The organism is Vibrio sp. A1-1, from assembly GCF_021728175.1.
GTDB classification, from domain to species: Bacteria; Pseudomonadota; Gammaproteobacteria; order Enterobacterales; family Vibrionaceae; genus Vibrio; species Vibrio diabolicus.
On the sequence record NZ_JAKKCL010000010.1, the window covers coordinates 57,672 to 115,342 of the forward strand.

The 57,671-nt window shown below is 46.0% G+C and carries 53 protein-coding genes (1 of these 53 only partly in view); 36 read left to right on the forward strand and 17 right to left on the reverse strand.

Annotated elements, in window-relative coordinates:
• Nucleotides 1-59: 59 nt before the first annotated feature.
• Nucleotides 60-458: a hypothetical protein gene (locus tag L3V30_RS14920; RefSeq protein ID WP_005379193.1), complete on the reverse strand. Its 399-nt coding sequence runs from the start codon at nt 456-458 to the stop codon at nt 60-62.
• A 155-nt stretch (nt 459-613) separates the two neighbouring features.
• Nucleotides 614-1,051: a DUF2383 domain-containing protein gene (locus tag L3V30_RS14925; RefSeq protein WP_005394423.1), complete on the reverse strand. Its 438-nt coding sequence runs from the start codon at nt 1,049-1,051 to the stop codon at nt 614-616.
• 363 nt (nt 1,052-1,414) lie between these two features.
• Between L3V30_RS14925 and L3V30_RS14930 the strand changes: the two genes are divergently transcribed.
• Genes L3V30_RS14930 through L3V30_RS14945 form a run of 4 tightly spaced genes read left to right on the forward strand, consistent with a single transcriptional unit; the run spans nt 1,415 to nt 3,676 of the window.
• Nucleotides 1,415-1,663 (forward strand): hypothetical protein, encoded by a 249-nt coding sequence (locus L3V30_RS14930; RefSeq protein WP_005394426.1) that lies wholly within the window; start codon nt 1,415-1,417, stop codon nt 1,661-1,663.
• Between the two features lie 46 nt (nt 1,664-1,709).
• On the forward strand, nt 1,710-2,222 hold the full coding sequence (locus L3V30_RS14935) for a hypothetical protein (protein ID WP_167427035.1): 513 nt from the start codon (nt 1,710-1,712) through the stop codon (nt 2,220-2,222).
• Nucleotides 2,212-2,562 carry a hypothetical protein gene (locus L3V30_RS14940; protein ID WP_031780395.1) on the forward strand — a complete coding sequence of 117 codons (351 nt, stop codon included), beginning with the start codon at nt 2,212-2,214 and terminating at the stop codon, nt 2,560-2,562. The genes L3V30_RS14935 and L3V30_RS14940 overlap by 11 nt, the downstream gene beginning before the upstream one ends.
• A gap of 43 nt (nt 2,563-2,605) precedes the next feature.
• The gene (locus tag L3V30_RS14945) at nt 2,606-3,676 is read left to right on the forward strand and encodes an AI-2E family transporter (protein WP_005394430.1); all 1,071 of its coding nucleotides are present in this window, start codon (nt 2,606-2,608) and stop codon (nt 3,674-3,676) included.
• 18 nt (nt 3,677-3,694) lie between these two features.
• On the opposite strand, the gene L3V30_RS14950 is transcribed toward L3V30_RS14945, so the two are convergent.
• Both L3V30_RS14950 and L3V30_RS14955 read right to left on the reverse strand, forming a co-directional pair.
• Nucleotides 3,695-6,142 (reverse strand): bifunctional diguanylate cyclase/phosphodiesterase, encoded by a 2,448-nt coding sequence (locus L3V30_RS14950; RefSeq protein ID WP_237309210.1) that lies wholly within the window; start codon nt 6,140-6,142, stop codon nt 3,695-3,697.
• A gap of 191 nt (nt 6,143-6,333) precedes the next feature.
• Complete coding sequence (locus tag L3V30_RS14955; RefSeq protein WP_237309211.1) at nt 6,334-7,242, reverse strand: DMT family transporter; 909 nt, start codon at nt 7,240-7,242, stop codon at nt 6,334-6,336.
• Between the two features lie 168 nt (nt 7,243-7,410).
• Between L3V30_RS14955 and rmuC the strand changes: the two genes are divergently transcribed.
• From rmuC to tatC, 7 genes are all read left to right on the forward strand, one after another.
• Nucleotides 7,411-8,943 carry a DNA recombination protein RmuC gene (gene rmuC / locus L3V30_RS14960; RefSeq protein WP_237309212.1) on the forward strand — a complete coding sequence of 511 codons (1,533 nt, stop codon included), beginning with the start codon at nt 7,411-7,413 and terminating at the stop codon, nt 8,941-8,943.
• A gap of 78 nt (nt 8,944-9,021) precedes the next feature.
• A complete protein-coding gene (ubiE, locus tag L3V30_RS14965; protein WP_005379210.1) occupies nt 9,022-9,801 on the forward strand; it encodes a bifunctional demethylmenaquinone methyltransferase/2-methoxy-6-polyprenyl-1,4-benzoquinol methylase UbiE in 780 nt (259 codons plus the stop codon).
• 11 nt (nt 9,802-9,812) lie between these two features.
• Complete coding sequence (locus tag L3V30_RS14970; RefSeq protein ID WP_237309213.1) at nt 9,813-10,448, forward strand: SCP2 domain-containing protein; 636 nt, start codon at nt 9,813-9,815, stop codon at nt 10,446-10,448.
• Nucleotides 10,445-12,079: a ubiquinone biosynthesis regulatory protein kinase UbiB gene (gene ubiB / locus L3V30_RS14975; protein WP_104974618.1), complete on the forward strand. Its 1,635-nt coding sequence runs from the start codon at nt 10,445-10,447 to the stop codon at nt 12,077-12,079. The genes L3V30_RS14970 and ubiB overlap by 4 nt, the downstream gene beginning before the upstream one ends.
• Before the next feature lie 52 nt (nt 12,080-12,131).
• Nucleotides 12,132-12,377, forward strand: coding sequence for a Sec-independent protein translocase subunit TatA (gene tatA / locus L3V30_RS14980; protein ID WP_005382958.1), 246 nt, complete (start codon nt 12,132-12,134; stop codon nt 12,375-12,377).
• Between the two features lie 3 nt (nt 12,378-12,380).
• Nucleotides 12,381-12,779 carry a Sec-independent protein translocase protein TatB gene (gene tatB / locus L3V30_RS14985; protein ID WP_005382959.1) on the forward strand — a complete coding sequence of 133 codons (399 nt, stop codon included), beginning with the start codon at nt 12,381-12,383 and terminating at the stop codon, nt 12,777-12,779.
• 68 nt (nt 12,780-12,847) lie between these two features.
• Nucleotides 12,848-13,600, forward strand: coding sequence for a twin-arginine translocase subunit TatC (tatC, locus tag L3V30_RS14990; protein WP_005394442.1), 753 nt, complete (start codon nt 12,848-12,850; stop codon nt 13,598-13,600).
• A 460-nt stretch (nt 13,601-14,060) separates the two neighbouring features.
• Here tatC and L3V30_RS14995 read toward each other — a convergent pair whose 3' ends face one another.
• On the reverse strand, nt 14,061-14,822 hold the full coding sequence (locus L3V30_RS14995; protein WP_237309214.1) for a TatD family hydrolase: 762 nt from the start codon (nt 14,820-14,822) through the stop codon (nt 14,061-14,063).
• Between the two features lie 184 nt (nt 14,823-15,006).
• Here L3V30_RS14995 and hemB point away from each other — a divergent pair, with 184 nt between their 5' ends.
• The 3 genes from hemB (at nt 15,007) to polA (ending at nt 20,037) form a co-directional block, all read left to right on the forward strand.
• The gene (hemB, locus tag L3V30_RS15000; RefSeq protein WP_031777176.1) at nt 15,007-16,068 is read left to right on the forward strand and encodes a porphobilinogen synthase; all 1,062 of its coding nucleotides are present in this window, start codon (nt 15,007-15,009) and stop codon (nt 16,066-16,068) included.
• A gap of 127 nt (nt 16,069-16,195) precedes the next feature.
• Nucleotides 16,196-16,630 (forward strand): GNAT family N-acetyltransferase, encoded by a 435-nt coding sequence (locus L3V30_RS15005; RefSeq protein ID WP_012841227.1) that lies wholly within the window; start codon nt 16,196-16,198, stop codon nt 16,628-16,630.
• A gap of 620 nt (nt 16,631-17,250) precedes the next feature.
• Nucleotides 17,251-20,037 (forward strand): DNA polymerase I, encoded by a 2,787-nt coding sequence (gene polA, locus L3V30_RS15010; RefSeq protein ID WP_046874157.1) that lies wholly within the window; start codon nt 17,251-17,253, stop codon nt 20,035-20,037.
• 748 nt (nt 20,038-20,785) lie between these two features.
• Here the strand turns inward: polA and yihA are convergent.
• Nucleotides 20,786-21,445: a ribosome biogenesis GTP-binding protein YihA/YsxC gene (yihA, locus tag L3V30_RS15015; RefSeq protein WP_005394452.1), complete on the reverse strand. Its 660-nt coding sequence runs from the start codon at nt 21,443-21,445 to the stop codon at nt 20,786-20,788.
• Between the two features lie 159 nt (nt 21,446-21,604).
• On the opposite strand from yihA, the gene L3V30_RS15020 reads away from it, so the two are divergent.
• The 5 genes from L3V30_RS15020 to hemN all read left to right on the forward strand — a co-directional run bounded on the left by L3V30_RS15020 (nt 21,605) and on the right by hemN (nt 26,314).
• Nucleotides 21,605-22,222 (forward strand): c-type cytochrome, encoded by a 618-nt coding sequence (locus tag L3V30_RS15020; protein WP_005379248.1) that lies wholly within the window; start codon nt 21,605-21,607, stop codon nt 22,220-22,222.
• 839 nt (nt 22,223-23,061) lie between these two features.
• Nucleotides 23,062-23,700 (forward strand): class I SAM-dependent methyltransferase, encoded by a 639-nt coding sequence (locus L3V30_RS15025; RefSeq protein ID WP_193448012.1) that lies wholly within the window; start codon nt 23,062-23,064, stop codon nt 23,698-23,700.
• Nucleotides 23,700-24,242 carry a Der GTPase-activating protein YihI gene (yihI, locus tag L3V30_RS15030; protein WP_005394455.1) on the forward strand — a complete coding sequence of 181 codons (543 nt, stop codon included), beginning with the start codon at nt 23,700-23,702 and terminating at the stop codon, nt 24,240-24,242. Before L3V30_RS15025 ends, yihI begins: the two co-directional genes overlap by 1 nt.
• 7 nt (nt 24,243-24,249) lie before the next feature.
• The gene (locus tag L3V30_RS15035; protein WP_005379254.1) at nt 24,250-24,738 is read left to right on the forward strand and encodes a DUF2489 domain-containing protein; all 489 of its coding nucleotides are present in this window, start codon (nt 24,250-24,252) and stop codon (nt 24,736-24,738) included.
• A gap of 184 nt (nt 24,739-24,922) precedes the next feature.
• Nucleotides 24,923-26,314 (forward strand): oxygen-independent coproporphyrinogen III oxidase, encoded by a 1,392-nt coding sequence (gene hemN, locus L3V30_RS15040; RefSeq protein WP_048624602.1) that lies wholly within the window; start codon nt 24,923-24,925, stop codon nt 26,312-26,314.
• Nucleotides 26,315-26,383: 69 nt separating this feature from the next.
• Here the strand turns inward: hemN and add are convergent, their stop codons facing one another.
• The 6 genes from add to glnA form a co-directional block, all read right to left on the reverse strand.
• A complete protein-coding gene (gene add / locus L3V30_RS15045; protein WP_104971131.1) occupies nt 26,384-27,388 on the reverse strand; it encodes an adenosine deaminase in 1,005 nt (334 codons plus the stop codon).
• Nucleotides 27,389-27,535: 147 nt separating this feature from the next.
• Complete coding sequence (locus tag L3V30_RS15050) at nt 27,536-30,082, reverse strand: EAL domain-containing protein (RefSeq protein WP_005395037.1); 2,547 nt, start codon at nt 30,080-30,082, stop codon at nt 27,536-27,538.
• Nucleotides 30,083-30,184: 102 nt separating this feature from the next.
• Nucleotides 30,185-31,588, reverse strand: coding sequence for a nitrogen regulation protein NR(I) (gene glnG / locus L3V30_RS15055; protein WP_005395036.1), 1,404 nt, complete (start codon nt 31,586-31,588; stop codon nt 30,185-30,187).
• Nucleotides 31,589-31,645: 57 nt separating this feature from the next.
• On the reverse strand, nt 31,646-32,692 hold the full coding sequence (gene glnL / locus L3V30_RS15060; protein WP_346014790.1) for a nitrogen regulation protein NR(II): 1,047 nt from the start codon (nt 32,690-32,692) through the stop codon (nt 31,646-31,648).
• A gap of 132 nt (nt 32,693-32,824) precedes the next feature.
• Nucleotides 32,825-33,406: a DUF4124 domain-containing protein gene (locus L3V30_RS15065; protein WP_046874153.1), complete on the reverse strand. Its 582-nt coding sequence runs from the start codon at nt 33,404-33,406 to the stop codon at nt 32,825-32,827.
• Nucleotides 33,407-33,602: 196 nt separating this feature from the next.
• Nucleotides 33,603-35,012 carry a glutamate--ammonia ligase gene (glnA, locus tag L3V30_RS15070; RefSeq protein WP_237309215.1) on the reverse strand — a complete coding sequence of 470 codons (1,410 nt, stop codon included), beginning with the start codon at nt 35,010-35,012 and terminating at the stop codon, nt 33,603-33,605.
• Nucleotides 35,013-35,542: 530 nt separating this feature from the next.
• Here glnA and typA point away from each other — a divergent pair.
• Both typA and L3V30_RS15080 read left to right on the forward strand, forming a co-directional pair.
• Nucleotides 35,543-37,372: a translational GTPase TypA gene (gene typA, locus L3V30_RS15075; RefSeq protein WP_046874152.1), complete on the forward strand. Its 1,830-nt coding sequence runs from the start codon at nt 35,543-35,545 to the stop codon at nt 37,370-37,372.
• Between the two features lie 80 nt (nt 37,373-37,452).
• On the forward strand, nt 37,453-37,995 hold the full coding sequence (locus L3V30_RS15080) for an AAA family ATPase (protein WP_237309216.1): 543 nt from the start codon (nt 37,453-37,455) through the stop codon (nt 37,993-37,995).
• A 31-nt stretch (nt 37,996-38,026) separates the two neighbouring features.
• Here the strand turns inward: L3V30_RS15080 and L3V30_RS15085 are convergent, their stop codons facing one another.
• Nucleotides 38,027-38,668: a DUF2959 domain-containing protein gene (locus L3V30_RS15085; protein ID WP_006741783.1), complete on the reverse strand. Its 642-nt coding sequence runs from the start codon at nt 38,666-38,668 to the stop codon at nt 38,027-38,029.
• A 34-nt stretch (nt 38,669-38,702) separates the two neighbouring features.
• On the opposite strand from L3V30_RS15085, the gene L3V30_RS15090 reads away from it, so the two are divergent.
• The 3 genes from L3V30_RS15090 (at nt 38,703) to L3V30_RS15100 (ending at nt 41,077) form a co-directional block, all read left to right on the forward strand.
• Nucleotides 38,703-39,647, forward strand: a complete 945-nt coding sequence (locus L3V30_RS15090) for a virulence factor BrkB family protein (RefSeq protein ID WP_237309217.1) — start codon at nt 38,703-38,705, stop codon at nt 39,645-39,647.
• Nucleotides 39,619-40,053: a D-aminoacyl-tRNA deacylase gene (gene dtd, locus L3V30_RS15095; protein ID WP_012841223.1), complete on the forward strand. Its 435-nt coding sequence runs from the start codon at nt 39,619-39,621 to the stop codon at nt 40,051-40,053. The genes L3V30_RS15090 and dtd overlap by 29 nt, the downstream gene beginning before the upstream one ends.
• Nucleotides 40,054-40,159: 106 nt before the next feature.
• Complete coding sequence (locus tag L3V30_RS15100) at nt 40,160-41,077, forward strand: bifunctional GNAT family N-acetyltransferase/hotdog fold thioesterase (protein ID WP_005395003.1); 918 nt, start codon at nt 40,160-40,162, stop codon at nt 41,075-41,077.
• Between the two features lie 12 nt (nt 41,078-41,089).
• On the opposite strand, the gene L3V30_RS15105 is transcribed toward L3V30_RS15100, so the two are convergent.
• The 4 genes from L3V30_RS15105 to hslR form a co-directional block, all read right to left on the reverse strand.
• A complete protein-coding gene (locus tag L3V30_RS15105; protein ID WP_237309218.1) occupies nt 41,090-43,183 on the reverse strand; it encodes an AsmA family protein in 2,094 nt (697 codons plus the stop codon).
• A gap of 192 nt (nt 43,184-43,375) precedes the next feature.
• Nucleotides 43,376-45,004 carry a phosphoenolpyruvate carboxykinase (ATP) gene (gene pckA / locus L3V30_RS15110; protein WP_047009389.1) on the reverse strand — a complete coding sequence of 543 codons (1,629 nt, stop codon included), beginning with the start codon at nt 45,002-45,004 and terminating at the stop codon, nt 43,376-43,378.
• Between the two features lie 337 nt (nt 45,005-45,341).
• Nucleotides 45,342-46,217 (reverse strand): Hsp33 family molecular chaperone HslO, encoded by an 876-nt coding sequence (gene hslO / locus L3V30_RS15115; protein WP_046874147.1) that lies wholly within the window; start codon nt 46,215-46,217, stop codon nt 45,342-45,344.
• A gap of 31 nt (nt 46,218-46,248) precedes the next feature.
• Nucleotides 46,249-46,635, reverse strand: a complete 387-nt coding sequence (hslR, locus tag L3V30_RS15120) for a ribosome-associated heat shock protein Hsp15 (protein ID WP_031780440.1) — start codon at nt 46,633-46,635, stop codon at nt 46,249-46,251.
• Nucleotides 46,636-46,888: 253 nt separating this feature from the next.
• Here hslR and gspC point away from each other — a divergent pair, with 253 nt between their 5' ends.
• The 12 genes in view from gspC to L3V30_RS15180 are tightly spaced (at most 59 nt apart) and all read left to right on the forward strand, a layout consistent with a single transcriptional unit that may run on beyond the window.
• A complete protein-coding gene (gspC, locus tag L3V30_RS15125; protein WP_237309219.1) occupies nt 46,889-47,812 on the forward strand; it encodes a type II secretion system protein GspC in 924 nt (307 codons plus the stop codon).
• Nucleotides 47,813-47,848: 36 nt separating this feature from the next.
• Nucleotides 47,849-49,867, forward strand: coding sequence for a type II secretion system secretin GspD (gene gspD / locus L3V30_RS15130; protein WP_005394995.1), 2,019 nt, complete (start codon nt 47,849-47,851; stop codon nt 49,865-49,867).
• Nucleotides 49,867-51,369, forward strand: a complete 1,503-nt coding sequence (gspE, locus tag L3V30_RS15135; protein WP_005394994.1) for a type II secretion system ATPase GspE — start codon at nt 49,867-49,869, stop codon at nt 51,367-51,369. Before gspD ends, gspE begins: the two co-directional genes overlap by 1 nt.
• A complete protein-coding gene (gspF, locus tag L3V30_RS15140; RefSeq protein WP_005394987.1) occupies nt 51,369-52,586 on the forward strand; it encodes a type II secretion system inner membrane protein GspF in 1,218 nt (405 codons plus the stop codon). The genes gspE and gspF overlap by 1 nt, the downstream gene beginning before the upstream one ends.
• Before the next feature lie 59 nt (nt 52,587-52,645).
• On the forward strand, nt 52,646-53,089 hold the full coding sequence (gspG, locus tag L3V30_RS15145; RefSeq protein ID WP_005394985.1) for a type II secretion system major pseudopilin GspG: 444 nt from the start codon (nt 52,646-52,648) through the stop codon (nt 53,087-53,089).
• A 30-nt stretch (nt 53,090-53,119) separates the two neighbouring features.
• Nucleotides 53,120-53,722 (forward strand): GspH/FimT family pseudopilin, encoded by a 603-nt coding sequence (locus L3V30_RS15150; protein ID WP_237309250.1) that lies wholly within the window; start codon nt 53,120-53,122, stop codon nt 53,720-53,722.
• A complete protein-coding gene (gene gspI, locus L3V30_RS15155) occupies nt 53,709-54,098 on the forward strand; it encodes a type II secretion system minor pseudopilin GspI (protein ID WP_170902468.1) in 390 nt (129 codons plus the stop codon). Before L3V30_RS15150 ends, gspI begins: the two co-directional genes overlap by 14 nt.
• Complete coding sequence (gspJ, locus tag L3V30_RS15160) at nt 54,085-54,762, forward strand: type II secretion system minor pseudopilin GspJ (protein WP_237309220.1); 678 nt, start codon at nt 54,085-54,087, stop codon at nt 54,760-54,762. The genes gspI and gspJ overlap by 14 nt, the downstream gene beginning before the upstream one ends.
• Nucleotides 54,755-55,765, forward strand: a complete 1,011-nt coding sequence (gspK, locus tag L3V30_RS15165) for a type II secretion system minor pseudopilin GspK (RefSeq protein WP_237309221.1) — start codon at nt 54,755-54,757, stop codon at nt 55,763-55,765. The genes gspJ and gspK overlap by 8 nt, the downstream gene beginning before the upstream one ends.
• Nucleotides 55,734-56,936 (forward strand): type II secretion system protein GspL, encoded by a 1,203-nt coding sequence (gene gspL / locus L3V30_RS15170; RefSeq protein ID WP_005394975.1) that lies wholly within the window; start codon nt 55,734-55,736, stop codon nt 56,934-56,936. The genes gspK and gspL overlap by 32 nt, the downstream gene beginning before the upstream one ends.
• A gap of 7 nt (nt 56,937-56,943) precedes the next feature.
• Nucleotides 56,944-57,435, forward strand: a complete 492-nt coding sequence (locus tag L3V30_RS15175) for a type II secretion system protein M (RefSeq protein ID WP_048624614.1) — start codon at nt 56,944-56,946, stop codon at nt 57,433-57,435.
• Nucleotide 57,436: 1 nt separating this feature from the next.
• Nucleotides 57,437-57,671, forward strand: the 5' end (the start) of a protein-coding gene (locus tag L3V30_RS15180; RefSeq protein WP_104971139.1) for a type II secretion system protein N. Its footprint extends 527 nt past the window's final position; only the first 235 of its 762 coding nucleotides appear in the window; it begins with the start codon at nt 57,437-57,439; its stop codon lies off the right edge, out of view.

Consider the following 57,671-nt stretch of genomic DNA (forward strand, 5'->3'; position numbering starts at 1 on the left):
TCTGAGAGAGCGTCTATTTGTCGTTCTCGAAGTGAAAGGAAGAAGGGGGGTGAGTATGACTACTCACCCTGGGGTAAGTGCTTTTCAATTTCATCGTTTTCGACTTGTAAAGCAGCTAACCAGTAAGAAACAAGCGCCGTTAAGTTGGTGTCGTCAATGGCTCTGAGTAGCGCTTTTAAATCATCTAACAATAACTTGTTCATGAAATGCATTTCTTTGTAATTACCTAGTTCAGCAACGCCGTATTCGGTGGCATTTTCCGCAATGAATTGTTCACCATCTTGGTCGAAGAACAACTTCGCCATCTTTTTGATCATCACTTTTTCTATTTTAACGAATCGATACGCCGCTCTTGCGAGTGTCATATGCGATTGCGGATTAACGAGAGGCAAACACGTTTGGCGATGGTGTGTCATTTTTACGAGTAGCTCCCTTACTCGATTATTATCCAATGTCATACTGACCTCTTTATTTATGACTACCGTGTTGATTACTCGGTTTAGTGTTTTCTAGTTTTGGTTGTATTGAGGTGCCAGTGGTCTTATCAGAAATGGCCAAAACGAGTTGGCCATTTTCTCTGCCAGCGCTTGATTGCAAAGGCGACCACTATGGATCAGCTGATAAGGCTGATGCTGCTGAGCTTTTCTTTACAGCTTTTGATATCACTGCGAACTTTCAGTAGAACCGAATTATCCGCTTGCTCTGGGTGGCTAGTAATTAGGTTTTCGATCTCTTTGAGCACCTTGCTTTCAACACCTTCGAGCTGTTCCAAATACATGGACTCTTTGTCAGAAGACACCTCCTTCATCACATCGCTGTATACCTCACGCGCTTTAATGGTGTAGGAAACCGGAGTGTCGTCGGCAGAGTCTTCCTGGTTATTTGCCAATGTGTAGGGAGTAAGCTCAAGCACCGCTCGCTCACGTACTCTAAGCAGTTCTACCAACACATTATTCAAAGAAGTGTTGTCAATGTTCTCAATGGCCTTGTTGTAAATGTCATTTCCGCTCTCGATAAGCTCAATGATTGAGGCGATATTTTCATTTTTCATATCTCACTCCTGATTTGGTTGGTGATGGGAGTGTTTGTACGTATGGGGAACAAACACCAATGTTTCATCTTTAGTTGCAGGTTGTATGCCAATGAATGTTATTTTTCTATTAATCAATTGGTTATGAGTTTATTGCGCAAGAATTGGAGGGTTGCAGACGAGGCGCTAAGAAAAAATTACAAGAATGTTGGGGAAGTCTGGAAAGAATTACACGTACAGATAAGGATTTGTCGTGAAATAAAACAAAAACCAATTAAAAACATGTGCTTATAATTTTGGCACGAATATGGCTTTGTAGTGAGTAAGTGAGTTCAAAAGTTGTTTCACTTGATTTACTACTCAACTCATCAACGGAGGCTAGTTATGGCTACAACAAAAGAAAGCACAGTAAAACCTCAAGAGCAGTTAGAAGAAGCATATCACTTAGCGGAGCAAGCCACGACGGAAGCCGTCGGCGCAATGAAAGACCAAGCTAAAGAGAAATTTGATGTGGGCGCGGAACACGTTCAGCAGGCGACCAAGTCGGCAGAGAACGTTATCAAGGAGCGTCCATTGCTGAGCATTGGTTGTGCCTTCCTTGCGGGTTGGGCGGTTTCGAAGCTGATCAAATAATCGCGGTCCAACGGATTAAGCCACATAACAGAAGGCGAGGGTTCCAATGAATAACTCCGGACAAGTCACCAACCAGCAACCGGGCTCGGCCGCAGCAGACAGCGGTCGAGCCCCAAGTGGGGCAGAAGAGCAGGATATCCAACAAACCATCAATGGTTTGAGCAGTATTCTTTCACAACTGGACCAATTGACTCAATCGCTGAAAGCGTGGTCGGGTTCAACGTTGGATTTGTTCCTCTTGGAGGTGAAAATTAATGCGTCCGCAGCGCGACAGATTTTGCTGTGCGCCATTGTTTTTACCTTATTGTCGGTATTGTTCGTGTTCAGTTTGTGCCTTGCCTCTGGTGTGGTGGCTTATCAGCTGACCGCTAACGTGTATGTTGCCGTGGGCGTATTTATTGCGTCCTTAGGTTTGGCATTACTGTCTTTAGCTTGGTGGCAGAAGCGTTTAGTTGGTTTCCTTGGATTCAAAAATACGACAGAACAGTTGCAGGAGGGGTGGGATGCGCTCGCTACAAAAGCTCAATCGAGCCATGCGAATCAAGCGGATGGAAGGTAAGGCATCTTTAGAGCAATGCTGCTTGTCGATGGAAATGTTCACGTTTACCACTAAGAAGTTTGTGAAAGAAAATCCTTGGACGACGCTAGGTATTAGTGCTGTCGTTGCTGTTACCGCTGCCAAAGCGGGTCGATTGTCTCGACTGACTTCCTCTATCTCTTCCATGGGGCTATTGGCGAGTAGTGTCTCCGAACTGACGGATTCGCTTGCCAAGCCAGTTATGGCAGCGTCTTCTAACCAGTCGGGCGTAGAACAAGGTCAAAATGCAGAACCACAAGCAAGCAATACTGCTTCGACAGAAGAGACCGCGACAGAAACAGAAGTCGAGCAACCCCAATAACGGCTTTCGCCGATAATCATTCCTACCGACCTTGAGCCTTTTTATGACAGCGAAATTGAACATCCCTGCCAACACCGCGATTGGTGCAACCCTTCTTGTCTTATTGCTCGTTCCTGGGCTGTATTTTGCTAAGCCAATCTTGTTACCTATTGTGCTTAGTACCTTTATTTCTCTGTTATGCAGTCCTTTCATTAACTATCTTGAAGACAAAGGTTTACCGCGCGCGATTACCGTCGTGGTGACTCTGTCATTCTTGGTTGGTGCTTCAATTATTGGCCTTGCTGCCATGTCGGAGCCTGCCAAGCAGTGGTGGTCTGAACTACCCAGTATCGTGAAAAATGTGTCGCAAGAAGTGAGTGAAGTGACTCAAGCCTCGGCGGATCACCTTAATACGCCGCTGAATATTGCCAGCGATATGGGTATGGATGAAGTCGGGAACAATACCGTATTTTCTTTGGTGAAGACACTCGCGACCACGACGCCGACCATTTTGACACAAGCGATGATCGTGCTGTTTATGGTGTATTTTATGCTCAATCATGGACGCAGCTTATTTCGAAAGTCAGTGTCGTACTTGCATGGGTTTGCCAAGCAGCGCCAAGCGATTGAACTGGTCAAAGCACTACAGAAAGACCTATCTCGATACATTGGCACTATCACGTTAGTGAATGCGGGACTTGGGTTGAGTGTTGGGGCGGTGTTTTTTGTTTTAGGCCTTGAGGATCCGTTCTTGTGGGGTGCGTTTGCTGGCGTGATGAATTTTGCGCCGTATCTCGGCCCAGTCATCTCCATGGTGAGTTTCGGTTTTGTGGCTTATCTGCAGTTGGAGTCGGTCAGTTTTATGCTCACTGTGGTGTCTATCTATTTGTTGATCAACTTGATTGAAAGTCAGTTTGTCACGCCAACGTTATTAGGGAAAAGATTCAATTTAAATCCGTTAGTGATCTTCGTTTGGCTCGTGTTCTGGGGTTGGCTTTGGGGCGGTATGGGGCTCTTAATCGGTGTACCGCTATTGGTTTGCATTAATATTTTGGTTGAGCGTCTGGAGCTGTGTCAATCAACTCAAAGTCAACCAAGCCAAACCATCCCCGAGGATGTGGCTCCACGAGAATGACTTGGGCGACAAGCTGGCTCAACGAAAAAGTTTTTCCGCACTTACTGGTCGGCTAAAAAGATACCCTTGACCGTAAACACAGCCTTTTTCGAACAAGTAATCGGCTTGCTCCTGAGTTTCTATTCCTTCCGCTACGACTTTCAATGACAGTGTTTTGCCCATGGCGATAATCGCATTCACAATCGCATTGCTATCGCTATTGCTGGGTACATCACTGACAAACGAACGATCAATTTTCAGCTTATTGATGGGTAAACCTTTCAAATAAGACAAAGACGAATAGCCTGTGCCGAAATCATCCAGAGAAATCTCGATACCTAACCCTCTTAGTTGATTTAACGACGCAATGGCTTGTTGAGGGTCGATCAGTAAAAAGCTCTCGGTGATCTCCAAATCCAGCCGTTGAGCAGGGAAACCAGTTTGATTGAGGATATCGCTCAATCTCTGAATGAAATTCGATTGCTGAAGCTGTAATGCCGACACATTAACCGCAATTCTGCCAAACTCAACGCCTTGTTTCAGCCAAGCATTTCCTTGCTGACAAGCGTGTAGCAAGACCCACTCGCCAATGCTTTGGATAAGCCCCGTTTTTTCTGCAATTGGAATAAAGTCGGCTGGTGGTACAAGGCCAAATTCGGGGTGCTGCCAGCGTAATAAGGTTTCAACGCCAACAATCGCATGTTGCTCCAAGTTATATTGTGGCTGGAACTCTAATCGAAGTTGCTGTTTTTCTATCGCTTGATGCAAAGCAGATTGAATGCGCACATGGGATACCGATTTATCGGTTAAATCTGGTGAGTAAAATGCGTAGCCGTTGCGCCCATTTTTCTTCGCTAAGTACATCGCCGTATCTGCGTTTTTGAGTAAGGTTTCGCTGTCTTGGCCGTCTCTTGGGTATAAGGCTATGCCAATACTGGTCGAGACGCGCAGTGAGTCGTGATTTGCCAAGTCGAACGGTTGTTGGAAAACGCTGAGAATATCGCCGACGGTTTCCAGCAAAGCCACATCACTGTGGACGTCCGGCAAAATGATCACGAACTCATCGCCGCCAATACGAGCCACATGCGCATTTAAGTGAAGAATATCTTGCAGACGGATAGCCAACTTAGACAGCAACTGATCACCACAAAAGTGACCCATGCTATCGTTGATGTGCTTGAAATGGTCGATATCCAGAAATAGGGTGGCAAACGTCTGTTGGTTCTTGTGCCCGGTTTCAATGTGTTGCTCAAGCAAGCTAAGTAAATGTGTGCGATTAGGCAGATTCGTTAACGGATCATAAAAGGCCATGCGCTGCAGTTTTTCTTCGTGTGCTTTACGCACGGAAATATCTTCAAATACACAGATGTAGTTAATGAGATGATTTTTATCGTCCATTACGGCACTAATGGTCGCTAACTGCGGGTAAATGCTGCCATCTTTCTTTCGGTTGATGAACTCGCCTTTCCATTGACCTTTGGTTTCGAGCTGATGCCACAACTGTTTATAGAAGCCTTGGTCATGATGACCAGATCGCAGAATTCTGGGGTTCTTTCCAATCACCTCTTCAGAGCGATAGCCGGTGATTTGAGTAAAGGCTGTGTTTACATCAATGATGTTGGCATTGCGATCAGTAATGACCATGCCTTCTTGTGAGTTATTAAAAATTTTGGACGCCAATGAGAGTTGCGTTTCGACCATTTTCCGGCGTGTGATGTTGCGCGTCATGCCCAGAATGCCAATTAAGTTTCCGTCATTATCACGGACAGGAGACTTAATGGTTTCTAGCCAAGTTGGGTTATTGTTTTCATCAATTTGGCGGCATTCTTCGACGATGTTCAGCGTGCCTGTCGCCACGACCAAGTTATCGGCCTCAATGAACTTCTCTGCTCGCTCGTGGCTAAATAGTGCGAAATCATCTTTGCCGATGATCTCACTGTTGGTCTTTTGCCACGCATTTTCTACGCTTCGATTGGTCATCGAATAAAGACCATCCATGCCTTTTATCCAAATATGGTCTTCAAGACAGTCGATAAACTCTTGCAGCGTCGGTAATGGTGTGGTCGCTGCAGTTTGATGGCGTGTTCGTTCTTGCTGGTAGTGTGAGCTGACATCAAAGCTCATTCGCCCCACTAATGCACTCAGCCAAGCAGACACTACCGTGATTTGATCGTCAGGGTGAGTTAGCGCTAATACGGCAAACAGATCGCCATTTGGTAGCCAAATTGGACCTATGCTCAAGGTTTGCTGTCCAAAGGATGTGTGGCTTATCGTCAAGTCTGTCGGTTTAAATTGAGCGGCAACTTGCACTACCACTTCGACGATAGCGCAATGATTTTGAACCGAGGTGGACACCTCAGTTGATAGCCACTGCTGGGTATCGCTCAGAGTATAAAGTTGTCCCTGAGCTTGAGTAGCATCACAGCATTGTTGCAGAGCCTGTTGCCAGTCTGCCATCAAAGGCGAAGGAATAGCGAAGCGAAACATAATTAATAACGTGTCCTGAAGCGCCCAAAGATAGTGGTATTAGAATCTAGCTTAAGCTATTGGGCCGTGTTGGTATCGTATCCAACGCTTAGGTAATTCCCAGCAGCGTAAGGCGCTTTCTATCATTAAACTGTTAGCTATATCTCTTTTTTATCCAACTCATTGCATCGTTTATTGAGGTTTTTTGTTCATCATTGAGAAGTGCTCATGGCTTTGTTTTTTTTACCCCACGATACTTGTTGGACCACTAATCCACTGATGATTAGTATTAAACCAATCAAGGTTGATGGATGAATTTCTTCACCAATGATGGTTGCCAATAGCATCAGTGAGATGAATGGCGAAGCAAAGATCAGATTACTGATGCGGGCAGTGTTTTGCGTCGATTTGAGGGCGCTCAGCCATAGGACGAAAGTAATCCCCATTTCAAATAGCCCGACATACGTCACCGCTGCCCAACCTTTAATTGAGATTGCCTGCCAGCTCGCTCCTTCATAAAGACTTAAACCAATGGCAAATGGAATAGCGACCAAAAAACCAAGTAATACACCAACCACAGGGTCGGCCTTATTTTTGGTGTTTAAAATCCAGTAACCAGCCCACAACAGTGTCGATAGCAGCGCCAGCCCCACGCCCAACGGGCTCTCGAATTGCATGCCGAGAACATTGCCTTGTGTGGCAATCACAATCACGCCTACATAGCTAAAACCGCAAGCGAGCCAATCTTTAGCTCGGATCTTCTGCCCTAAGAAAACAGCAGCCATTAGCGTCAAGGTAATGGCCCAGCTGTAGTTAATTGCTTGGGCTTGAGATGCAGGCAGCAAGTCATACGCTTTAAAGAGAATGACGTAATACGCCAAGGGGTTAATCAACCCAAGCAGTAGGTAATACCAAGGGTTTGAGAGGAAGGTGGCACTTAACTGGCCCAACTTGCCTTGCACACCACAGATTATCGTCAGCGCAAGCGCAGAGACGATACTGGCAATGCACAGCATTTGGATTGGCGTAAATTCTGCCAACGTGAGTTTAAATGCGGTTGCAACGGTAGACCAAAGTAATACTGCTGAGAGCCCAAATCCTAGGGCGCGACGCTCGTTCATGATGCCTCTGCGTGATGATGTGCCGCTCGGTTTGGTTCATTTGAGCGGAAGAAAGAATATTATAGGAAGGCCTAGTGTATGCGAGGATTTTTCATCCAACAAACTGGACATTTATCCAGTGTCTAAATACCATTGTTATAGATACAAAACACAGGCTAACTCGCTATTATGCAATGGATTCTTGAGTACCAATCTCTCATTCTCTCTTCTCTTTGTGCTGCCACGCTTAGTGGTGTCGCCGTCGGTTGGTGGGTGAAACAGCGTTTTATCACCCAAACTCAGCTTCTCGAACAACAACTTGTTTCAGAAAAGCAGCTTCACCAACAGCAGCTTGAACAGGTTAAACAAAGCCTTGCCGATGCCCAGCAAGAGTTGGATGAATTAGATGATGAGCGCGATAAAGCCGCGTTTGAAGTACGCCAAACACACGGAAAGCTGATGGCCGCAATGGAAAAACTGCGTTACTTCGAGGCTGTAAAGCAAGAGCGCCAGCAATACTTTGATGAGCTTGGTCAGATGCGTGAGCACAAATCACGTCTAGAAACGCAACTGCGTGAGCAGCAAGCACGTCATGAGCAAATCAACCAAGCCAATGCCGAAAAACTGCAAATTCTAGAGCAAGCGGAGGCGCGTCTGAAACAGCAATTTGAGCACTTGGCCAACCAATTGTTTGAAGAAAAAACCGCGAAGGTCGATTTGCAAAACCGTCAGAGTTTGGAAGGTTTGTTGTCACCGCTCAGAGAGCAGCTAGAAGGATTCAAAAAGCACGTTAATGACAGCTTTAGCCAAGAAGCTAAAGAGCGCCATACCTTAGTGCATGAGCTCAAAAACCTGCAACGTTTGAATGAGCAAATGACGCGCGAAGCGGTTAACTTGACCCAAGCGTTGAAAGGGGACAACAAGCAGCAAGGTAACTGGGGAGAAGTGGTGCTCGCTAGGGTGCTTGCCGAGTCTGGCTTACGTGAAGGGCACGAATATCAGACTCAGGTGAATTTGCAAAATGAAGCAGGCAAGCGCTACCAACCTGATGTGATTGTTCATCTCCCACAAAACAAACAAGTGGTTGTGGATTCCAAAATGGCGCTGGTCGCCTATGAGCGCTATTTCAACGCCGAAACTGATGCTGAGCGAGATCAGGCTTTGAGTGCGCACTTAGCCGCACTGCGTGCGCACATTAAGGGTTTAAGCATGAAGGACTACCACAAACTTAAAGGTATTCAGAGTTTGGACTATGTGCTGATGTTTATTCCGGTTGAGCCTGCGTTCCAAGTCGCGATTCAAGCCGATCCAAGTTTGATCAAAGAAGCGATGGAGCAAAACATCATTTTAGTGAGCCCAACAACGTTGCTGGTGGCACTGCGCACCATTGATAATCTATGGCGCAATGAACGCCAGAACGAAAACGCCAAAATGATTGCGCAGCGCGCGACAAAACTCTACGACAAATTACGATTGTTTGTAGACGACATGGAAGGGCTCGGCGGTGCGCTGGATAAGGCGAATCAAAGCTATCAAGGCGCAATGAACAAGCTTGCTACAGGGCGCGGGAATGTGATTCGTCAAGCCGAAAGCTTTAAGCACCTTGGGGTTGAAATCAAACGACCAATTTCTTCTGACCTCGCACAGTTAGCGCAGAGTGATTCATTTTCAGAAAATGACCCGTTAGTAGAAAGACATCCGGCTGAGGATAAAGTAAACTAATCGCCCGCAGTGCAGTGGGCGATTTTATTTGTCAGCAAACGCCCCGCAGAGAGAAAGCGCTGCCTAAGAGGAATTAGAATGACGGACACAAGTTTGCAATCCAATACAGCGTTAGAGAATGAAACCACCCACTTTGGTTTCTCTACAGTGGCAAAAGACGAAAAAGTGACTAAGGTTGCCGAAGTATTCCACTCCGTGGCAACAAAATACGACATCATGAATGACCTGATGTCTGGTGGTATTCACCGCCTTTGGAAGCGCTTCACTATCGATTGTAGTGGTGCTCGCCCTGGCCAACGTATTCTTGACCTAGGTGGTGGTACGGGTGATTTAACGGCGAAATTCTCGCGCATTGTTGGCGATGAAGGCCATGTCATCCTCGCTGATATCAATAATTCAATGCTTAACGTTGGCCGCGATAAACTGCGCGATAACGGAATTGTGGGTAACGTGCATTACGTTCAAGCCAACGCAGAAGAACTGCCGTTCCCAGATGATTATTTTGATGTCATCACCATCAGTTTTTGTTTGCGTAATGTGACTGACAAAGACAAAGCGCTTCGTTCAATGTTCCGCGTACTGAAGCCAGGCGGCCGTCTATTGGTGTTGGAATTTTCAAAACCAGTGCTAGAGCCGTTATCGAAAGTATACGACGCATATTCATTCCACTTATTGCCGAGAATCGGTGAGCTAGTTGCGAATGACTCAGAGAGTTACCGCTACCTAGCGGAGTCAATCCGTATGCATCCAGACCAAGAAACGCTGGAAGGCATGATGCAAGACGCAGGTTTTGAAAACACCAAATACTACAACTTAACTGGTGGTATTGTGGCTTTGCATCGCGGTTATAAATTCTAAGGGTTAACGGCATGCCATTTGAACCACTTATCACCGCTGTGATTGAAACGTCACTGAATACTCTGATCAAAGACGACCCTGCATTGGGCCGTCGTTTAGCGCGTCTAAAAGGTCAAGTTATTCAAGTTCACCTGAAAGAGATCAATAAAACACTGACGTTCGTTTTTAGTCAGCAAATTGATGTGCTCGGTCATTATGAAGGACAGCCAAACTGCTACTTATCGCTCAACTTGAGCGTGTTGCCAGAGCTGCGTGACCAGGCCAACATCACTCGCCTTATTAAACAAGATAAACTCGAGCTTGAAGGCGATATTCAATTGGCGCAGAAATTCTCTCAGTTGATGGTGGATTGCAAGCCAGATGTTGAAGAGTGGTTGTCTCGCGTGACTGGCGATGTCGCCGCACATACCTTTGTGCAAGGTTCAAAAAACATAGGCAACTTCCTCGTATCTCAAGCAGAGAAACACCAGCGTCATCTTGCGCAAGTAGTGACTGAAGAGTGGAAGTTGGCACCTGCTCCTCTAGAAGTGGCGTATTTTTGCGACCAGGTTGATGAGGTTCGCAGCCAGGCTTCTCGCGTTGAAGCACGCTTGACTGCTTTGCTGAATAAGCTGGATGCAAATAAGCCGGCATTGGAGAAACCATGACGCCAGCAGAACTAAAGCGCTTATACCACATCGCCAAAGTACAACTGGAATACGGCTTAGATGAGCTGCTTCCCGATCACCAACTGACCAAAGCTCCGTTATTACTGCGCAAAAGCCTGTTCTGGATTAAGAACAAGCATCCAGAAAAACCACTCGGTGAGCGCCTGCGTTTAGCGTTGCAAGAGCTGGGGCCAGTTTGGATTAAGTTCGGTCAGATGATGTCAACGCGCCGTGACTTATTTCCTCCGCATATTGCTGATCCCCTAGCTTTGCTTCAAGACCAAGTCGCGCCATTTGATGGTGAGCTAGCAAAAAAGCAGATGGAGCAAGCATTAGGTGGTCCGTTAGAAAACTGGTTTACCGAGTTTGATATCAAACCACTGGCGTCAGCATCGATTGCTCAGGTGCATACTGCGCGTTTAAAAGACTCTAACCAAGAAGTGGTATTAAAGGTTATCCGCCCAGATATTCGCCCGGTCATTGATTCAGATCTAAAACTGATGCACCGAATGGCGCGTATAGTCGCCGGAGCGATGCCTGAAGCTCGTCGTTTGAAACCAGTTGAAGTTGTACGTGAGTACGAGAAAACATTGCTTGATGAACTCGACTTACGACGTGAAGCGGCGAATGCCATTCAGTTGCGCCGCAACTTTGAAGGCAGCGAAGAATTGTATGTTCCTGAAGTTTTTCCTGACTTCAGTAATGAAACTGTCATGGTTTCTGAGCGAATATATGGCATTCAAGTCTCTGATATTGAAGGCTTGAAAGCAAATGGCACCAATATGAAATTGCTCGCGGAGCGCGGCGTGAGTGTGTTCTTCACTCAGGTGTTCCGAGACAGCTTCTTCCATGCCGATATGCATCCGGGGAACGTGTTCGTCAAACCAGAACACCCAGAGAACCCAATGTGGATCGGGCTAGATTGCGGAATCGTTGGTACACTTAATAGTGAAGACAAGCGTTATCTGGCGGAAAACTTTCTGGCGTTTTTCAATCGAGACTACCGCCGAGTGGCGGAGTTACATGTGGACTCAGGATGGGTGCCTGCCGATACCAATGTCGATGAGTTTGAGTTCGCGATTCGTATTGTGTGTGAGCCTATTTTTGCTAAGCCGCTGTGCGAAATCTCCTTTGGTCATGTGCTGTTGAATTTGTTCAACACGGCACGTCGATTCAACATGGAGGTTCAGCCACAGCTTGTATTGCTGCAAAAAACGCTGCTGTACGTGGAAGGGCTTGGTAGGCAGCTGTACCCTCAGCTTGATTTGTGGGAGACCGCAAAACCATTCCTTGAAGAATGGATGATGAATCAAGTTGGGCCGCAAGCTTTGGTGAATGCGATTAAAGATCGCGCGCCATTTTGGGCGGAGAAGCTACCGGAACTGCCAGAGCTGCTTTACGATAGCCTGAAACAAGGTAAAGCGATGAACCAACGCATGGATCAGCTTTACCAAGGGTATCGTCAGAGCAAGCGCCAGCAGGCGACAGGAAAGTTTTTATTTGGCGTTGGCGCCACTTTAGTCGTATGCTCGGCAATATTGGTGAACAATGCTTTTGAGCAGCTTTCGTTGGCCAGCGGTATCGCAGGTGTCACATTTTGGCTGCTTAGTTGGCGAGCTTATCGTCAATAGACGTTAAACTCTTGAAATATTTTTGTTTATTTAAAGACCCGAGGTAAAGAGAATGGGTGGTATCAGTGTTTGGCAACTTCTAATCATTGCTGTAATTGTTGTATTGCTATTCGGAACTAAGAAACTACGCGGTATCGGTGGCGATCTGGGTGGTGCCGTTAAGGGCTTCAAAAAAGCGATGAGCGAAGATGAACCTGCGAAAAATGACAAAGACGCAGACTTCGAACCAAAAAGTCTAGAAGAGCAGCAGAAAAAAGAAGCTGCTCCTGAAACGAAAAAAGATAAAGAGCAGGCATAAAACGTGTTTGATATCGGTTTTTGGGAACTGGTATTAATATCTGTTGTTGGTCTGGTCGTTCTTGGGCCGGAGCGTTTGCCTCATGCTATTCGCAGCGTGTCTCGCTTTATCGGTGCCGCTAAGAGTATGGCAAATAGCGTCAAAGACGAATTGTCACACGAGCTGAAAGTCCAAGAGCTGCAAGAAAACTTGCGCAAAGCAGAGCAAATGGGGATGGATGATTTGTCTCCTGAGTTGAAATCTTCAGTCGAAGAATTGAAGAAGGCAGCGCAATCTGTAAATCGTCCTTACGCAAAGAACACCGATTCAGAGGCTGAGCCTGTAAAAACAGAGCCAGCAGCAGAAAAGGTAGAGAAAGCGGAAGAGAGCAAGGTTACAGCGGCAGATAAGAAAGCCGAATAGTCTCATTAGGAGGAGCTACTAGTGATTGGTAGCTCCTTTTTGATCTGGTTTTTAATAAGAGGTTTGCCATGTCTACCGTCGAGCAGACACAACCTTTAATTAGTCATTTGTTGGAGCTTCGCAACCGACTACTGCGCTCAATTTTGGCAGTGTTGGTGGTGTTTGTCGGACTAATTTATTTCTCTAACCACATTTACGAGTTTGTTTCCGCACCTTTAGTAGAGCGTCTACCTGAAGGCGCGACCATGATTGCTACGGATGTGGCTTCACCCTTTTTCACGCCACTGAAGTTGACGTTAATCGCTTCGGTATTTATTGCGGTGCCGTTTATTTTGTATCAAGTTTGGGCCTTTGTTGCTCCTGGCTTATACAAACATGAGCGTCGTTTGATTATGCCGTTGCTGTTTTCCAGCTCACTGCTGTTTTATTGCGGTGTGGCATTTGCGTATTTTGTGGTGTTTCCACTAGTGTTTGGCTTCTTTACTGCTATCTCATTGGGTGGTGTAGAGTTTGCGACCGACATTTCTAGCTATCTCGATTTTGTACTGGCGCTATTTATGGCGTTTGGTATCGCATTCGAGGTGCCTGTTGCGATTATTTTGTTGTGTTGGACTGGGGCCACCACACCAGAAGATCTAAGACAGAAACGGCCTTATATCATTGTGGCGGCGTTTGTCGTAGGTATGGTGTTAACGCCACCAGACATGATCTCGCAAACCTTACTCGCTATTCCGATGTGTTTACTGTTTGAAGTCGGTTTGTTCTTTGCGCGTTTTTATACGCGTCGAGGCGAAGAGGCAGAAGCGGAAACCGAAGAATAAGTTTACTGTAGATGTAAAAAGCGGCTCAATTGAGCCGCTTTTTTTGCGGTTGGTTTGTTTCTTGGGCTAACTACTTAACTTTCATGACGTAACCACACTTTGTGCATACGTATACTTCCTTGATGCCCAGCAGCTTTTGAAAAAAACTGCGCGGTACGCGTTGTAAGTAAGCACCATGTGTACACACTTCAACTTCCATATTCATGCTGTTTTACATTTGTGCTAATTAATGGGCATAAAGCAGTATAGAAAAAGAATATGTCTAATTGTCGACAGTTTTGCAAAACAGACGAAGTAAAGTGGCGATATGAGAGGTAAGTAGAGTTGCTAGTTAATTATTATGTTTATCAATAACTTTGTGTGGGTTGTTCTATTATTTCAATAGGTTGAATCATTCATTCAATAGTTTAGGTAATAAAAAAGCGACGTTGATTTCGTCGCTTTTTTCAATTTTCGTGAATTAAATATTAAACAGCTTTTTGGCATTTTCAGTCGTTATTGCATCGATAGTTGCGACATCGACATCACGCAAGTCGGCAACACGTTGTGCAACGAGAGAAGTGTAGGCTGGTTCATTACGCTTACCACGGTGCGGTACAGGCGCTAAGTATGGACAATCGGTTTCTAAAATGACCCACTGCATATCCAAATGTGGAATGACTTTATCCATCCCGCCATTCTTAAAGGTCGATACGCCACCCAAGCCTAAGTGGAAGCCTAGCTCATTGATTGCTTGCGCTTCTTCTAAGCTGCCTCCAAAACAGTGGAATACACCACTCAGACGACCATCTTGCTCTTGTCTTAGCAAAGTGAGTGTTTCTTCAATCGAATCACGAGTGTGGATAACGACTGGTAAATCCATCTCTTTTGCCCAGTTAAGTTGAGCTACGAATGCCATCTCTTGCTCGGCGCGATAGGTTTTGTCCCAATACAGGTCGATACCAATTTCACCCACCGCAATAAACTTGTGTTTCTCAAACCAGCCGCGGATGATTTCCAACGTTTGCTCAACGTTGTTATCCACATAGCAAGGGTGGAGTCCCATCATTGAGTGGCACACGTCAGGATATGCCGCTTCGGTTTGTAGCATGGGCTTAATAGAGTCCAGATCGATGTTTGGCAACAGGATCTTATTAATGCCTTGCGCTAAGGCGCGTTGTACTACTTCATCGCGGTCGTTATCAAATTCGCTGGCATAGATGTGCGCGTGGGTATCGATCATCGTTACTCTCTGTGCTTCATGATTGGTTTCGTATTCGAAGTATACTTGAGTGTGAGTGCTGGGTCATTTTCAGTTTTTTTCATTACCTTTTTCCAGATTGTCACTCGCAACATGCATCAAGAGTGATATGATTTTGTTCACCAGATGATTTGATCATCATAACCGTCCAGACAAGGAGAAAATGGTGTCTGTATCAATTCAAGGTCCATTCCCTGCACGCCGTATGCGTCGTTTACGTAAGCACGATTTTAGTCGTCGTTTGATGGCTGAGAACCAACTTTCTGTTAATGATCTGATTTACCCAATGTTCATCCTAATGGGTAAAGATCGTCGTGAGAGCGTGGAGTCCATGCCGGGTGTAGAGCGTTTGTCGATTGATTTAATGCTAGAAGAAGCGCAATACCTTGCAAATCTAGGCGTTCCAGCAATCGCGCTTTTCCCTGTCGTAAACCAAGACGCTAAAAGCTTATGTGCTACTGAAGCCTACAACCCAGAAGGTTTGGTTCAGCGAGCAGTACGTGCGCTTAAAGAACATATTCCTCAAATCGGTGTGATCACAGATGTGGCACTTGACCCATTCACGACGCACGGCCAAGACGGCATCATCGATGAAGATGGTTACGTAATGAATGATGAAACCACGGAAGTACTGGTTAAGCAGGCTTTGTCTCACGCTGAAGCGGGTGCTGACGTCGTCGCGCCTTCAGACATGATGGATGGCCGAATTGGTAAGATCCGCGAAGCATTAGAAAACGCGGGCTACATCCATACTCAAATCATGGCTTACTCGGCTAAATACGCATCGAACTACTACGGACCATTCCGTGATGCGGTTGGCTCCTCTTCAAATCTAAAAGGCGGCAACAAGAAAAACTACCAAATGGACCCAGCAAACATTGATGAAGCGATTCACGAAGTGGCGCTAGACATCAATGAAGGTGCGGACATGGTGATGGTTAAACCTGGTATGCCATACTTAGATGTAGTTCGCCGAGTAAAAACTGAACTTCAAGTACCGACATTTGCTTATCAAGTATCTGGCGAGTACGCGATGCATAAAGCGGCGATCATGAATGGCTGGCTCAAAGAGCGCGAAATTGTGATGGAATCACTACTGTGCTTCAAACGTGCAGGTGCTGACGGCATCTTAACGTACTTTGCGAAAGATGTGGCTGAGTGGTTGGCAGAAGAGAATGCACAAACTGCTCAACACCTAAATCGTACTCCGGAAGCGACTGAAGAGTAATTATCGCTCAGTGAGAAACACCAGACCAACAAGAGTTGTTCGTCTGTATATACCCAAGTAACCTCAGGCGGATTACAACAGTAACAATCCAAGGTGCTTGGGTATTTTTATTTTGGAGAAGAGAACAATGACAATGCTGATTCGTGAAGGCACATTGGAAGAAGCACTTCAAGTTGTGGCACGTGTTACCGAATTTTCGAAAGGAGAAACGGTAGACTCCATGACTCAACGTTTAGAAGAGAAAAACAGTTTAATCCTCGTTGCAGAAAAAAATGGCACGATTGTCGGCTTCAAAATAGGTTACGAATTAGAGGATGGTGTTTTCTATAGCTGGTTAGGTGGTGTCGTTCCTGAGGCTCGAAATGAAGGCGTGGCACAATTGCTTTTGGAAGCACAAGAAGATTGGGCGGCTGAGCAAGGCTATAACACGTTAAAAGTGAAATCTCGAAATCAGTTTCCTGCTATGCTTCGATTGTTATTGAGGAATGGCTATATCATTGAAAAATTTGAAGAAAAAATTAATCTTCGTGAATCTCGAGTTCATTTCATTAAAGCGATGTGAAAATAAATGAGATTTTTTCTCATTTAACTGTTGACTACGAAATGAGAATCATTATTATTAAACCTGTCTTAGGGAATGAGGAAGAGTTCACAAGGACGTTGAATGACTTATTAACAGAAGTTGATTAACTGAAAGTTGAGAAGTGATGAAACATTTTTCCGAGAACTTGCACGAATTCTTTTTGACACGACATTGCTCACATTGCTTCCAGTGTAATTTATAGCTTCTTGGTTAAGCTGCTCTATTTACAGAATTTGCTTTACCACTTCTGCTAGGCGACCCCATTCGGGTCGCTTTTTTCTTTTCTACGATTTCTATTTGACGTCACTATTCGTATTTTTTCCACACACGATGATCATTTAAGGATCGTTGATCTTCTCGCCGCTTTATAAAATAAACCTTTAAAAACAATAACTTAACGTAAGTGTTTTTTGTGTTTTCTATCATTGGATAACCAGTGGATAATTTCTATAAACAGAGTTATCCACAGGGTGAGGTTATCTTCGTGAATAAAATCGAAAAATTTACGCGACCTAGATCGAGCGAACAAGATAGATTCGGATCAGCAGTCATGGCATCCTAGGCAGATCTCTCAAGTACTGAATTGGATACAGACAATTATGGCAAGTATTCCTGAAAATCCGTTGATCCTTATCGACGGCTCTTCTTACCTATATCGCGCTTTTCACGCCTACCCGGGCACCATGAGTAATGGTGAAATTCCAACTAATGCCGTTTACGGTGTCGTGAACATGTTACGCAGCATGATGCGTCAGTTTGCGTCTGAGCGCATCGCGGTGGTTTTCGATGCGAAGGGAAAAACCTTCCGTGATGATATGTATGCAGAATACAAAGCTAATCGTCCGCCAATGCCGGATGATCTGCGTTGCCAAATTGAACCATTGCACAATGTTATTCGCGCGATGGGTTTACCACTGATCTGTGTTCCTGGTGTCGAAGCGGATGACGTCATTGGTACGTTGGCGCATCAAGCATCACAAAAGGGCATGCCTGTATTGATCAGTACTGGTGATAAAGACATGGCGCAGTTGGTGGATGATAATATTACCCTGATCAACACCATGACGAACGTCGTGATGGATCGTGAAGGTGTGGTTGAAAAGTTTGGCATTCCACCTGAGTTAATCATCGACTACCTAGCGCTGATGGGCGATAAAGTAGATAATATCCCTGGTGTGCCAGGCGTGGGTGATAAAACAGCGACCGCACTACTGCAAGGTATTGGCGGTCTGACTAAGCTGTATGAAAATCTCGATGACATTGCTGCGCTCGGTTTCCGTGGTTCTAAAACCATGGCGAAGAAGCTCATCGATAACAAAGAAAATGCCATGCTGTCGTACGAGCTCGCGACCATTAAATTGGATGTTGAACTTGAAGAAACGCCAGAATCACTGCTGAAAGCGGAACCAAATAAAGACGAACTAGTGAAGCTGTATGGCCAACTGACGTTTAAATCTTGGTTGAACGAACTACTTGAAGGCGGTTCTGGGTCGGTAGAAGCTGTTGAGCTTGCTGGCTCTGCTCAAGCCTCTGCTTCTCATGCCGAGATGGAAACTTCCGCAGTGACAATCGACCGCAGCCAATATGAAACGATTCTGGATGAAGAAACCTTCAATGCGTGGCTAGACAAACTTCAAACGGCCGAGTTGTTTGCGTTTGATACGGAAACCGACAACCTAGATTACATGCTAGCGAACCTGGTTGGTTTGTCATTCGCTGTCGATGAAGGCATTGCCGCTTATGTGCCTGTTGCACATGACTACCTAGATGCACCTGAACAGCTTGATCGTGATTGGGTTCTAGGACAGCTTAAGCCAATTCTTGAAGATGCAGCGAAAGCAAAAGTTGGTCAAAACTTAAAGTATGATGCGTCTGTATTGGCTCGTTATGACATTGAACTAAAAGGTATCAAGCACGACACGATGTTGGAATCGTACATTTACAACAGTGTCGGCGGTAAACACGATATGGACAGCTTAGCGCTGCGCTTCCTACAGCATAGTTGCATTTCTTTTGAGCAAATTGCAGGTAAAGGCAAAAATCAGCTTACGTTTAACCAAATCGAGTTGGAACAAGCATCGCCATACGCGGCAGAAGATGCGGATGTGACCCTTCGTCTGCACAATCGCTTGTTTGCGAATATCGAGCAGGATGAAAGCCTAAAGACAGTTTACGAAGAGATTGAAATGCCGTTGGTGCCAGTTCTTTCGCGCATTGAACGCACCGGGGTCTTTATTGACGAAATGAAGCTGAGTGCGCAGTCGGTCGAGATTACCGCTCGCCTTGATGAGCTTGAAAAGAAAGCGTATGAAATTGCAGAGCAAGAGTTCAACATGAACTCGCCAAAGCAATTACAAGCCATCCTATTTGAAAAAATGGGTTTACCGGTGGTGAAGAAAACGCCATCAGGTACACCATCGACGAATGAAGAAGTGCTGCAAGAGCTTGCCTTAGATTACCCACTGCCAAAATTGATTTTGGAATACCGTGGTTTGGCGAAGCTAAAGTCAACGTACACGGACAAACTGCCGAAGATGATCAACCCAACAACAGGGCGTGTGCATACTTCTTACCATCAAGCGGTAACCGCAACAGGTCGTCTATCTTCTACCGATCCGAACTTACAGAACATTCCAATTCGTAACGAAGCTGGCCGTCGTATTCGCCAAGCGTTTGTCGCACCAGCTGGCCATAAAATCTTAGCGGTCGACTACTCGCAAATCGAACTGCGCATCATGGCGCACCTTTCTGGCGACCAAGCGTTATTGGATGCCTTCCGTGATGGTAAAGACATTCACGCGGCAACTGCGGCAGAAATTATGGGTCTGGATATTGAACAAGTATCGAGCGAGCAGCGTCGCCGTGCTAAAGCCGTTAACTTCGGGCTTATCTATGGCATGAGTGCATTTGGTTTGGCGAAGCAGCTCGGTATCCCTCGCGGCGAAGCACAAGCCTACATGGATAAATACTTTGAGCGTTACCCTGGCGTTATGCAGTACATGGAAGACACGCGCAGCACGGCTGCAGATAAGGGCTATGTTGAAACGATTTTTGGTCGACGTTTGCATTTACCAGAAATCAAATCGCGCAACGGGATGCGTCGTAAAGCTGCTGAACGTGCGGCAATCAACGCACCGATGCAAGGTACGGCTGCGGACATCATTAAGAAAGCGATGCTGTTGGTTGATCAGTGGATTCAGGAAGAAGGCAATGGCCGTGTGAAGTTGTTAATGCAAGTACACGATGAATTGGTCTTTGAAGTTGAAGAGTCATCATTGTCCGAAATTGAAAGTAAAGTACAGAAATTGATGGAATCTGCAGCAGAGCTAAAAGTACCGTTGGTTGCAGAAGCAGGGCACGGTGACAACTGGGATCAAGCTCATTAGTCACTTTTAGACCAAAATAACCAATTAATTATGAGCCAGCGCACAAACGCTGGCTTTTTTTTGCGATTAAAAAAGCTAGCGCAAAGTTAACTTTGATGTTGCTTAATAAAAATTTAATGAAAAAAAACTACAAAAATTCTTTGCAATTCTGACCAATTGTTGTACATTAATACTCGTAGGGTACAGAGGTAAGATGTTCTATCTTTCAGACCTTTTGTTTCACGTTATTGGATTAGGCTGATTCAGCCGCCCCAGTCAGCTTTTGACTGGGGCGTTTTTTATTGGGCGAAAGAAAATTTTTCTTTTTGTTCAATGTGTTGGGTTGGTAACGACTTGTCTTTATATTTCTTCCATCTTTAACCTATTGTCTACACTCCAATTTTCTTCAAATACTCGCAAACTATTCAGTCTGTAAATTTATGCCAATCACACTATGATTTTTTCTTGAAGGAAACTAAGTTGACGTGGAAGTGGGTAGGTTTCTGTCTAACTTGTTGAATTGTATTTTCTTTATTGGTTATGGTTGTGAGTTAATTAAGCGAAAGCTAAAATTAGGCGGCTTTTTAAGCTATTGAAATCATCCGATAGTTCAGCAATGCTTCGTCACATAACAATAATTACCAATTTTTCTCTCCCGTTATCCCTGCCAGGAAGGTGGGGATTTTTATTGCCTGTTATTTAGCTCAGATAAACAAAAGCCCCACCAAATGGTAGGGCCGTGTCGAAAAGATTTAACAAATATTGTTAATTATTCTTCGTCGCTTGCTGGGGTATCCAGTTCGCCTTCTTCTATCAGGTGTGCGAGCGCCGGTGCAAACCAGGTATCTAGTTTTGCACGCAGCTGATCAACGCCTAATCCTTTAAGGGAAGAGAACACATCAACGGAAACGTCGCCACCGAAAGTTTCCACTTGTTTGCGAACTTTCAGCAGGGTTTGTTTGCGTGCGCCACTTTTTAGTTTATCTGCTTTGGTTAGCAAAACTTGCACAGGAATGTGGCTATCGATGGCCCAGAAAATCATTTGCTGGTCGAGATCTTTCATTGGATGACGAATGTCCATCAGAACCACTAAGCCTTTTAGGCACTCGCGTTTCTGTAGGTATTCACCCAAAGATTTCTGCCATTTGTTTTTCATCTCTACCGGTACTTGAGCAAAACCGTATCCAGGTAGATCGACAATGTGACAACCTTCTTCTACTTTGAAAAGGTTGATTAATTGCGTACGACCAGGTGTCTTTGATGTCTTGGCTAAGCTTTTTTGATTAGTTAGACGGTTAAGTGCACTCGATTTACCAGCGTTTGAGCGTCCTGCAAACGCAATTTCGACACCTTCGTCTTCCGGTAGGTGACGAATATCGGGTGCGCTGGTGATGAAATGCGTATTTTGGTAATGAATTTTTACGCTCACTGTTAACTCCATCTCGACTTTGTGTAGTCGATTGATTACTTTTTTGTGAAAATGTGTAAAATAACCGTGCTCGGCATAAGGTCGCCTATTGTACCATGAGTGTACGCGGTATGTTCACATTCCGTGGTACTGGAAGCTTGATAATTATAATGGAATGTCATGAAGAAATTAGCGCTAATTTTGAGTCTTTTAGCCAGTTGCTCAGTATGGGCCCAAGGTAATATTGAGGCTGGTAAAGCAAAATCACAAACCTGTGTCGCCTGTCACGGAGCAGATGGCAACAGTGCAATAACAACGTACCCGAAACTCGCAGGCCAACACGCTAAGTATCTTGAGAAGCAGTTAAAAGAACTTAAGCTAGGCATGACAAGTGGTGGTAAACAAGGTCGTTACGATCCTGTAATGAGTGGTATGGCAATGCCACTGAGCGATGAAGATATCGCAGACCTATCTGCTTACTACGCTTCGCTACCAGTTTCAGAAAACTCAACACCTGAAGATGTGGTAGCAAAAGGCAAAACGCTTTATACCGCTGGTGATGCCGAGCGTGGCCTAACCGCATGTATTGCATGTCATGGTCCTCGTGGCAATGGTACTGAGCTTTCAGGTTTCCCGAAAATTTCTGGTCAGCATGCTGACTACATCAAAGCTCAGCTAGAAAAATTCCGTGATGGCGACCGTGGTAATGATATGAATGCCATGATGCGCGACATCGCGAAGAAAATGACAGACGAAGATATCGAAGTGCTGTCTAAATACGTTGGCGGTCTGCACTAATATACCTAAATCGCTCAAGATCCTGCATCTTGAGTTTATTGGGTAGATGTCCCTACATCGTTCGAGCAACTTGTACAAAAATGCCCTAGTGAATCCACTAGGGCATTTTTGTTCGTGACAGATATCACAGTCGAGTTTGGATTCGAAAGCGATAGTTAGCTCGGTAGTTTGTGAGACATTTGCCATACTTGATGTTGGCTTTTTCTTGTTGATGTTTTTAAGTTTTTGATTAAATGATAATTTTGATGTTTTAGAAAAATAGGTGGATTATTTTTTCAACTCATTACTTGTGAGCATCGCGGGATGGCGTAAAGTAGAAGTTGTTCACAGGGGGTGAATGTAAGGATTTAAGACCACGGTTTAGGTCTCCAAGGATGTAGCTCGGATGCTTGGTGATTTAGAAAGGGATTTAGATAGGTAGGGAGCCTATCAGATAAGGATGGTCATCTCGTCTGACGGTTAAGACAGTGAAACGGATCAGGCACAGGAAGTTGCTCAGTAGACAGGAAGTAAACGGATAGCCAAAACTCATCAGGAAGATGAAAAACAACTCTTTTTGGCAGGGAAAGCTCGAAAAACAAAGGGATCATTGGTGCACCAAATGTGTGCAACACAGTTTCGCCAATTGATGGCACTTAGAAAGCGACAGTCTGACTGTCGCTTTTTTTATATTCTTTTCCCTTGGTAAGTCGCAATCTGAATTACGATTACTGCACTTATTTACTTCGATGGGTTGTAAACAAAGTTTTTTAACAAAAATTGCTGAAAAAATGCTCAGCAACACTCCAATCTGAGTTCACTTTCTGGTATGTTTCGCATCCCTGTTTGAGGAAGTCAGCATGCATACCTGTCCTTTATGCCAAAATCAGCGTACTCACCACTATTTTGAAGATAAGCGACGTGAATATCTTCAATGTGAGCAGTGCTGTTTGGTGTTCGTGAATCCAGACCAACGTTTGGATGCGGAAACCGAAAAAGCTCACTATGATTTGCATGAGAACAACCCTGAAGATTTAGGTTACCGACGCTTTTTGTCGCGTATTGCTGACCCGATCACAGAGCGAATTTCTCCACAATCAAATGGTATCGACTTTGGTTGTGGTCCTGGCCCAACGCTCTCCTTGATGCTGGAAGAGGCGGGGCACAACATGGCGTTGTACGATCTCTACTACCACCCTGATACGTCGGTTTTAGAAAAAACGTATGATTTCATGACAGCAACAGAGGTGATAGAGCACCTCTACCACCCAGATTTGGTGTGGAAGCAATGGTTGAATTTAGTTAAGCCAGGGGGCTGGATAGGCCTGATGACGAAAATGGTCATCGACGTGGAGGCTTTCAAATCATGGCATTATAAGAACGATCTCACTCATGTAGTGTTCTTTAGTCGTGACACGTTCCAGTTCCTAGCAGAGCGGGATAAGCTCGAACTCGAATTTATTGGTAATGATGTAATTTTACTGAGGAAACCCCAGTAATGAGCCGTAGTAAAAAATCTAGAAAGCCAGGTGCCGCTGGCGCACCTGAGTTTGTTGTAACTCGTAACCGTACAGAATCTGATGTGGAAGGCCGCCTACGCAAGCGTGCTAAAAAGCGCAAAGGCTTGAAAACGGGTAACCGTAACTCAGAAGTTAACGAGCAGAAAAAGCAAGCTGCTGCACAAAACCGCGACCCGCGTTTAGGCAGTAAAAAGAAAATTCCTCTGGTTGTTGAGCCTGCGAAGAAAATGACGAAGCAAGAGCGTCGTTTGTCGGCAGAGCAAGAACTAGAGATGCTAGAAAATGATGCGCAATTGAACGTGTTGCTAGACCGTATTGAAGCGGGTGAAAACCTAGGCACAGGTCTACAGAAATACGTCGATGAGAAGCTCGATCGCATTGAGAAGTTAATGGACCAACTAGGTTTGTTGGAACCTGAAGAAGAGGAAGACTTCACTGCTCCTGCTGAGAAAAGCACGCGCAATGATGATGACTTGCTGGCAGATTTCGACGACATTAACTTCGACGACTACAAAGGATAATTAAGCTATGAATGTAACCTTATTAGCTATTGCTGGTGTTGTGATTATCATCGCACTTGCTTCTTATGCAGGTTACCTTCTGCTTCAATTGAAAAAGCAAAAGGAATTGCAGCTAAAGCATCAAAAATTGGCGATAGATAAACGTAACGCCAACATTTTTGAGAATGTGCATACCTTGTGTCAGGCGGGTATTCAAGGCCAATGCGATTTATCTGAAATCAGTATTCGTGTGTATAACATCATGGATTATGTACAAGGTGAAGACCGTGTCGATTTTGATAAAACGTACCCAGCAATTTCTGAGCTTTACCATATCGTGAAAGATATGGCGCGTGGTGAAGAACGCCAACAACTTGCCAAGAAAGAGCGTATGCAACAGAACTTGACGCGTCATAAAGCGGAAAGCCGCCTCACTGATGCGATCATTGAAGAGCTCAAAGTGTTGCAGAAAAACGTCCAGCCACTGAATAATCAAATCAATATTCAGATGATTTAATAGTTACCCCCAATGGTTTCCTTATGACTGCTGGGGGTATCGTGATCACGCTAGCACTTCTTTAGTTTTATAATTAAAAAGCCAGTCGGCGTTGCCACGCTTGTCATCGTCGTATGGCAAAATAGCGGCTCTGAATATCGGGTGACGGCTTTCGTTGCCCTAGCATTTAACGGAAAGTACCACCATGTCGAATCAACACACTGAATCGAAGCAGCAAATCGTCTGGGATCAAGCGGTATTGGATAAGTACAACTATTCCGGTCCTCGCTACACGTCGTACCCAACGGCGCTGGAGTTCCATGAAGCGTTCACCATTTCTGATTATGATATGGCATGCACTCAGTACCCAGACCGCCCATTATCGCTGTACGTACACATTCCGTTCTGTCACAAGCTTTGTTACTACTGTGGTTGTAATAAAGTCATCACGCGCCACTCGCACAAAGCGGACGAATACCTCGATGTGCTTGAGCATGAGATTCGTCAACGTGCAGCCTTATTGGTGGGCAGAACGGTAACGCAATTGCACTTTGGTGGTGGTACGCCAACGTTCCTTTCTGAAAAGCAAATTACACGCGTAATGAGCCTGTTGCGCCAAGAGTTTACCTTTAGCAGTGATGCTGAAATCAGTATCGAAGTTGACCCGCGTGAAATTCAGATCACCATGCTGGATCACCTGCGTAGTGAAGGCTTTAACCGCTTGAGCATCGGTGTTCAGGACTTCAACAAAGAAGTGCAAAAACTGGTGAACCGTGAGCAAGATGAAGAGTTCATCTTTGCGATGGTTGCGCGCGCAAAAGAGTTGGGTTTCCGTTCGACAAACCTAGATTTGATCTACGGCTTGCCAAAGCAAACCAAAGACTCTTTTGCCAAGACGTTAGAACAAGTACTGGAAATGCAGCCGGGCCGTCTGTCCGTGTTTAACTACGCGCACATGCCACAGCTATTTGCAGCGCAGCGTAAGATTAAAGACGAAGATCTGCCTAAAGCAGAAGAGAAGATGGCGATTCTGCAAGATACCATCGCGACACTGACTGGTGCTGGCTACCAGTTCATCGGTATGGACCATTTTGCATTGCCTGATGACGAACTTGCCGTTGCTCAGCGCGAAGGTATTTTGCATCGCAACTTCCAAGGCTACACCACACAAGGTGAATGTGATTTGGTTGGCTTTGGTGTCTCTGCAATCTCGATGATTGGCGATGCATACGCGCAAAACCAGAAAGAGCTGAAGAAATACTACGCTCAAGTCAACGAACTTCGTCACGCATTGTGGAAAGGGGTCTCGCTGGACTCTGATGATTTGCTACGTCGCGAAGTGATCAAGCAGCTGATTTGTAATTTTAAACTAGACAAGAAAGCGATCGAGTCTGAGTTTAAAGTGAAGTTTGATCAGTACTTTAAAGAAGACTTGCAGCTACTTCAGACCTTCATCAACGATGAGCTGGTGGAAGTGGATGACAATGAAATTCGTGTGACGCTGCGAGGTCGTTTGCTGATCCGTAATATTTGTATGAGCTTCGATAAGTACCTGCGAGCGAAGGCGCGTCAGCAACAATTCTCTCGTGTTATCTAATCATAGACGCCGATTCAAGATATAAAAAATGCCAGCAGATGCTGGCATTTTTTTGTGTTTTCGCTGGATTTAAGCGCGATCTTTTACTTTTGCTTTCAGTTCCGCTTTTTCTGCTTCTGAAAGGAATGCAATCTCAAGACCATTGATTTGTGCTTGGCGAATCTGGTCTTGGCTCAGACCAGCTGCTGGTGCCGCTACTTCGTATTCGTATGGCAGTTCGATGCCTTCTACCGCTGGATCGTCAGTGTTCAGACACGCAAGAACGCCATGCTCTAGGAACTGTTTGAGAGGGTGGTTTTCTAACGTTTCTACCGTGCTTGTTTGGTAGTTTGATGTTAGGCAAGACTCAATACCAATGCGGTTTTCTGCTAGGTAATCCATCAGTTTTGGATCGTGGAGCGCTTTTACGCCGTGACCGATACGAGTTGCGCCCAGCTCATTGATTGCTTGCCACATGCTCTCTGCACCTGCTGCTTCACCAGCATGAACCGTTACCCCAAGGCCAGCGTCGCGTACTTGTTTGAAGTGAGACACAAAGCGATCGCCCGGTTGGCCCAGTTCGTCACCCGCCAAGTCGACGGCAACGATGTGATCTTTTTGGCTCAGAATGCCGTCCAGTTCTTGTTGGCATGCGTCGGTGCCAAATGTGCGACTCATGATGCCGATCAGGTTGGCTTTCACGCCAAAATCGCGCATACCCGCTTGCACACCGTCCACGACTGCTTCAACAACACCCGCTACTGGTAACTTGTGTTTCATTGCCATGTAGTATGGTGAGAAACGCAGTTCAGCGTAATCGATTTGAGCGTTTAGTGCGTCTTCTACGTTTTCGTACGCCACACGACGACATGCATCTAGGTCGCCCAGTACCGCAACACCCCAGTCGAGCTTAGAAAGGAAAGCAACAAGAGAGGGTTCCGCTTCGACAATTTGAACGTGAGGAGTTAGAGACTCAATATCGTACGCTGGCAGAGCAATACCAAATTTTTGGCCAAGCTCAAGAATCGTTTTAGTACGAATGTTACCGTCGAGGTGGCGGTGCAAATCAGTAAGAGGAAGGTTCTTCGTTATCATTATGTCGATCCGGATAGTTATGAACTGGAACAGGGCCCAAACATCATCTGTGACAATACATGGGTAAGATTTGCAGTTAAGTATAAATAACAGTTAGGTAGATTGTCAGTAGAGGATGTCTAGGAAATCAACGATTCTCGCTCTTTTCTACTTCATGTTAACCAAATGTGTTGGCCACTCTTCTAGTGGCATTGGACGGCTGTAATAGAAGCCTTGCACTTGGTTGCAGCCTAAAGAGCGTAGTAATTGTGCTTGATTGCTATCCTCTACGCCTTCTGCGACGACATTGGTTTTGAGGCCCGCGGTGATATTGATGACCGCAGCAACGACCGAACTGTCTAAGTTTTCTTGCGTGAGTTGATTGATGAAGGTGCGATCAATCTTCAAACAAGTAAATGGCAGTGAGTGAAGATAACCCAGTGATGAGTAACCGGTACCGAAATCATCGATCGCGATACCAATCCCCATATCACGCAGTTTGGTCATATTTTCCAGTGTGGTTGGTGCGCTATCAATAATGCGCGACTCGGTGATCTCCAGTGTTAGGTTACTGGCAGGTAATTTTGTGATATCCAACACGTTGGTCACTGTATCGACAAAATCAGGGCAGGACAGTTGATTAACGGAGATGTTCACATGCAGTTGGAAGTCTGATGGCCACTGATTACTTTGAATGGCTTGGTATGTATCGCGGCAAGCTTGTAACAGAATTTGTTGGCCAATGGCTTTGATCATGCCGCTTTCTTCTGCGATTGGAATAAAATCTAATGGTGACACCATTCCTGAGTCACTGTGCCAGCGCGCCAGCGCTTCTGCGCCACACACATTACCACTAGCGAGATCCACAATAGGTTGATAATGAGGGACAAACTCTTGGTTTTCGATGCCAGTTTGAATCTTAGTCAGCATTTGGGTGCGGAACTTTGAAGCGCTTGCCAGTTCAGGGCTGTAATGACAGACACCGGTCAGTGAGTCTTGCTTGGCGTAGCTTAATGCGATGCTGGCGTTGCGAAGCCACAGCGGCATGGTTTCATTTGGTTGGGTTTGCACAATGCCAAGTGAAATCTTCATCACTACATTCTCACCTTCCACCATAAATGGGGTGGAAAAGAGTTGCTGTAATCGACGCTCGGTTTGTTTAACTTTGGCTTCCGTATCGGCGTTTGAGAGAAACACTGCGAACTCATCACCACCAATCCGAGCCAGTAACGCGTTATCACTAAACTCTTGTTTTAGCCTTTCTGCGATGCTGACCAACAGTTGATCACCGTTATGATGACCCACACTGTCGTTGATATCTCTAAATTTGTTGATACCAAGTAAAAATAAACTGCCGTGGCACAGGTGAGATTGGTTCTCACAGATTTCGACCAAGCCCTGACGACTGTATAAGCGTGTCAGAGAGTCATAAACCAACTGTTCACGCAACGCTTTAAATGAGGCTCTGAGGTTACTCGTCATCTCATTAAAGGCATGCACAAGTACCGTTGTCTCATACACATAACCAGGTTTTGGCATACTGCTGTCCCAATCGCCATTCGCAAGGTGTTGGGCGGCGTCGGCCGTCGCGTTAATCGGTCTGGTGACTCGGTTGAAAATGATCCAACTGATGGCGATACCAAATAAGCTGACGATAAACCCGACCAGCCAACTCTTTTGTTGGCTTTTCGGCAATGTACCCAGCAACTCGGATTCAGATATAGAGGTGCCAATAAACCATGTTAAACCGTTTTGATCTCGGTATGGGGTTAGTCGGCTGAAAATACGTTGGCCGTCATGCTCAAATGAAAAGGTGTAAGGTTGCTTAGTATTGTTGAGATCAAACGACCGAACGCGGCTCGCACTGATTTTGATGATCGGATCTGCGTTTTCAGCCGCAAACAAACGCTGCCCTTTATCAGAAAACTTTGTGCCCCATGAGATGACGCTTCCCGGGCCTGAGTGAGCGATTAAACGATGCTCTGGGTCCATGATGTAGACCGAAGCTTTGGTGTTGTATTTTAACTCACGTAGAAATTCGTTAAATGTGTTGATGCGAATGTCTGTCACCAAAACGCCAGCAAATTGGTCGTGTTTATACACTGGTGTCATGGCTGACAGCGTAATATCCTGGCGTTCATCGGCATTCGTATAAATCTCAGACCACATCGAGGTTTGAGTCTCTGCGACGGGCGTATACCATGGGCGAGTGCGAGGATCGTATGGAGAGATAACCGTTCGAATGCTATTACTCACATGGTTGGTGCCATAAATAATCAGATCACCATCGGTATATCGATCTTGAACCATTAAGGTGTAATCGTCGGAAAGCTCGCGGCGGAACCCGGCAAAGTCACCGCTTTCTGAACCAAATGCGATGACATCCAACTGCGGTATCGATTGGTAAAGGTTTTTGAATGCACTCAGCAGGTAGCTTTGAATATCTGAGGTGTCGTGAGGATGATAAAGGTTGTGATAGCTGACGTTATGCGCGAGAGCCATAACCGCAGTAAACGGCTTGCGCAGATAGCTATTAAGGTGGTCGTGGACACTTTCGGTTAACACGGAAAGTTGTTTGTCGCTGATATCTGTGACCACTTCTTCGTAGCTTTGTTTTTGGACGTAGACAATGACACCGATCGCCAGTAAGAAGATCATGACAAATGGAATGAGAACAGCGGTACGCAGTGTAATTTGAGTCGTAGCAGTAGACATTGCCTAATCACATAGATGGTGGTGCGCCACAATTGTACTGATATTTTTGTTAATATCGAGTGACAAACGACTCTCGTTGTTAACGCACCACGTAAGTGATTGTCAGTACAATTCTTTTAATTTTCTGGTAAGCGTGTTTCGCCCCCAGCCTAATACTTTAGCGGCATCTTGCTTGTGACCTTTAGTGTGCTCCAAAGCTGCCTCTAATAAAATGCGCTCAAATTCTGGTAAAGCATAAGAAAGCAGTTCTTTATCTCCTGCCGCAAGTGATTGACGTGCCCAATCCGCCAATTGTTCTTGCCAGCTGCCATGCTCAGAGTCCGAAATGGATTTTTTCTCTTCCAGCAGTTCGCTTGGTAAGTCGTTTGGCAATACCTCGCTACCACTGGCCATGACGGTTAACCAACGGCAAATATTCTCTAATTGACGCACGTTGCCCGGCCAATCAAGGCGGTTAAGAATTTCAACGGTCGACGGATGCAGAGTTTTGGTTTCGACCCCCAGCTCATCAGCCGCTCGGATAAGAAAATGCTGCGTAAGTTTTTCGATGTCTTGCTTACGTTCACGCAATGCCGGAATCTGCACTCGAATCACGTTCAAGCGATGGAATAAGTCTTCACGGAAATCGCCTTCATGCACCAGCTTTTCTAAATTCTGGTGTGTTGCCGCGACAATCCTTACGTCGACGCTGATTGGGGAGTGACCGCCCACTCGATAAAACTGTCCGTCGGCCAGAACACGCAGCAAACGGGTTTGAATATCTAACGGCATGTCACCGATTTCGTCTAAAAATAGGGTGCCGCCATTGGCTTGTTCGAATCGACCCTGGCGAACATTGTTCGCCCCGGTAAATGCCCCTTTTTCATGACCAAACAACTCTGACTCAATCAGATCTTTGGGAATCGCCGCCATATTGAGTGCAATAAAAGGTTTGTTGGCGCGAGGACTATGGCGGTGCAACGCATGAGCAACGAGCTCTTTACCCGTGCCCGATTCACCGTTAATCAATACTGAAATTGAGGAGCGAGAAAGACGACCAATGGCGCGAAATACTTCTTGCATGGCTGGCGCTTCACCGATGATTTCTGGCGTTTCCGCGGGAATGTCTTCTGGAGAGAGTTGCTCACGTTTATTTTCGTGACTGTGTGCAATCGCTCGTTCAACCAGAGTTAAGGTTTCATCGATATCAAAAGGTTTTGGTAAGTATTCAAAGGCGCCTTTTTGGTACGCATTCACTGCCGCATCCAAATCTGAGTGGGCGGTCATGATAATCACGGGAAGGTCTGGGTAATCGCGCTGTACTTGTTTTAGCAGTTCTAATCCATCAATGCCCGGCATGCGAATGTCTGATACCAGCACATCTGGTACTTCGCGTTCGAGCGCCATCAAAACGCTTTCCCCATCGGCATAGGTTTCGCATTTTATGTTGGCAGAGGAGAGCGTTTTCTCCATCACCCAGCGAATGGAACTGTCGTCATCAACGACCCAAACATATCCTTTACTCATGTAGTAATCCTTGCAGCAAACCGAAAAACTGATGCGACTTGAAGTCCATTAGTGCAATCAGATCGGCAAATAAATAGTAAATGTTGTGTGACTAGGCCAGCTTTCTACGTCTATTTTTCCATTGTGCTGGTCGATCAAATTTTGTGAAATAGACAGCCCTAAGCCAGTTCCTCCCTCGCGGCCACTGACCATGGGATAGAACAGCGTGTCTTGTAATTCCGGTGGAATGCCAGGGCCGTTGTCTGTGATTTCGACACGCGCAGCGAGTTTACAGCGTTTGCCGTGAATATTAGCTTGATGCACCGTTCTGGTGCGAATGGTGATTTTACCGTGTTCTTGATGGCTAAGAATTTGCGCCGCATTACTGACGATATTAAGCATAGCCTGTTCGATTTGGTCCGCATCCATCAAAATTTCTGGCAAGCTCGGGTCGTAATCGCGTTCAATCACGATTGAACGTTGCGATTCTAATTCAACCAACTGGCGGACCTTTTCCAGAATTTGATGCAAGTTTTCTTGTGTCTTTTTACCTGGCTTTTGTGGCCCGAGTAATCGATCAACGAGCGCTCTTAAACGGTCGGCTTGCTCAATAATGATGTGCGTATACTCGGTGAGAGAGGGATCTGGCAGCATTTTTTCTAGCAATTGCGCTGCACCACGTAATCCACCTAGCGGGTTTTTGATCTCATGTGCAAGCCCTCGGACTAACAGTTTCGCCGCTTGTTGTTGGGCGTGCTGGTTCAGTTCTTGAGAGAGTCGTCGCTGCTGATCAATTTTGCGCATCTCGACGAGTAACATCAGTTGTTTTTGCCAAGTGATTGGGCTAACTGTCACCTCTAGCATTAAGGGGCGGCCATCAACAACGAAAGTGACGTCACTGTCGGTGATGCTTTGGCCACTTTGCAATGGTTGAGTGAGCAGCGCGAGATCCAGCGACGCATGTTGAATCAATTGAGAAAGCGATTGTTCAACAATACGTTTCGCGCTTTGAGAAAACAGCAACTCGGCAGCCGGATTGGCATAACGGATAGCCAATCCATCATCAAGAATCAGCGTTGCTGTCACCATGTTGTTGAGAATGGCACTAGGAAGACTGGTATCCACATTACGTCCTTGTTTTGCTTTAAGATTGTGCGTTGCACAATAATGGTGCAATTGAACGTTAAGTATGGCGAATAAATCTCAGAAGAAAAAGTGAAAAGCACCGCAGTGATGCTATTTTTTTCACCAGATATTCTATTTTGCCCCTTTTACGGTCGGCTTAACACTTGCTCTATGTAAATGCACCGTTATAGGGCTAGTAGATGCAATAAGCTTGCCGCTTCTTTTCGCGTGCACGGCCAGTGTGTGGGTGCCTCGGTCAATATTGTTTAACTGCCACATCATATGGCTTTGTGGCGCACCATAAGGTTTTCCGTCGAGCAGCAGTTGCAACTGTTCGCCGATACCAAGCTTGCGATTGGTTTCCAGTTGAATATTGATGATGCCTCGGTTGCTGCGGATGGTTTCGTTATGTTGAGGAGTCAGCATCGAGAGCTTTAATGGGAGAGGTTTATCGGTTTTCTTTTCCGGCTTGTTTTGTGGCTCTTTAGATAGCTTGGTCTGAGGGGCGAGTGATTCCGTGCTTTCTACCTTAGGAGCCGGTGCGCTGGCTTCAAGGTTTGGCAGCGCGATGGCTTTTGCACCTTGGTTTGGCGTATCACTAAAATGAACCACGCCATTTTTATCTACCCATGTATAAGCAACCTGCGCTGATGCGATGGAGACGATTAATAATCCGCTGAGAGCACATAGCGATGGAATAAGCTGAACTTTCATTGCTCACCTTCTTTTGATCGATGATTTCACGTTTCAATGGCTTAGCTCTTTGACCTACAAGGTAAAAAGTCCAAGCGTATTTTTATTATCCCCTCATGTTAAACGTCGAATCTTGACTGACGAATACAAAAAAGGCCCGCCTGCGAGGCGAGCCTAATATTTTGTTGCTGTGTTTACATTTTACACAGTGTCGACCTTATACAGAGTAGTAAAGTTCGAACTCAACTGGGTGAGTTGTCATGTTCACGCGCTCTACGTCCTGAGATTTCAGCTCGATGTAAGAGTCGATGAAGTCGTCAGAGAATACACCACCTGCTGTTAGGAATTCACGGTCAGCATCTAGCTCTGCTAGTGCGTCTTTCAGTGAGTATGCAACCGTTGGGATTTCTGCTGCTTCTTCTGCTGGTAGATCGTAAAGGTCTTTATCCATTGCTTCGCCTGGGTGGATCTTGTTCTTAATACCGTCAAGACCAGCCATTAGCATTGATGCAAAGCATAGGTATGGGTTAGCCGCTGGGTCACCGAAACGAACTTCGATACGACGTGCTTTCGGGCTTGGTACCACAGGGATACGGATAGAAGCAGAGCGGTTACGTGCAGAGTAAGCAAGCATAACTGGCGCTTCGAAGCCTGGTACAAGACGTTTGTACGAGTTTGTTGATGGGTTAGCAAATGCGTTGATTGCACGAGCGTGTTTGATGATACCGCCAATGTAGTAAAGCGCCATTTCAGATAGACCGCCGTACTTGTCACCAGCAAATAGGTTTACACCATTTTTCGCTAGAGATTGGTGAACGTGCATACCGCTACCGTTGTCACCAACAAGTGGTTTAGGCATGAACGTCGCTGTTTTACCAAACGCGTGAGCAACGTTGTGTACAACGTACTTGTAGATTTGGATTTCGTCAGCTTTGGTTGTTAGCGTGTTGAAACGAGTTGCGATTTCGTTTTGACCCGCTGTTGCCACTTCGTGGTGGTGTGCTTCAACAACAAGACCCATCTCTTCCATTACTAGACACATAGCAGAACGGATATCTTGAGATGAATCCACTGGAGCTACAGGGAAGTAACCACCTTTAACGCCTGGACGGTGACCTTTGTTACCTTCTTCGTAATCAGAACCTGTGTTCCATGCTGCTTCTACGTCATCGATCTTGAAGAAAGAGCCTGACATGTCAGTCGCGAACTTCACGTCGTCAAATAGGAAGAATTCTGGCTCAGGACCGATAAGTACAGTATCTGCAACGCCAGTAGAGCGCATGAAGTCTTCAGCGCGTTTTGCGATAGAACGTGGGTCACGGTCGTAGCCTTGCATTGTTGCCGGCTCTAAGATGTCACAACGGATGTTTAGTGTTGCGTCTTCCGTGAATGGGTCAAGCACAGCAGAAGATGCGTCAGGCATCATTACCATGTCTGATTCGTTGATACCTTTCCAGCCAGCAACTGATGAACCATCGAACATTTTACCTTCTTCGAAGAAGTCTGCGTCGATTTGGTGAGCAGGGATCGAAATGTGCTGCTCTTTACCTTTTGTATCAGTGAAGCGTAGGTCAACAAACTTAACTTCGTTTTCTTGGATCAGCGATAGAACGTTTTCTACTGACATCTTGGATAACCTCCAGTGTTAATAAGCGGTAAAAGCTCGATTTATGAATTATTCATGAAACCTGGCATTGATTAATCAATTTGACTTTTCATTAATCGATGCTGTTTTAACTAAAGCCAAAACCGTGCCAAAAAAAATATTCCATTAATTTCAAGCAATTGTGTTTTTTGGCGCTAGCTTGGTGCAGATGATTGCACCAAAATGATCTTTACTTGCACTATTGTGGTGCGGAAAATCATTATTGCACCATAATGTGACAGGCGCATTGCTTATTCAGCCCAGTTTTTGAGCAAGAGTCAATTTGAATTATGCATCGATTGGAATAAAGTTGCGTTTAATCAATTCGTTCTGAGGAAGAAAATGGGCATTAAGCGTAAAAATCGCAGAAATGCTCGGGAGTAGATCACATATTTCTAGGCTTTTTGCTAAAATCTGGTACATTATGGCCGTTTTTTTAATCAGCAAATGTCGCCAGAGAGCACCCGTTCTCAGCGTGGGGGCATTTCATCTATCTAAGTGAATCAATATCCATGGCTACTCCACAGATTGATAAATTAAGAAATATCGCGATCATCGCGCACGTTGACCACGGTAAAACCACGTTGGTTGACAAGCTGCTACAACAATCAGGCACGCTTGAGTCTCGCGGTGAAGCTGAAGAGCGAGTCATGGACTCGAACGACATCGAGAAAGAGCGCGGTATTACCATTCTTGCTAAAAACACAGCAATCGACTGGAACGATTACCGTATCAACATCGTAGATACTCCGGGACACGCGGACTTCGGTGGCGAAGTTGAACGTATCATGTCGATGGTAGACTCTGTACTACTTATCGTTGACGCGGTTGATGGTCCAATGCCTCAAACGCGTTTCGTAACACAAAAAGCGTTTGCTCATGGTCTAAAACCAATCGTTGTTATCAACAAGATTGACCGCCCTGGCGCACGTCCTGATTGGGTTATGGACCAAGTGTTCGACCTATTCGACAACCTAGGTGCTTCTGACGAACAGTTAGACTTTAAAGTGGTTTACGCTTCTGCTCTTAACGGTTGGGCTTCTCTAGAAGAAGGCGAAACTGGCGAGAACATGGAACCGCTATTCGAAACTATCGTTGGCGAAGTAGCTGCACCAGAAGTTGACCTAGATGGTCCACTACAGATGCAAATCTCTCAGTTGGATTACAGCTCTTACGTTGGCGTTATCGGCGTTGGCCGTGTAACTCGTGGTAGCGTTAAGCCAAACCAGCAAGTAACGGTTGTTGGTGCAGACGGCAAAACTCGCAACGGTAAAGTGGGCACAGTAATGGGCTACCTAGGCCTAGAGCGTCACGAAGTTGAGCAAGCTAACGCGGGTGATATCATTGCAATCACTGGTCTTGGCGAGCTTAAAATCTCTGACACTATCTGTGCACAAAACGCAGTAGAAGCACTACCAGCACTGTCTGTTGATGAACCAACAGTAACCATGACGTTCCAAGTAAACACGTCTCCATTCGCTGGTAAAGAAGGTAAGTTCGTCACTTCACGTAACATCCTTGAGCGTCTAGAGAAGGAACTGGTACACAACGTTGCACTGCGCGTTGAGCAAACAGACGATCCAGACAAATTCCGCGTATCAGGCCGTGGTGAGCTTCACTTGTCTATCCTGATCGAAAACATGCGTCGTGAAGGCTTCGAGCTTGCCGTATCTCGTCCAGAAGTAATCATCAAAGAAGAAGATGGTCAGCTAATGGAACCGTTTGAAACGGTAACTATCGACGTAATGGAAGAGCACCAAGGCGGTATCATGGAGAATATCGGCCTACGTAAAGGTGAGCTGAAAGATATGGCTCCAGACGGTAAAGGCCGTGTACGTATGGACTTCATCATGCCATCTCGTGGTCTGATCGGCTTCCAAACGGAATTCATGACACTGACTTCTGGTTCTGGTCTTCTATACCATACGTTTGACCACTACGGCCCACACAAAGGCGGTAACATCGGTCAGCGTATCAACGGTGTTCTGATTGCTAACGCTGCGGGTAAAGCGCTAACTAACGCACTGTTCAACCTTCAAGAACGTGGTCGTCTATTTATCGGTCACGGTGTGGAAGTTTACGAAGGCATGGTCATCGGTATTCACAGCCGCGACAACGACCTAACAGTAAACGCACTGAAAGGTAAGCAGCTAACCAACGTTCGTGCATCTGGTACCGATGACGCACAGGTTCTAACTCCGCCAATCATCATGACACTAGAGCAAGCGCTTGAGTTCATCGATGACGATGAGCTAGTAGAAGTAACACCTGAAAGCATCCGTATCCGTAAGAAATTCCTAACGGAAAGCGATCGTAAACGTGCTTCTCGTGGCGCGAAATAATTTTCGTTAAGCGATTCAATTAAGAAGAAGCCCTGAGTTATGCTCAGGGTTTTTTGTATCTAGAGAATGAACATATCAGCATGAAGCCAATTGTGATTACTGGTGGCCCAGGTGCGGGGAAAACCACCCTACTGAATGCATTAGAGCGGCAAGGGTATGCGACGTTTGCAGAGAGCTCTCGTACGCTGATTGAACAGCAAAACCAGTTAGACGACGGTATCTTGCCGTGGACGAACCTGCCTGAGTTTGCTCAATTGTGTCTCGACTTGATGAGCAAGCAAAAGAGTGATGCGCGTTGTCATGACATTGCGTTTGTTGATCGCGCGATCCCAGACATCATTGCTTACTTACAAGTGGGCGGTTGTAAGGTTGACCAAGCTTTCTTAACTGAAAGTGCTGGGTACCATAGTCAGGTGTTTACTTGTCGACCTGAAGCATCCATTTACGTGCAAGATGAAGTGCGTCCACACAGCTTTGAAGAAGCATTGGAGATTCATCAATCCTTAGTGGATATCTATGCTGAGTTGGGTTACGAAGTGGTAGAAGTGCCATGGGGCAGTGTGCTAGAACGAGTAGGCTTTGTTCGAAGAGTCATCGGTTTAGTTGGTGAGGTCGCAGACTAAAACCTCCTCGCTAGGAGGAGGTTTGAATCATTTACTTTTGATTGAGCTTTTGTAGGAATTTATCAGACTCTGCAATCGCTTCGTTCATCTGTTTGATGGCAAACTGAATGTCTTTCTCTAGACTAGAAAATTCACCTTGTAGAGAGCCAATCGCACTCGCGTTAAGGTTGTGTTTCAAGTACAACGTGTTGTCGCGCAGTGTATTTAGTACAGGCGTCATCTTTTTCTCTGCACGCTTCATTGCGCTAAGCATGGTTTTGTACGAAGCTTTGGTTTCACGTAGCTTTTGTTCGCTTGAACGGCGCAATTTCGCGCTCGAGTACAGCTCTAGTTCGTCTTGCCATTCATTAAACAGTGCGCCGGAAACGTCTTCAATCGCAGCAATGCGGTCACGAACGTCTTGCGCCGCTTTTTCGCTGTCTTCGTACTTGTCATTGATTTTGTTGTAGACACTTTCTAGCTCACCACCATCAAAGTTGGTGATCGCAGATAAGGCTTCAAGTGCACTGGTGAATTCTTCTTGTGCATCTTGTTGAGATTCTTTGGCATCTTCAACGCGGTCGACCATAATATCTCGTTTATGGTACCCAACTTGCTCCATCGCTGAGTAATAAGCAGATTGACACCCTGTTAAAGTGAAAATTGATAGTACAATTGCTAATAAATAAGGCATTCTTATGTCCTCGACGCTAATTATGGGATGAACTATGAACCAGTTATCAGAGAGTTACAAGGCAAGATTAATCAATCTACTGCCAAGTTGCGTCGCGTTTTTTAAGTATCTTCTTAAGCGATTAACGCATGATCGCGTCAATGTGAACGCGGGCTATCTTGCCTACATTACCTTGTTATCCATCGTGCCAATGCTGACGGTATTGTTATCAATATTGTCGAAATTTCCCGTTTTTGCGAACGTCGGTGAGGTGTTGCAAGGCTACATTATTGAGAATTTTGTTCCGGCATCTGGGGAAGCTGTACATACGGCATTGCAGGAATTTGTGGCGAATACGGGCAAAATGAGCGCGGTTGGCGGTGGGTTTTTATTCATTGCTGCAGTCATGCTGATTTCGAACATTGATAAGAACTTAAACTACATTTGGCGAGTTAAAGATAAGCGCCGTTTAGTATTTTCATTCTCTATGTATTGGATGGTACTCACGTTAGGGCCGATCATGGTCGGTGCGAGTATCGCGGCTACATCGTACGTGACCTCACTGCAAATTTTAGAGAACGAGACATTATCTGGTGCGTTCAATCTGTTTTTACGTTGGTTACCGCTGTTGTTGTCTTTTTTCGCTTTCCTTGGCTTATATATTCTGGTGCCGAATAAAAAAGTGCACCTGGCTCATGGCGCGATGGGGGCAGCAGTCGCTGCGATACTGTTCGAATTAAGTAAAAAGGGCTTTGCACTCTACATCACGCAGTTCCCCTCTTATCAGCTCATTTACGGCGCGTTAGCCGCGATTCCTATCTTGTTTGTTTGGGTGTATTTATGCTGGATGATCGTGTTATTGGGTGCGGAAGTCACAGCTGCGCTTGGTGAGCGAGAGCACTGGAGTGAAGATTTAGACATGATACACTCGTCGGCTGAATCTCAGTTAGCAAATGAAGGAAGCGAGAGTAGTGATAGCGCTAATTCAACGAGTCAGTGAAGCTGCCGTCCGTGTGGATGGTGAAGTCGTAGGGGAAATTGATCGTGGTCTGCTGGTCTTATTAGGAGTAGAGAAAGACGACGATGAGGCCAAAGCAAAACGCTTGATGGAGCGTGTTACGACCTACCGCGTGTTCGAAGATGATGAAGGTAAGATGAACCTGAATGTCAAACAGGTAGAAGGCAAAGTGCTGGTGGTTTCTCAATTTACGTTACCTGCGGATACAAAAAAAGGCACTCGTGCTGGCTTTTCTCGCGGTGCGCATCCTGCTGATGCTGAGCGCTTGTATGATTACTTTTCTGATTTGTGTGAACAAGTTTTACCCACACAGCGTGGCCGCTTCGCTGCCGATATGAAAGTGTCCTTAGTGAATGACGGTCCGGTGACGTTTTGGTTGCAGGTCTAGTCTGGTAACACAAGCGCCATGGTCTAAGCTTTAACTCCAAGCTCATGGAATTGGCTTGGAGTGATTTTCCCGACATTTATTAGTGTTGTGCTTTCAAAGGATTGATATGTTCAAACTCATTACTCCCAAAACCGATAATCAGATAAACAAGTATTATCAGTTTCGCTGGCAACTGCTTCGTGAGCCATGGCGTATGCCAATTGGCTCTGAACGCGATGAATACGATGAAATGAGCCATCACCGTATGATTGTTGATGGTCGAGGGCGTCCTATGGCGATCGGTCGTTTATACATTACGCCGGATAATGATGGCCAAATCCGCTATATGGCGGTTAAAAATAATCGCCGCAGTAAGGGGATGGGCTCGCTGGTTCTGGTCGCGCTAGAGTCGTTAGCACGCCAAGAAGGGGCGAAGCGCTTGGTGTGTAATGCCCGTGAAGATGCTATCGCATTTTACGAGAAAAATGGCTTTGAGCGTCGCGGTGAACTAACCGACGAGCGCGGTCCTGTGCGTCACCAACAAATGGTGAAGCCATTGGATCCGATGGCGAATGTGTTACGTCGCCCAGAATGGTGCACTGAACTTCAGCAGCGCTGGGAGCAACAGATCCCAATTAGTGACAAAATGGGGATCAAAATTAACCAGTACACGGGTTACCAGTTTGAATGCTGCGCGCAACTTAATCCGAACCTTAATCCGCATAACACCATGTTCGCGGGGTCAGCTTTTACTTTAGCCACCTTGACGGGGTGGGGTATGACGTGGCTGCTGCTTAAAGAGCGCGGTTTGCATGGTGATATTGTGTTGGCCGACAGCTCGATTCGTTATCGTCAACCAGTCGAACAAAACCCCGTGGCAAGTACTTCGTTGGATGGGATCAGTGGTGACCTAGATCGATTGGAGTCAGGGCGCAAAGCACGCATCGTCATTCACGTGGTGATTTATAGTGGCGACACGCCAGCCGTAGATTTTGTTGGTACCTATATGCTGATACCGAACTATTCGCAATTACTCAGTTGTTAATGAGAGGGCGCCTTACTGATCTGTAGGGCGCTTATTCTTTTCGCTTTCTTGCTCTGTCGGTGGGAGGATTTGTTCCTCTGCGGTGGGATCAGTGACAGATGCTTCGTCTTCTTCGACAATTTCTTCGGAAAGCTCTTCCTCTTGAATCTCCACATTGATGTTATCGATCGCAGTTGGCTGCTCAATGGATGATTCATGTGTTTGTGGAGTACTTTCAACATCAGCCGGTTCTTTTGGAGCTGGTGCTTTTAAACACTCATTATGATGGATTTCGCCACTGAGTAGATCGCCTTCAACGCTCCCGCACGAGTCCTTCCATTGATAAACAATGCCATTTAGCGGGTTGTTGGCCATATCAAACTCGCCCCAAACCCTACCACTCATAGCTTTCCCTGAAATGGTGACTGGTTCTATGGCGACTTTCCCTCGTTGCGCGCTTAAACGCAGCGGACTTAAGGTAATGGCTTTGAGCGAATGATTCGCTTGGGATTTAAAACGGGTATCTCGTAGGTTGGCTTCCACTTCACCCGATAAGCTGTAGGCCAGCATGTTGCGATCACCTGATAATCCTTGTAGAGCGAGGCTGAGATCGGAAAAACCATCAATAGCCAGTGTGTCGGGTAAATAATCGTGGAAGAGTGATAAGGGAATGCCATCGGCATTGAGGTTGAGCGCCCAAGGCTGGCTCGGAGTACTTAGGTCTATCTGTCCGATGCCTTCTACGTAGCCTTGCTCGAGTGGTGCAAAAAGGCGTGTCAGTTGCCAAAAGCCATTCTCACTTTGCATGGCAAGTGCAGCATGAGACGTGAGTACTTGGTTATAACTGGCGTTGACTACGCTGGCTTCCAGATCCCCATACCAAAGGCCCCAACGTTGATTGACCTGTTTAAGATCAAGCTGCTGCCCTTCGATGTTTAAACCGGAGAACTGCCAATAAGGTTCGTGAGATAGCTGAATGATTTGGCTGCGCTCGATGTCGAGTCGTTGGATTGTGACATGATCTAACTTACTGATGGCTGCGTGCCACCAGTTTTGGTTATCTTCAGGTTGTATTGCCCACTTGAGGCCTTGAATGGAGGCTTCTTCGAGTTGCCATTGCGTTGGAGTGAACCCCCCAGAGACCTGCACACGACCTTGCTGCCAATCTAAGCTGAGATCGTTGAGCTGGATTTTTCCAGGCTCTATAGCAGCACTTAAACGCGGCTCTATTGCGGTTTGCTGTTGGAATTGGACGCTATCCGCCTGCAATGAAACTTGAGCCGTTGTCTCCCAGAGAGATAGTGGCAGTGTGGCGTTTTCTACGGAGAGCTCTAAGTTTTGCCAGTGCCAATCGCCCCATTCAATATCGGCGTTCAGTAAGTCTAAGCTATTAATGTGATTAATCTTGAATGGTATTGCTTGCCAAGGCTTAGCAAGCAGTGATTGGAGCTGGATATGATTGAGTTGCAACTTATTGATGGTCACATTCACTAAAGACCAGCCTTGTGGATACTGCTCGCCTTGCCCTGAAATTTGACTGTTACGCCAGTTAAATGAAGTGCCATAGAGCGTACTGTCTTGCGGTTTGTAGTCCATGTCGACCAAGACCTGATTAAAGGCTTCACCATTCCAATAGATCTGGTCGGCTGCAAGTTGAACCTCGCCATATGGTATTAACTGGCCATTCCACTGTGGTGATTGAATTTGAAGGTCAATGCCATTACCAGAAAACTGCTCGTCGGCGTAATCAATATTTTTGAGCGCGATTTGATGGAACAAAACGTTATCTAAAGGCTTGAGCTTTGGCGCGCCATACTGCAAATTAAGTCCATCAACCAATAAGCTATCAACGATCCATTTACCATCGCGATAAACATCGGGATTCATCCATAAATCGACTTGCTCGATATAAGAAGCGTCGTCTACGTTTGTGTTCACACCCTGTAAAGTTAGGTGGTAGGGAAAATCGTAACGCACGCTTTCTGCTTGAAAGGGCAAGGAAATGCTGTTTGATAGCAGACGCCAAGTTGCATCGGCGTAAGATGTTGTTAACAGCGCAATCGTAGTGGCCGGAATGGCAACTAAGATAACCAGTAACAGAATTAGAAATCGACGCGCTGTTTTCATCCCTGCTAGAACCTACGTTTGCTATTAAATAAAACTAGATAGGCTTTAGCTTGTATCAATATTCTGCGGTATTCAATAAAAAGCCCCTCAAAAGAGGGGCTTGAAGCGGTTTTTTGTAACTTGGTCTAAGTAAAAGTGATAAGTGGCTGCCCACTTATCACTGTGGTTTACGCGACGTCGTTGTTACTCGACTTAATCAATCTGAGGGCCAGCGGCAACCAGAGATTTACCTTCCGCATTGTCCGTGTATTTATCAAAGTTATTGATAAAGCGTTCAGCCAAGTCTTTCGCTTTGCTTTCCCACTGAAGTGGATCAACGTACGTGTCGCGAGGGTCTAGAATGCTTGGATCCACACCTGGTAGCGAAGTTGGTACTTCAAGGTTGAAGATAGGAATGTGCTTAGTTGGTGCATCTTCAATCGAACCATCAAGAATCGCATCAATAATTCCGCGCGTATCTTGAATCGAGATACGTTTGCCAGTGCCGTTCCAACCTGTGTTCACTAGGTAAGCCTCAGCGCCTGCTGCTTCCATACGTTTAACCAGTACTTCTGCGTATTTAGTTGGGTGAAGCGTTAGGAACGCTGCGCCAAAACATGCAGAGAAGGTTGGCGTTGGCTCAGTAATACCACGCTCTGTTCCTGCCAGTTTTGCAGTAAAGCCAGATAGGAAGTGGTACTTCGTTTGCTCAGGTGTCAATTTAGACACTGGAGGTAGCACACCAAATGCGTCCGCCGATAGGAAGATCACTTTATTCGCGTGACCGCCTTTTGATACTGGCTTAACGATGTTGTCGATATGGTAGATAGGGTAAGAAACACGAGTGTTTTCTGTTTTCGAACCATCATCAAAGTCGATAGAGCCATCGCTACGTACCGTTACGTTTTCTAGCAGTGCATCACGGCGAATCGCGTTGTAGATGTCCGGCTCCGCTTCTTTCGATAGCTTGATGGTTTTCGCGTAACAACCACCTTCGAAGTTGAAGACGCCGTCATCATCCCAACCGTGCTCATCATCACCAATTAGCGCACGTTTAGGGTCAGTTGATAGTGTGGTTTTACCGGTACCAGAGAGACCAAAGAATACCGCTACGTCGCCGTCTTTGCCCATGTTAGCGCTACAGTGCATTGATGCGATGTCTTTTAATGGAAGGAAGTAGTTCATCATTGCGAACATGCCTTTCTTCATCTCACCGCCGTACCAAGTACCACCGATAAGTTGCATGCGCTCGGTTAGGTTAAATACGGTGAAGTTTTCTGAGTTCAGACCTTGCTCTTCCCATTTTGGGTTAGTGCATTTTGCGCCATTCATTACCACGAAGTCTGGTTCAAATGTTGTCAATTCTTCTTCTGTTGGGCGGATAAACATGTTTTTAACGAAGTGCGCTTGCCATGCGACTTCAGTGATAACACGAATGCTCAAACGCGTATCTGGGTTTGCACCACAGTAACCGTCAACAACAAACAAGCGTTTGTTAGAAAGCTGGTTTGTGACCAGTTCTTTCAGCTCGTCCCACACTTCTGGAGTGATTGGTTTGTTGTCATTTTTTACTTGATCAGACGTCCACCACATATGTTCTTCTGTCGTCGCATCTTTGACGATGTATTTATCTTTTGGTGAGCGACCAGTAAAGATGCCAGTGTCAACGGCAACCGCACCTAGTTCAGTAACCACGCCACGCTCATAACCTGTTAGGTCTTCACGCGTTTCTTCCTCAAACAACATTTCGTAGCTAGGGTTGCGAATAACCTCTTTAACGTTATGCAGTCCGTGCTTGGTTAGATCAAGTGTTGCAGCCTTAGTATGTTCCATAACGGTCATAGGTGCTCCTTATAAGGATTTTTGTAGGGATTTTGTAAGAATGTTTTAATTTTAATCTGCTCACCATGCTAGCAACGGGGCGGGGAGAAAACAGGGAGATAGCTCAAAATTTATCCATGATTTCAATAAGGTTTTAGGTAACCCGTCACATATTGGTGGGAATAGTTTATCGTGCACGCAATCCTTTGCGCTAGGGCAAAATCATTATTAATTGTTTAAAATTAAGCAGTTGTTTTATTACGCTTGAAGCGAGGCATTACGAGGGATTGATCACAAAAATGCCAGCATTAAGCTGGCATTTTGTAGGGTAAATTACGTGCTTGATAAGCTATGTAAATTAATGCAGGGTTTTCTTGTCCGCAGAAGCTTGTGCATACAGCTCGGTGACTTCCGCTTCGTCGAACGTATAGGTCGTGCCACAGTAATCACAATGTAAAGAAACGGATCCTACTTCAGCCAAAATGTCATAAATTTCAGCTTTCTCAACGGTGATGATAGCGGCACCACTACGATCACGAGAACAGCCACAATGGAATTCGACAGGTTGCGGTTCGTAAAGGCGCACTTTGTCTTGGTTATATAGGCGGTATAGTAGTTCGTTAGCTTCTAAACCAAATAGCTCTTCATCTTTTACCGTGTCAGTCAGTTGCTCTAGATGCTCGAAGTCATCTGGTGAACCAGTGCCATCAGGGATTACTTGAATCAACATGCCTGCTGCGTGGGCTTTACCTTCGTGCTCGCCCGTGCGGATCCATAGGCGCGTTTTTAGCTGCTCTGAGTTTGCGAAGTAGCCTTCTAGTACGTCGGCTAGAGTATCACCTTCTAATCCAACGACACCTTGGTAACGCTCACCGTTTTTCGGTTCGATAGTGATAACGAGGTAACCTTTGCCCATGAGATCGTGGAGGCTTGCATCATCGGCAATATCGCCTTCCCAGCGAGCCACGCCACGAACGCGTTGCTTGTGGTCACCGTTGATAACGGCAAGAGATACAGGGCCGTCGCCTTGTAGCTGAATGGTGATTGAGCCTTCGAACTTAAGAGTGGCAGTTAAAAGAGTGGTTGAAACGAGTAGCTCACCCAGCAGTTTCTCTATTGCTGCCGGATATTCCTTGCTGGAGATAACACGTTGGTACGCTTCATCCAATTGTACCAACTCGCCACGTACTGAAAGATCTTCGAATAGGTAGCGGTTTAAAACATTATTTGCCATGGAGTGCTTTCCTCGTTGGTAATTCCGGCTTTTATTGGTGTTTGAACTTAATGATGTCTCTGCGCTGCTTTTTATCTGGGCGGCGTTCTGGACTTGGGTTGTGGGCATTAAGCTTACGTTGAGTCGCGTGTTCCTCACGTTTCGCTATACTTTCATTAGTTTCGCGATACAAGGTCTGTGCGATGGGAGCGCCTCGGCGTTGATCAGAAATTTTTTCGATGATCACCGTTTTTTCTTCGTTGCCTTGACGAAGTCTTACTTCGGCGCCCACTTCAACGATTTTACTCGGTTTGCTTCGTTGGCCATTATAGTGGACTTTACCACCATCGACCATGTTACGAGCGATAGAGCGGGTTTTATAAAATCTTGCGGCCCATAGCCATTTATCTAGCCTAACGGCTTCATTTAGGGAACTCATAGAACACTACGCTATCTAATCACTGCCCGAATATGGCAATGAGTGATGGATTATTCACCTACAGATGGAGTCAAGGCGTATTTTTTTCAAGGGAGTTGGCAAAAACTGCATAAGAAAAAGGTATGAAAGACAACTTGTGATATAGTTCACTGCTCTTTGTTGAGTAATAATTTTATTGCAAATTTAGCAATTTAAAGTCGATAGCTATTGTTATAGCTTAAATGACGAACGTTAGAATAAAGGAATCCATTCAGTGAAACGTTTAGAGCTAAGTGCAGGATTATCAAGCAGACCGCTACTGGCTCAGATCAAGTCCAATAATTATACAATTCAAGCCAAACTTAGCTTGTTGCTCACCTGTCTGTTTATTGCGATAACCGGATGGATACTTGGCAAAATTGTATGGTTAACCATACCTCAATCGTCGGAAGTGCCGCAATGGCGTCCATCGACGAGCAGCGTTGTTGCGAGCAATAAAGGCGACGCGATAGATTTTAATGCCCTTCAGAATGCCAACCTATTCGGTAAATTCACTGAACAAAAGCCTGCAGTTGTAGAACAACCTGTTGTTAAAGACGCCCCTAAGACGCGCCTTAACCTTACACTGGTTGGCGCGGTTGCAAGCAGTGATGCGAATACCAGTCTTGCTGTCATTGCCAACCGCGGTAAGCAAGCAACGTATGGTTTAGGTGAAGAAATTGAAGGTACGCGTGCGACACTAAAAGCCGTATTAGTGGATCGCGTCATCATTGATAACCAAGGTCGAGACGAGACCTTAATGATGCAGGGTATAGAATATAAGAAGCTATCTGAATCGCCGCAGATAGCCAGAGCCCAATCTCAACGAGCAGAATCAACGTCTGACGTTGGAGAAAAATTAGAGCAAATCCGAGAGGAAATTGCGAAAGATCCACAAAGCGTTTTCAAATACATCACCATTTCACCCGTCAAAAGAGACGGGGGCATTGTTGGTTATCGAGTGTCACCTGGTCGTGATGCCGCGCTGTTTAATGATGTGGGTCTAGAACCTGGTGATATTGCGGTGCAACTTAACGGGATCGATTTAAGCGACCCGTCTTCTTCAGTACAACTGATGCAAGTGATGAGCGATCCGCAAGAATTAAATTTAACTGTTGAGCGCGACGGCCAACAGTACGATATCTATATCCAATTGTAAGACTTAGGCAACCGGCGTAAGTTCAGGGAGACATACGTGAAACATTGGTTCAGCAAAAGTGCTTGGCTACTAGCAGGAAGTTTACTCTGCGTCCCAGGTGCAATAGCAAACGAATTTAGTGCCAGCTTTAAAGGCACTGATATTCAAGAATTCATCAACATAGTGGGTCGTAATCTCGAAAAGACCATCATTGTTGACCCTTCAGTGCGCGGTAAAATCGATGTCCGCAGCTATGACGTGCTTAACGAAGAGCAATACTACAGCTTTTTCCTTAACGTACTCGAAGTATACGGCTACGCCGTCGTAGAAATGGACAACGGTGTACTTAAGGTTATCAAAGCGAAAGACTCAAAAACGTCAGCAATCCCTGTATTAGGTGATGGCAGCGCGCAAGGCGACAGCGTTATCACTCGAGTTGTTGCGGTACGTAATGTGTCGGTTCGTGAGTTGTCTCCTCTACTTCGTCAACTGATTGATAATGCTGGTGCTGGTAACGTAGTTCACTACGATCCAGCGAACATCATCTTAATCACAGGTCGTGCGGCGGTCGTGAATCGCTTAGCAGAAATCATTAAGCGTGTTGACCAAGCGGGTGATAAAGAAATTGAGCTGGTGGAACTGCGCAATGCTTCTGCTGCCGAAATGGTGCGTATTGTTGAAGCACTAAATAAAAGCACCAATCAGAAGAGCACGCCTGAGTTCCTTGAGCCTAAAATTGTTGCCGATGAACGTACCAACGCGATTTTGATTTCTGGCGACCCTAAAGTACGTGCGCGTCTGAAGCGCTTGATTCGTCAACTTGACGTTGAAATGGCGACCAAAGGTAACAACCGCGTGGTTTATCTGAAGAACGCGAAAGCTGAAGATTTGGTGGATGTACTAAAAGGTGTTTCCGATAACCTACAAGCTGAAAAGCAAGTCGGCCAGAAAGCGTCAGGTGCCCAGCGTGGTGAAGTGGTGATTGCTGCGCACGCAGCGACCAACGCCTTAGTATTAACGGCTCCACCAGATATCATGAATGCGCTACAAGATGTTATTGCTCAGCTTGATATTCGTCGTGCTCAAGTCTTGATTGAGGCGCTGATCGTTGAAATGTCAGAAGGTGACGGCATTAACTTAGGTGTTCAGTGGGGCTCACTGGAAACCGGTGCGGTGATTCAGTACGGTAACTCTGGTGCACCGATTGGTCAGGTAATGGTTGGTCTAGAAGAAGCAAAAGATCAAACTCGAACTGAATACTACACAAATGCGAATGGCGAACGAACGCCATATGATGTTACTGAATCTGGTGACTATTCTACTCTTGCATCGGCACTGAGCGGTGTTAACGGTGCTGCGATGAGCATCGTGATGGGTGACTGGACTGCTTTGGTCAGTGCAGTAGCGACCGACTCCAACTCAAACATTCTATCTTCTCCAAGTATTACTGTAATGGATAATGGTGAAGCATCATTTATTGTTGGTGAAGAAGTGCCTGTTATCACAGGCTCTACGGCTGGCTCAAACAACGACAATCCATTCCAAACGGTTGATCGTAAAGAAGTGGGCATCAAGCTTAAGGTTGTGCCACAAATTAACGAAGGTGACTCTGTTCAGTTAAATATCGAGCAAGAAGTGTCCAATGTGTTGGGTGCAAACGGTGCGGTTGACGTTCGATTTGCTAAGCGTCAGCTAAATACCTCAGTCATGATCCAAGATGGTCAGATGCTGGTTCTTGGTGGTTTGGTTGATGAACGTGCACTTGAAAGTGAGTCAAAAGTACCGCTACTGGGTGACATCCCAGTGCTTGGTCATTTGTTCAAATCAACCAGCACGCAAACAGAAAAGCGTAACTTGATGGTGTTCATCAAGCCGACGATTATTCGTGATGGTATGACCGCAGACGGCATTACACAGCGCAAATACAACTTTATTCGCGCAGAGCAACTCTACAAAGCGGATCAAGGATTGAAGTTGATGGCTGACGAGAAGATCCCAGTCATGCCAGCCTTTGGCCAGGAGCGTCAGCACCCAACCGAGATCCAAGCGTTTATTGATCAAATGGAAAACAACTAATGGTTGATATGTTAGACACAGCGCCAAGTATGCGTCGTCTGCCATTCAGTTTTGCCAATCGCTTTAAACTGGTGCTGGAGACAGAGCATCCTGAGCGTCCGCCCATTCTTTACTATGTCGAGCCGCTCAACCCAGCGGCTCTGGTCGAAGTCCGTCGTGTGCTGAAGAAAAGCTTCGTGCCGCAACCTATCGATAAAGAAGCCTTCGATAAAAAGTTAACCGAAGCTTATCAGCGTGACTCGTCTGAAGCGCGTCAATTGATGGAAGACATCGGTGCCGATAGCGACGACTTTTTCTCATTGGCTGAAGAGCTGCCGCATGATGAAGACTTACTAGAGTCAGAAGACGATGCACCAATCATTAAGTTGATCAATGCGATGTTGGGTGAAGCGATCAAAGAAGGGGCGTCGGATATTCACATCGAAACTTTCGAGAAAACCCTTTCGATTCGTTTCCGTGTCGATGGCGTATTGCGTGAAGTGCTCACCCCAAGTCGTAAGCTTGCACCACTGTTAGTGTCGCGAGTAAAGGTCATGGCGAAGCTGGATATTGCAGAAAAGCGTGTACCTCAAGATGGTCGTATCTCGCTGCGTATTGGTGGTCGTGCGGTTGATGTGCGTGTTTCTACAATGCCGTCGTCACATGGTGAGCGAGTAGTTATGCGTCTGTTGGATAAAAACGCGACGCGTCTCGATTTGCATAGCTTAGGTATGACGCCTTCCGTGCACGACAATTTCCGTCATCTTATTCAGCGTCCTCACGGTATTATCTTGGTCACCGGCCCGACGGGTTCTGGTAAGTCGACGACTTTGTACGCTGGCTTGCAAGAGATCAACAGTAACGAACGCAATATCTTAACGGTTGAAGACCCGATTGAATTTGACATTGATGGCATCGGTCAGACTCAGGTGAACCCGAAGGTCGACATGACTTTTGCGCGTGGCTTGCGTGCTATTCTGCGTCAGGACCCTGATGTGGTGATGGTCGGTGAGATCCGTGACTTAGAAACCGCACAAATTGCAGTGCAAGCGTCCTTAACGGGTCACTTAGTAATGTCGACCCTTCACACCAACACCGCTGTTGGTGCGATCACGCGTCTACGCGATATGGGCATTGAACCATTCCTTATTTCTTCATCGTTATTGGGTGTGTTAGCACAGCGCTTGGTTCGTACGCTTTGCCCGAGTTGCAAAGAACCGTATGAAGCCGATGCTGAACAGAAGAAACTGTTTGGTATGGAAGCGCATGAACCACTAGAGCTACACCGTGCTAAAGGCTGCGAAGCGTGTAACCAAAAAGGCTACCGAGGTCGAACAGGTATCCACGAGCTCATTATGGTCGATGAGCAAGTGCAAGAATTGATTCACCGAGAGTCTGGTGAGCAAGAAATTGAGAGAGCCGTTCGCGCCCATACGCCAAGTATTCGCAGTGATGGTCTAAGCAAAGTACGTCGTGGTATTACGTCACTTGAAGAAGTGATGCGAGTGACGAAGGAAACCTAATGGCGGCATTTGAGTACAAAGCGCTAGATGCAAAAGGCAAGCATAAAAAAGGCACGATAGAAGGGGACAACGCCCGACAAGTACGCCAGCGACTCAAAGAGCAAGGGATGATCCCGATTGAAGTGGTCGAGACGAAAGCTAAATCGGCTAAGTCTTCAGGCTCAGTCAGCTTTAAGCGCGGCATCTCAACATCTGAGCTGGCACTAATCACACGTCAATTGTCCACGTTAGTCCAATCAGGTATGCCTTTGGAAGAATGTTTGCGCGCGGTCTCTGAGCAGGCTGAAAAGCCGAGAATTCGTTCTATGCTGGCTGCGGTTCGCTCGAAAGTAACCGAGGGTTATCCGCTCGCCGACAGCTTTGCTGATTACCCACACGTGTTTGATGAGCTCTATCGCTCCATGGTTGCGGCGGGTGAAAAGTCAGGCCATCTTGATACGGTATTAGAGCGTTTGGCAGACTACGTCGAAAACCGTCAGAAGATGCGTTCCAAACTGCTTCAAGCCATGATCTACCCGGTGGTTTTAGTGGTGTTTGCGGTTGTTATTGTTTCTTTCTTATTAGCGACAGTGGTACCCAAAATCATTGAGCCAATCATTCAGATGGGACAAGAGTTACCTCAGTCAACACAGTTCTTACTGGCAGCCAGTGAGTTTGTGCAAGATTGGGGGCTTATCATCTTCGTCGTGCTGGTGGTGTTTTTCTATGGGCTCAAACTGGCGTTGCAAAAACCAGACTTTCGCTTAGCTTGGGATAGAAAAATCTTGAGTCTACCGCTATTGGGCAAAATCTCTCGAGGTTTGAATACCGCACGATTCGCACGAACACTTTCGATTTGTACTTCCAGTGCGATTCCAATTCTAGAAGGCATGCGTGTCGCGGTGGATGTTATGTCTAATCGCTATGTGAAGCAGCAAGTGTTACTTGCTGCAGATAACGTTCGAGAAGGTGCCAGCCTGCGTAAGGCGTTAGATCAAACTCGTCTGTTTCCACCAATGATGCTACACATGATCGCCAGTGGTGAGCAAAGTGGTGAATTGGAGAGCATGTTGACGCGTGCTGCCGATAACCAAGATCAAAACTTTGAATCTACAGTCAATATTGCGTTAGGCGTATTCACTCCTGCATTAATTGCCTTAATGGCTGGATTAGTGTTGTTCATTGTGATGGCGACCTTGATGCCAATGCTAGAAATGAATAACTTGATGAGCGGATAAATTCGAATTAAGACGTGTCTACTTACGGCATGGCTTGAATCTAACTTTCGGAGAAAAAAATGAAATTTAAGCGTAGTAAACAACACGGTTTCACACTTTTAGAAGTGATGGTTGTTGTCGTTATCCTTGGTATTTTGGCAAGTTTCGTTGTTCCAAACCTATTGGGTAACAAAGAGAAGGCTGACCAACAAAAAGCGATTACGGACATCGTAGCGCTGGAAAATGCCCTAGATATGTACAAGTTGGATAACAGCGTTTACCCAACGACAGACCAAGGCCTGGAAGCATTAGTTAGCAAGCCTTCTAACCCAGAGCCTCGCAACTACCGTGATGGCGGTTACATCAAACGTCTTCCTAATGACCCTTGGGGTAACCAGTACCAGTACCTAAGCCCAGGTGATAACGGTACGATTGACATCTTCACTCTAGGCGCAGATGGCCAAGAGGGTGGAGAAGGTCCAGCTGCAGATATTGGCAACTGGAACATGCAAGATTTCCAATAAATAGAGCTTAAGCCAGCACTAATGAAGCAAATGCGAAAACACAACGGTTTTACATTGATAGAAATTCTATTGGTGCTGGTTTTGCTATCCCTCACGGCAGTGGCCGTGATCACGACATTACCGACCAGCCAAAAAGATCTTTCCAAACAGTATGCTCAAAGCTTTTTCCAGCGTTTACAGCTGCTTAACGAAGAGGCCGTACTAAGCGGTAAAGACTTTGGCGTTCGAGTAGATGACGCTAAATCAACGTACGCTCTACTGAGTTTGACCGCGGAAGGTTGGCAGCCTCTGGAGTTAAAGCAGATTCCGAGCAAAACCAAGTTGGAAGATGGCATTACGCTACTGCTCGAGCTAGGTGGCGGTGCTTGGGATAATGATGATCGCCTATTCAAACCGGGCTCTCTTTTTGATGAAGACATGTTCGCTGAAGAAGACGACGACGAAAAGAAAGTTAAGCCACCACAAGTGTTTATCTTTTCCAGTGCAGAGGTTACGCCATTTACTCTGTCTTTTTTTCCTCAAAATGGTGACGCCTTTAATGACGGGTGGCGAGTCATCGGAAAAGAAAGTGGACAAATCTTGTTACTAGCGCCGGGTGAAGAAGTGAAAGAGGATGAGAATGCGCAATTCTAAGCAAGCTCGCCCACATTGGAGTCCTCGCCGGACGAGAGGCATGACACTACTGGAAGTATTGGTCGCACTGGCTATTTTCGCCACCGCTGCCATCAGCGTCATTCGCTCAGTGAGCCAGCATATTAATACGATCAGTTATTTAGAAGAAAAAATGTTTGCAGCCATGGTTGTGGATAATCAGATGGCCAACGTAATGTTGAGTACCAGTGAACTTAAAGTAAAGAACGGCACAGAAGAGCTGGCTGGGCGCACTTGGTACTGGAAAATCACGCCTGTTGCCACCACGCAGCCATTGCTGAAAGCATTTGATGTGAGTGTCGCGCTCGAGAAAAACGCGAGCCCAGTCGTGACGGTACGAAGTTATGTGGCGCAATAAGAATCCACGCGCAAGTAAGCGCCAACTGGCAAAAGGTTTTACACTTATTGAAGTGCTGGTCTCGATTGCCATTTTTGCCAGTTTAAGTGTCGCCGCGTATCAAGTGGTATCGCAAGTGCAGCGCAGCAATGCACTATCACAAGAGCGAACTCAGCGCTTAAATGAAATTCAGCGCGCCATGGTGATGATGGATAATGACTTTCGTCAAATGGCGATGCGCCAAACGCGGACAAATGGTGAAGAGCCCGCGAGCCAACTGATTTTTTGGTCAGATTACTTGATCGACTCCGACACTAAAGGGCTAATGTTTGCTCGCTTAGGATGGCACAACCCTCAACAGCAGTTTCCCCGAGGGGAGGTCACTAAGGTTGGCTATCGTTTAAAAGAAGAAACATTACAACGAGTATGGTGGCGCTACCCTGACACGCCAGTGGGTCAACAAGGCATCGTTACCCCATTGCTGACGCAGGTCGAATCGTTTGATATGCGTTTTTACGATGGTAAACAATGGAAAAAAGAGTGGGATGATGAAAAATCGCTACCGAAAGCGGTTTCTGTGATCCTTACTCTAAAAGATTATGGAGAGATTGCCCGCACTTATCTGACTCCTGATGGCACATTGAGTCAGAAAGAAGGAAGTTCAGGAGGCAGCAATAATGGTTAATCGTCAGCGTGGTGTCGCTTTGATTATTGTGCTGATGTTACTGGCGATTATGGCGACAGTTGCCGCCAGTATGTCGGAGCGTTTGTTTTTGCAGTTTCAGCGGGGCGCCAATCAAGTTAACTACCAGCAAGCGTATTGGTATAGCCTTGGGGTAGAGGCGTTGGCAAAAGTCGGTATCGAGCAAAGCTACAAAGACACCGATACGATCAATATGAGTCAGCCGTGGGCAATAAAAGAACAAGTCTATCCGCTAGATTATGGTCAAGCGGCGGGACGAATTAGAGACAAACAAGCGTGCTTTAACCTCAATGTATTGAGCCGTGTGCAACCGACGGGACAGCAAATCGCAAGACCGTATTTAGTCAATGTGCTGCAGCGTTTATTGGAAGAAGCGGATGTGGAGTCGTATCAGGCAGAAATCATTGCAGACTCTACCTGGGAATACATTGATGCTGATGACACCGTTCGCTCCACAACCGGGGTCGAAGACAGCACATATGAAGCGATGAAACCCGCGTATTTAGCGTCAAATGGCTGGATGGCAGATGCCACCGAGTTGCGAGCGGTTTATCAGGTGAGTGGTGAGATTTTCCAAAAATTGGAACCGCTAATCTGCGCATTGCCTAGTGATGATTGGCGTTTAAACGTAAATACGATTGAAGTCGAGCAAGCTCCGATTTTGGTGGCAATGTTCTCACCAAACTTAAGCAGTAGTGATGCGATTCAGCTAATTGAAAAACGCCCATTTGATGGGTGGGATAGCATTGATGAATTTTTAGCAGAGTCAGAAATGGCTGGCTTGAGCGAAGATGTAAAGAAAAACGCCAAAGGCTATTTGGGTGTGGATAGCGCCTTTTTTGAATTGGATGCACAAGTGTTGGTGGATGAATCACGTGTACGTATCCGAAGCCTTTTGCAAAGTACAAATAGAGAGACGGTGACCGTAGTTCGCCGTCGTTTTGGAGGGATCAGTGAGCGAGTTTCTGACCGTTCGGCTGAGTAGCGAACAACAAAGTACCATTCCTTGGGTGGTATGGTCGACAGATCAACAGGAAGTGATTGCCAGCGGTGAAATCGCCGGATGGGAACATTTAGATGAGTTGATCTCTTATGCAGGTCAGCGCCAAGTTGTGGCGCTATTGGCGAGTAATGATGTGGTCTTGACGCAAGTGGATATACCGCCAGGCGCAACACGTCAGTTCGACGCGATGTTACCGTACCTCGTGGAAGATGAAGTCGCGCAGGACGTTGATGGCCTTCACTTTACCGTGTTAGGTAAACAAGCGGATAAAGCGCAAGTGTGCGCTGTTGAACGCGCTTGGATTCAGACCGTATTGCAGCGTTTTTCAAGCCAAGGCATCACCATCAAACGCATCTTGCCAGATGTGCTTGCGTTACCTGTTCAGGGAGAGCATAGCAGTGCCGCGATGCTTGGTGATCAATGGTTGATTCGTCACTCAGCGACAGAGGGTGCGGTTGTCGATGCTTCTTGGTTAGACCTTTACCTCTCTTCTTATCTACAAAATCATGAAGGTTGGAAGCTCGATTGCTATAGCTCAGTCCCTGAATCTGCGTTACCTGAAGTATGGGAGCCGCAGCCAGAAGAAATGACCATGGGTTTACTGGCGAAGGGGGTTACAGAAAGCAAAGTCAATTTGCTGACCGGGATCTTCAAGCCTAAATCTTCTTGGGGTAAATACTGGAAGCTCTGGCAAAAAGCCACCATTGCTGCGGGCGTGCTTATCGTCGTCATGGTTGCGCAGCAGTTGCTCGTGGTCCACAAGTACGAAGCACAAGCTCAAGCGTATCGTGAGGAGAGTGAGCGTATTTTCCGCCAGGTGTTCCCGAATAAACGACGAATTCCTACCGTTAGTTATCTCAAACGACAAATGGATGATGAAGAGCGCCGCTTATCTGGTGGTGGCGGTCAGCAGGCGATGTTGTCTTGGTTGGCGGCACTGCCCGCGACACTTGGTCAGGTCAGCGATTTGGAAATCACCAGCTTTAAATATGATGGTCAACGTGGCGAAGTACGAATTCAAGCTCGCAGTTCAGACTTCCAACCTTTTGAGCAGGCTCGCGTGAAATTGGCAGAGAAGTTTAATGTTGAGCAAGGACAGCTGAACCGTAGCGATAACGTTGTGGTTGGCAGCTTTGTTTTGAAGCGTTTGTGAGGTGATGATGAAAAACTTAATTTCTCAAGCTCAGGTTTGGTGGAGCAGCATCTCTCAGCGTGAGCAGCGTTTGGTCATGGGATGTGGCGCTATTGCCGTTATCGGCATTATTTATTGGGGATTGCTACAGCCAATGAGCCAACGTGCGGAGCTAGCTCAATCACGCATTCAAAGTGAAAAACAGTTGCTGGCTTGGGTACAAGATAAAGCGGATGGCATTACTGCACTGCGCAAAAGCAGCGGTGTGAGCTACTCTAGCCAACCGTTGAATCAACTGGTTTCTTCTTCAGCCCGTCGTTATAAAGTTGAGTTGATTCGAGTACAACCTCGCAATGAGAGTGTTCAGGTGTGGATCAAACCACTCGCGTTTAATCAGCTGGTGGATTGGTTACGTTACTTGAAAGAGCAGCAGGGTATTGACGTCGAATTTTTAGATATCGACCGAACGGATCAAGCGGGCATGATTGATGTGAACCGCCTTCAGTTTAAGCGAGGTTAAGGTGAAGCGAGCAGTACTTTACGTTGTTATCTTTATCGTCTTTTTTTCAGTCAGTCTTTTAATGGGGTTACCCGTTTCTTGGGTGTTACAGCAAGCACCAACCGTGAGAGGACTAGACATTCAGGGGGCCAATGGCTCTGTATGGCAAGGTCAAGCTTCTAGTGTTCGTTGGCAGCGCCAGAACCTTGGAGAAGTTAATTGGGATTTCCAGTGGTCGAGTCTACTAACTGGTAAAG

Bases quoted from the DNA above. Each gene is read 5' to 3' on its own strand.
- L3V30_RS14955 (WP_237309211.1), bottom strand. From the start codon at position 7,242: ATGAACGAGCGTCGCGCCCTAGGATTTGGGCTCTCAGCAGTATTACTT.
- L3V30_RS15080 (WP_237309216.1), top strand. From the start codon at position 37,453: ATGAAGCCAATTGTGATTACTGGTGGCCCAGGTGCGGGGAAAACCACC.
- rmuC (WP_237309212.1), top strand. From the start codon at position 7,411: ATGCAATGGATTCTTGAGTACCAATCTCTCATTCTCTCTTCTCTTTGT.
- L3V30_RS15050 (WP_005395037.1), bottom strand. From the start codon at position 30,082: ATGTCTACTGCTACGACTCAAATTACACTGCGTACCGCTGTTCTCATT.
- add (WP_104971131.1), bottom strand. From the start codon at position 27,388: ATGATAACGAAGAACCTTCCTCTTACTGATTTGCACCGCCACCTCGAC.
- L3V30_RS15020 (WP_005379248.1), top strand. From the start codon at position 21,605: ATGAAGAAATTAGCGCTAATTTTGAGTCTTTTAGCCAGTTGCTCAGTA.
- typA (WP_046874152.1), top strand. From the start codon at position 35,543: ATGGCTACTCCACAGATTGATAAATTAAGAAATATCGCGATCATCGCG.
- L3V30_RS15085 (WP_006741783.1), bottom strand. From the start codon at position 38,668: ATGCCTTATTTATTAGCAATTGTACTATCAATTTTCACTTTAACAGGG.
- L3V30_RS14925 (WP_005394423.1), bottom strand. From the start codon at position 1,051: ATGAAAAATGAAAATATCGCCTCAATCATTGAGCTTATCGAGAGCGGA.
- L3V30_RS15035 (WP_005379254.1), top strand. From the start codon at position 24,250: ATGAATGTAACCTTATTAGCTATTGCTGGTGTTGTGATTATCATCGCA.
- L3V30_RS14930 (WP_005394426.1), top strand. From the start codon at position 1,415: ATGGCTACAACAAAAGAAAGCACAGTAAAACCTCAAGAGCAGTTAGAA.
- polA (WP_046874157.1), top strand. From the start codon at position 17,251: ATGGCAAGTATTCCTGAAAATCCGTTGATCCTTATCGACGGCTCTTCT.
- gspE (WP_005394994.1), top strand. From the start codon at position 49,867: ATGGTTGATATGTTAGACACAGCGCCAAGTATGCGTCGTCTGCCATTC.
- L3V30_RS14940 (WP_031780395.1), top strand. From the start codon at position 2,212: ATGGAAGGTAAGGCATCTTTAGAGCAATGCTGCTTGTCGATGGAAATG.
- gspK (WP_237309221.1), top strand. From the start codon at position 54,755: ATGGTTAATCGTCAGCGTGGTGTCGCTTTGATTATTGTGCTGATGTTA.
- ubiB (WP_104974618.1), top strand. From the start codon at position 10,445: ATGACGCCAGCAGAACTAAAGCGCTTATACCACATCGCCAAAGTACAA.
- L3V30_RS15025 (WP_193448012.1), top strand. From the start codon at position 23,062: ATGCATACCTGTCCTTTATGCCAAAATCAGCGTACTCACCACTATTTT.
- L3V30_RS14935 (WP_167427035.1), top strand. From the start codon at position 1,710: ATGAATAACTCCGGACAAGTCACCAACCAGCAACCGGGCTCGGCCGCA.
- L3V30_RS14920 (WP_005379193.1), bottom strand. From the start codon at position 458: ATGACATTGGATAATAATCGAGTAAGGGAGCTACTCGTAAAAATGACA.
- L3V30_RS15065 (WP_046874153.1), bottom strand. From the start codon at position 33,406: ATGAAAGTTCAGCTTATTCCATCGCTATGTGCTCTCAGCGGATTATTA.
- gspJ (WP_237309220.1), top strand. From the start codon at position 54,085: ATGTGGCGCAATAAGAATCCACGCGCAAGTAAGCGCCAACTGGCAAAA.
- tatA (WP_005382958.1), top strand. From the start codon at position 12,132: ATGGGTGGTATCAGTGTTTGGCAACTTCTAATCATTGCTGTAATTGTT.
- gspI (WP_170902468.1), top strand. From the start codon at position 53,709: ATGCGCAATTCTAAGCAAGCTCGCCCACATTGGAGTCCTCGCCGGACG.
- L3V30_RS15090 (WP_237309217.1), top strand. From the start codon at position 38,703: ATGAACCAGTTATCAGAGAGTTACAAGGCAAGATTAATCAATCTACTG.
- gspG (WP_005394985.1), top strand. From the start codon at position 52,646: ATGAAATTTAAGCGTAGTAAACAACACGGTTTCACACTTTTAGAAGTG.
- gspF (WP_005394987.1), top strand. From the start codon at position 51,369: ATGGCGGCATTTGAGTACAAAGCGCTAGATGCAAAAGGCAAGCATAAA.
- pckA (WP_047009389.1), bottom strand. From the start codon at position 45,004: ATGACCGTTATGGAACATACTAAGGCTGCAACACTTGATCTAACCAAG.
- hslR (WP_031780440.1), bottom strand. From the start codon at position 46,635: ATGAGTTCCCTAAATGAAGCCGTTAGGCTAGATAAATGGCTATGGGCC.
- L3V30_RS15100 (WP_005395003.1), top strand. From the start codon at position 40,160: ATGTTCAAACTCATTACTCCCAAAACCGATAATCAGATAAACAAGTAT.
- tatC (WP_005394442.1), top strand. From the start codon at position 12,848: ATGTCTACCGTCGAGCAGACACAACCTTTAATTAGTCATTTGTTGGAG.
- ubiE (WP_005379210.1), top strand. From the start codon at position 9,022: ATGACGGACACAAGTTTGCAATCCAATACAGCGTTAGAGAATGAAACC.
- L3V30_RS15175 (WP_048624614.1), top strand. From the start codon at position 56,944: ATGAAAAACTTAATTTCTCAAGCTCAGGTTTGGTGGAGCAGCATCTCT.
- L3V30_RS15005 (WP_012841227.1), top strand. From the start codon at position 16,196: ATGACAATGCTGATTCGTGAAGGCACATTGGAAGAAGCACTTCAAGTT.
- yihI (WP_005394455.1), top strand. From the start codon at position 23,700: ATGAGCCGTAGTAAAAAATCTAGAAAGCCAGGTGCCGCTGGCGCACCT.
- L3V30_RS14995 (WP_237309214.1), bottom strand. From the start codon at position 14,822: ATGATCGATACCCACGCGCACATCTATGCCAGCGAATTTGATAACGAC.
- glnG (WP_005395036.1), bottom strand. From the start codon at position 31,588: ATGAGTAAAGGATATGTTTGGGTCGTTGATGACGACAGTTCCATTCGC.
- L3V30_RS14950 (WP_237309210.1), bottom strand. From the start codon at position 6,142: ATGTTTCGCTTCGCTATTCCTTCGCCTTTGATGGCAGACTGGCAACAG.
- L3V30_RS15105 (WP_237309218.1), bottom strand. From the start codon at position 43,183: ATGAAAACAGCGCGTCGATTTCTAATTCTGTTACTGGTTATCTTAGTT.
- hemN (WP_048624602.1), top strand. From the start codon at position 24,923: ATGTCGAATCAACACACTGAATCGAAGCAGCAAATCGTCTGGGATCAA.
- L3V30_RS15150 (WP_237309250.1), top strand. From the start codon at position 53,120: ATGCGAAAACACAACGGTTTTACATTGATAGAAATTCTATTGGTGCTG.
- hslO (WP_046874147.1), bottom strand. From the start codon at position 46,217: ATGGCAAATAATGTTTTAAACCGCTACCTATTCGAAGATCTTTCAGTA.
- L3V30_RS14945 (WP_005394430.1), top strand. From the start codon at position 2,606: ATGACAGCGAAATTGAACATCCCTGCCAACACCGCGATTGGTGCAACC.
- glnA (WP_237309215.1), bottom strand. From the start codon at position 35,012: ATGTCAGTAGAAAACGTTCTATCGCTGATCCAAGAAAACGAAGTTAAG.
- L3V30_RS14970 (WP_237309213.1), top strand. From the start codon at position 9,813: ATGCCATTTGAACCACTTATCACCGCTGTGATTGAAACGTCACTGAAT.